This is a genomic window from Massilia sp. CFBP9026, assembly GCF_034045165.1.
Taxonomy (GTDB): Bacteria; Pseudomonadota; Gammaproteobacteria; order Burkholderiales; family Burkholderiaceae_D; genus Telluria; species Telluria arenae.
In genome coordinates, this window is the sequence record NZ_JAXCWH010000006.1 from 56,003 (window position 1) to 113,673 (window position 57,671).

At 64.5% G+C, this 57,671-nt stretch carries 51 protein-coding genes (1 of these 51 cut by a window edge); 40 read left to right on the forward strand and 11 right to left on the reverse strand.

Annotated features, from left to right (window positions below; translation table 11 throughout):
• The first annotated feature begins 78 nt into the window (after window positions 1-78).
• The 13 genes from uvrA (at window position 79) to SOM28_RS15760 (ending at window position 20,571) form a co-directional block, all read left to right on the forward strand.
• Window positions 79-2,634 carry an excinuclease ABC subunit UvrA gene (gene uvrA, locus SOM28_RS15700; RefSeq protein WP_320468676.1) on the forward strand — a complete coding sequence of 852 codons (2,556 nt, stop codon included), beginning with the start codon at window positions 79-81 and terminating at the stop codon, window positions 2,632-2,634.
• 171 nt (window positions 2,635-2,805) lie between these two features.
• On the forward strand, window positions 2,806-6,285 hold the full coding sequence (locus tag SOM28_RS15705; RefSeq protein WP_123069786.1) for a response regulator: 3,480 nt from the start codon (window positions 2,806-2,808) through the stop codon (window positions 6,283-6,285).
• Between the two features lie 35 nt (window positions 6,286-6,320).
• The gene (locus SOM28_RS15710) at window positions 6,321-7,112 is read left to right on the forward strand and encodes a CheR family methyltransferase (protein ID WP_123069788.1); all 792 of its coding nucleotides are present in this window, start codon (window positions 6,321-6,323) and stop codon (window positions 7,110-7,112) included.
• Window positions 7,109-7,714 carry a chemotaxis protein CheB gene (locus SOM28_RS15715; RefSeq protein ID WP_123069785.1) on the forward strand — a complete coding sequence of 202 codons (606 nt, stop codon included), beginning with the start codon at window positions 7,109-7,111 and terminating at the stop codon, window positions 7,712-7,714. The genes SOM28_RS15710 and SOM28_RS15715 overlap by 4 nt, the downstream gene beginning before the upstream one ends.
• Complete coding sequence (locus tag SOM28_RS15720; protein WP_123069784.1) at window positions 7,711-8,922, forward strand: hybrid sensor histidine kinase/response regulator; 1,212 nt, start codon at window positions 7,711-7,713, stop codon at window positions 8,920-8,922. The genes SOM28_RS15715 and SOM28_RS15720 overlap by 4 nt, the downstream gene beginning before the upstream one ends.
• Window positions 8,923-9,503: 581 nt before the next feature.
• On the forward strand, window positions 9,504-10,067 hold the full coding sequence (ahpC, locus tag SOM28_RS15725) for an alkyl hydroperoxide reductase subunit C (protein WP_123071406.1): 564 nt from the start codon (window positions 9,504-9,506) through the stop codon (window positions 10,065-10,067).
• A 103-nt stretch (window positions 10,068-10,170) separates the two neighbouring features.
• Window positions 10,171-11,739: an alkyl hydroperoxide reductase subunit F gene (gene ahpF / locus SOM28_RS15730; protein WP_123071405.1), complete on the forward strand. Its 1,569-nt coding sequence runs from the start codon at window positions 10,171-10,173 to the stop codon at window positions 11,737-11,739.
• Window positions 11,740-12,197: 458 nt separating this feature from the next.
• Window positions 12,198-13,910, forward strand: a complete 1,713-nt coding sequence (locus SOM28_RS15735; RefSeq protein ID WP_320468677.1) for a RecQ family ATP-dependent DNA helicase — start codon at window positions 12,198-12,200, stop codon at window positions 13,908-13,910.
• Between the two features lie 9 nt (window positions 13,911-13,919).
• Window positions 13,920-14,954 carry a ligase-associated DNA damage response exonuclease gene (locus SOM28_RS15740; protein ID WP_320468678.1) on the forward strand — a complete coding sequence of 345 codons (1,035 nt, stop codon included), beginning with the start codon at window positions 13,920-13,922 and terminating at the stop codon, window positions 14,952-14,954.
• On the forward strand, window positions 14,947-16,581 hold the full coding sequence (locus SOM28_RS15745) for an ATP-dependent DNA ligase (protein WP_320468679.1): 1,635 nt from the start codon (window positions 14,947-14,949) through the stop codon (window positions 16,579-16,581). Before SOM28_RS15740 ends, SOM28_RS15745 begins: the two co-directional genes overlap by 8 nt.
• On the forward strand, window positions 16,578-19,049 hold the full coding sequence (locus tag SOM28_RS15750; RefSeq protein ID WP_320468680.1) for a ligase-associated DNA damage response DEXH box helicase: 2,472 nt from the start codon (window positions 16,578-16,580) through the stop codon (window positions 19,047-19,049). Before SOM28_RS15745 ends, SOM28_RS15750 begins: the two co-directional genes overlap by 4 nt.
• Window positions 19,046-19,696 (forward strand): ligase-associated DNA damage response endonuclease PdeM, encoded by a 651-nt coding sequence (gene pdeM, locus SOM28_RS15755; RefSeq protein ID WP_123071401.1) that lies wholly within the window; start codon window positions 19,046-19,048, stop codon window positions 19,694-19,696. The genes SOM28_RS15750 and pdeM overlap by 4 nt, the downstream gene beginning before the upstream one ends.
• Before the next feature lie 119 nt (window positions 19,697-19,815).
• The gene (locus tag SOM28_RS15760; RefSeq protein WP_320468681.1) at window positions 19,816-20,571 is read left to right on the forward strand and encodes a hypothetical protein; all 756 of its coding nucleotides are present in this window, start codon (window positions 19,816-19,818) and stop codon (window positions 20,569-20,571) included.
• A gap of 153 nt (window positions 20,572-20,724) precedes the next feature.
• On the opposite strand, the gene SOM28_RS15765 is transcribed toward SOM28_RS15760, so the two are convergent.
• The 3 genes from SOM28_RS15765 to SOM28_RS15775 form a co-directional block, all read right to left on the reverse strand.
• Window positions 20,725-21,519 (reverse strand): Crp/Fnr family transcriptional regulator, encoded by a 795-nt coding sequence (locus tag SOM28_RS15765; protein ID WP_123071399.1) that lies wholly within the window; start codon window positions 21,517-21,519, stop codon window positions 20,725-20,727.
• Window positions 21,520-21,940: 421 nt separating this feature from the next.
• Window positions 21,941-22,585, reverse strand: coding sequence for a response regulator (locus tag SOM28_RS15770; protein ID WP_123071398.1), 645 nt, complete (start codon window positions 22,583-22,585; stop codon window positions 21,941-21,943).
• 90 nt (window positions 22,586-22,675) lie between these two features.
• Window positions 22,676-23,143: a universal stress protein gene (locus tag SOM28_RS15775; protein WP_123071397.1), complete on the reverse strand. Its 468-nt coding sequence runs from the start codon at window positions 23,141-23,143 to the stop codon at window positions 22,676-22,678.
• A 388-nt stretch (window positions 23,144-23,531) separates the two neighbouring features.
• Between SOM28_RS15775 and SOM28_RS15780 the strand changes: the two genes are divergently transcribed.
• From SOM28_RS15780 to SOM28_RS15875, 20 genes are all read left to right on the forward strand, one after another.
• Window positions 23,532-24,401 (forward strand): protein phosphatase CheZ, encoded by an 870-nt coding sequence (locus tag SOM28_RS15780; protein ID WP_123071396.1) that lies wholly within the window; start codon window positions 23,532-23,534, stop codon window positions 24,399-24,401.
• Window positions 24,401-26,287: a chemotaxis protein CheA gene (locus SOM28_RS15785; protein WP_320468682.1), complete on the forward strand. Its 1,887-nt coding sequence runs from the start codon at window positions 24,401-24,403 to the stop codon at window positions 26,285-26,287. Before SOM28_RS15780 ends, SOM28_RS15785 begins: the two co-directional genes overlap by 1 nt.
• 287 nt (window positions 26,288-26,574) lie before the next feature.
• Window positions 26,575-27,975, forward strand: a complete 1,401-nt coding sequence (gene leuC, locus SOM28_RS15790; protein WP_123071394.1) for a 3-isopropylmalate dehydratase large subunit — start codon at window positions 26,575-26,577, stop codon at window positions 27,973-27,975.
• A 43-nt stretch (window positions 27,976-28,018) separates the two neighbouring features.
• The gene (locus SOM28_RS15795; RefSeq protein ID WP_005662697.1) at window positions 28,019-28,141 is read left to right on the forward strand and encodes an entericidin A/B family lipoprotein; all 123 of its coding nucleotides are present in this window, start codon (window positions 28,019-28,021) and stop codon (window positions 28,139-28,141) included.
• 69 nt (window positions 28,142-28,210) lie between these two features.
• Window positions 28,211-28,858 carry a 3-isopropylmalate dehydratase small subunit gene (gene leuD, locus SOM28_RS15800; protein ID WP_123070750.1) on the forward strand — a complete coding sequence of 216 codons (648 nt, stop codon included), beginning with the start codon at window positions 28,211-28,213 and terminating at the stop codon, window positions 28,856-28,858.
• 17 nt (window positions 28,859-28,875) lie between these two features.
• Window positions 28,876-29,946: a 3-isopropylmalate dehydrogenase gene (gene leuB, locus SOM28_RS15805; protein WP_123070749.1), complete on the forward strand. Its 1,071-nt coding sequence runs from the start codon at window positions 28,876-28,878 to the stop codon at window positions 29,944-29,946.
• A gap of 26 nt (window positions 29,947-29,972) precedes the next feature.
• The gene (gene asd / locus SOM28_RS15810; protein WP_123070753.1) at window positions 29,973-31,100 is read left to right on the forward strand and encodes an aspartate-semialdehyde dehydrogenase; all 1,128 of its coding nucleotides are present in this window, start codon (window positions 29,973-29,975) and stop codon (window positions 31,098-31,100) included.
• Between the two features lie 222 nt (window positions 31,101-31,322).
• A complete protein-coding gene (locus tag SOM28_RS15815) occupies window positions 31,323-34,367 on the forward strand; it encodes a motility hub landmark protein FimV (protein WP_320468683.1) in 3,045 nt (1,014 codons plus the stop codon).
• Window positions 34,364-35,164 carry a tRNA pseudouridine(38-40) synthase TruA gene (gene truA, locus SOM28_RS15820; protein WP_320468684.1) on the forward strand — a complete coding sequence of 267 codons (801 nt, stop codon included), beginning with the start codon at window positions 34,364-34,366 and terminating at the stop codon, window positions 35,162-35,164. The genes SOM28_RS15815 and truA overlap by 4 nt, the downstream gene beginning before the upstream one ends.
• A gap of 19 nt (window positions 35,165-35,183) precedes the next feature.
• Complete coding sequence (locus SOM28_RS15825; protein ID WP_320468685.1) at window positions 35,184-35,885, forward strand: phosphoribosylanthranilate isomerase; 702 nt, start codon at window positions 35,184-35,186, stop codon at window positions 35,883-35,885.
• Window positions 35,860-37,119, forward strand: a complete 1,260-nt coding sequence (gene trpB / locus SOM28_RS15830; RefSeq protein ID WP_320468686.1) for a tryptophan synthase subunit beta — start codon at window positions 35,860-35,862, stop codon at window positions 37,117-37,119. Before SOM28_RS15825 ends, trpB begins: the two co-directional genes overlap by 26 nt.
• Before the next feature lie 78 nt (window positions 37,120-37,197).
• Complete coding sequence (gene trpA / locus SOM28_RS15835) at window positions 37,198-37,998, forward strand: tryptophan synthase subunit alpha (protein ID WP_320468687.1); 801 nt, start codon at window positions 37,198-37,200, stop codon at window positions 37,996-37,998.
• Between the two features lie 278 nt (window positions 37,999-38,276).
• On the forward strand, window positions 38,277-38,549 hold the full coding sequence (locus tag SOM28_RS15840; RefSeq protein WP_320468688.1) for a hypothetical protein: 273 nt from the start codon (window positions 38,277-38,279) through the stop codon (window positions 38,547-38,549).
• Between the two features lie 345 nt (window positions 38,550-38,894).
• Window positions 38,895-39,767, forward strand: a complete 873-nt coding sequence (gene accD, locus SOM28_RS15845; RefSeq protein WP_320468689.1) for an acetyl-CoA carboxylase, carboxyltransferase subunit beta — start codon at window positions 38,895-38,897, stop codon at window positions 39,765-39,767.
• 79 nt (window positions 39,768-39,846) lie between these two features.
• Window positions 39,847-41,145, forward strand: coding sequence for a bifunctional tetrahydrofolate synthase/dihydrofolate synthase (folC, locus tag SOM28_RS15850; RefSeq protein WP_320468690.1), 1,299 nt, complete (start codon window positions 39,847-39,849; stop codon window positions 41,143-41,145).
• 27 nt (window positions 41,146-41,172) lie between these two features.
• Window positions 41,173-42,120: an SPOR domain-containing protein gene (locus tag SOM28_RS15855; RefSeq protein ID WP_320468691.1), complete on the forward strand. Its 948-nt coding sequence runs from the start codon at window positions 41,173-41,175 to the stop codon at window positions 42,118-42,120.
• 14 nt (window positions 42,121-42,134) lie between these two features.
• On the forward strand, window positions 42,135-42,623 hold the full coding sequence (locus SOM28_RS15860; protein ID WP_147937134.1) for a CvpA family protein: 489 nt from the start codon (window positions 42,135-42,137) through the stop codon (window positions 42,621-42,623).
• A gap of 63 nt (window positions 42,624-42,686) precedes the next feature.
• Window positions 42,687-44,213, forward strand: a complete 1,527-nt coding sequence (gene purF, locus SOM28_RS15865) for an amidophosphoribosyltransferase (protein ID WP_123070739.1) — start codon at window positions 42,687-42,689, stop codon at window positions 44,211-44,213.
• Window positions 44,214-44,227: 14 nt separating this feature from the next.
• Window positions 44,228-45,469 carry a cystathionine gamma-synthase family protein gene (locus SOM28_RS15870; RefSeq protein ID WP_123070738.1) on the forward strand — a complete coding sequence of 414 codons (1,242 nt, stop codon included), beginning with the start codon at window positions 44,228-44,230 and terminating at the stop codon, window positions 45,467-45,469.
• A 120-nt stretch (window positions 45,470-45,589) separates the two neighbouring features.
• Window positions 45,590-46,306, forward strand: a complete 717-nt coding sequence (locus tag SOM28_RS15875) for a tetratricopeptide repeat protein (RefSeq protein ID WP_123070737.1) — start codon at window positions 45,590-45,592, stop codon at window positions 46,304-46,306.
• Window positions 46,307-46,439: 133 nt separating this feature from the next.
• Here the strand turns inward: SOM28_RS15875 and lexA are convergent, their stop codons facing one another.
• The gene (lexA, locus tag SOM28_RS15880) at window positions 46,440-47,069 is read right to left on the reverse strand and encodes a transcriptional repressor LexA (RefSeq protein ID WP_005666067.1); all 630 of its coding nucleotides are present in this window, start codon (window positions 47,067-47,069) and stop codon (window positions 46,440-46,442) included.
• Window positions 47,070-47,254: 185 nt separating this feature from the next.
• On the reverse strand, window positions 47,255-47,473 hold the full coding sequence (locus tag SOM28_RS15885; RefSeq protein ID WP_123070736.1) for a hypothetical protein: 219 nt from the start codon (window positions 47,471-47,473) through the stop codon (window positions 47,255-47,257).
• 223 nt (window positions 47,474-47,696) lie between these two features.
• Here SOM28_RS15885 and rpsF point away from each other — a divergent pair, with 223 nt between their 5' ends.
• The 7 genes from rpsF to SOM28_RS15920 all read left to right on the forward strand — a co-directional run bounded on the left by rpsF (window position 47,697) and on the right by SOM28_RS15920 (window position 52,479).
• Entirely contained in the window at window positions 47,697-48,101 is a 405-nt protein-coding gene (gene rpsF / locus SOM28_RS15890) for a 30S ribosomal protein S6 (RefSeq protein ID WP_320468692.1), read from the forward strand.
• Between the two features lie 45 nt (window positions 48,102-48,146).
• On the forward strand, window positions 48,147-48,437 hold the full coding sequence (gene priB / locus SOM28_RS15895; protein ID WP_123070734.1) for a primosomal replication protein N: 291 nt from the start codon (window positions 48,147-48,149) through the stop codon (window positions 48,435-48,437).
• A 29-nt stretch (window positions 48,438-48,466) separates the two neighbouring features.
• A complete protein-coding gene (gene rpsR, locus SOM28_RS15900) occupies window positions 48,467-48,757 on the forward strand; it encodes a 30S ribosomal protein S18 (protein WP_005666071.1) in 291 nt (96 codons plus the stop codon).
• 31 nt (window positions 48,758-48,788) lie between these two features.
• The gene (rplI, locus tag SOM28_RS15905; protein ID WP_109346893.1) at window positions 48,789-49,241 is read left to right on the forward strand and encodes a 50S ribosomal protein L9; all 453 of its coding nucleotides are present in this window, start codon (window positions 48,789-48,791) and stop codon (window positions 49,239-49,241) included.
• A 109-nt stretch (window positions 49,242-49,350) separates the two neighbouring features.
• A complete protein-coding gene (locus SOM28_RS15910) occupies window positions 49,351-50,748 on the forward strand; it encodes a replicative DNA helicase (RefSeq protein WP_370663549.1) in 1,398 nt (465 codons plus the stop codon).
• Between the two features lie 70 nt (window positions 50,749-50,818).
• Window positions 50,819-51,445, forward strand: a complete 627-nt coding sequence (locus SOM28_RS15915) for a DUF47 domain-containing protein (RefSeq protein WP_005666076.1) — start codon at window positions 50,819-50,821, stop codon at window positions 51,443-51,445.
• Between the two features lie 23 nt (window positions 51,446-51,468).
• A complete protein-coding gene (locus SOM28_RS15920; RefSeq protein ID WP_123070733.1) occupies window positions 51,469-52,479 on the forward strand; it encodes an inorganic phosphate transporter in 1,011 nt (336 codons plus the stop codon).
• 74 nt (window positions 52,480-52,553) lie between these two features.
• On the opposite strand, the gene SOM28_RS15925 is transcribed toward SOM28_RS15920, so the two are convergent.
• The 6 genes from SOM28_RS15925 to SOM28_RS15950 form a co-directional block, all read right to left on the reverse strand.
• Window positions 52,554-52,793, reverse strand: a complete 240-nt coding sequence (locus SOM28_RS15925; protein ID WP_123070732.1) for a hypothetical protein — start codon at window positions 52,791-52,793, stop codon at window positions 52,554-52,556.
• Window positions 52,794-52,920: 127 nt separating this feature from the next.
• Entirely contained in the window at window positions 52,921-53,811 is an 891-nt protein-coding gene (locus SOM28_RS15930) for an MBL fold metallo-hydrolase (RefSeq protein WP_320468693.1), read from the reverse strand.
• Window positions 53,812-53,920: 109 nt separating this feature from the next.
• Window positions 53,921-55,195 (reverse strand): RNA polymerase sigma factor, encoded by a 1,275-nt coding sequence (locus SOM28_RS15935; RefSeq protein ID WP_320468694.1) that lies wholly within the window; start codon window positions 55,193-55,195, stop codon window positions 53,921-53,923.
• Window positions 55,192-55,590, reverse strand: a complete 399-nt coding sequence (locus SOM28_RS15940; RefSeq protein WP_320468695.1) for a YciI family protein — start codon at window positions 55,588-55,590, stop codon at window positions 55,192-55,194. Before SOM28_RS15940 ends, SOM28_RS15935 begins: the two co-directional genes overlap by 4 nt.
• Before the next feature lie 111 nt (window positions 55,591-55,701).
• Window positions 55,702-56,058 carry a YciI family protein gene (locus SOM28_RS15945; protein ID WP_320468696.1) on the reverse strand — a complete coding sequence of 119 codons (357 nt, stop codon included), beginning with the start codon at window positions 56,056-56,058 and terminating at the stop codon, window positions 55,702-55,704.
• Between the two features lie 152 nt (window positions 56,059-56,210).
• A protein-coding gene (locus tag SOM28_RS15950; protein WP_320468697.1) for a PhoH family protein crosses the window boundary here: on the reverse strand, window positions 56,211-57,671 show its 3' portion. It continues 339 nt past the right edge of the window; only the last 1,461 of its 1,800 coding nucleotides appear in the window; its start codon lies off the right edge, out of view; its stop codon occupies window positions 56,211-56,213.

Genomic DNA, 57,671 nt, shown 5'->3' on the forward strand with positions numbered 1-57,671 from the left:
CCGCACTGTTGGCAAGCGCACCGACGTCGGGCGCCTGCAGGCGTCCAATGGGGCATTCTCGATAATGCCGGAGGGCAGATGCCCAGCAAAACTTCCAACAAGAAAAGTACGGCCAAAAACATGGCCGAAGATGGCTACGTCCACGTGCGCGGCGCGCGCGAACACAATCTGAAAAACGTCGACCTCGATATCCCGCGCGGGAAGCTGGTGGTGTTCACCGGCGTCTCCGGCTCCGGCAAATCCTCGCTGGCCTTCGGCACCCTGTACGCCGAAGCCCAGCGGCGCTACCTGGAATCGGTCTCGCCCTATGCGCGCCGCCTGTTCCACCAGATGCCGGTGCCCGAGGTCGATGAGATCGAAGGCTTGCCGCCGGCCGTCGCCCTGCAGCAGCAGCGCGGAACGCCGACCGCGCGCTCCTCGGTCGGCAGCGTCAGCACCTTGTCGAATTCCTTGCGCATGCTCTACTCGCGTGCCGGCGACTATCCGAAAGGGCAGGAGCTGCTGTATGCCGAATCGTTCTCGCCCAACACCCCGCAAGGCGCCTGTCCGCGCTGCTCGGGCCTGGGCCGCATCTACGACGTGACCGAACACTCGATGGTGCCGGACGACAGCCTGACGATCCGCGAGCGGGCGATCGCCGCCTGGCCGCCAGCCTGGCATGGCCAGAACCTGCGCGACATCCTGGTCACCCTCGGCTACGACGTCGACACCCCATGGCGCGAGCTGCCGAAGAAGGACCGCGACTGGATCCTGTACACGGACGAAAGCCCGACCGTGCCGGTGTATGCCGGCTTCACGCCGAAGGAGACCAAGGCAGCCCTCAAACGCAAGGAAACGCCCAGCTATCAGGGCACCTTCACCGGCGTGCGGCGCTACGTGATGCAGACCTTCGCCAACACTGAAAGCGCCTCGATGAAGAAGCGCGTGGCGCGCTATATGGTCAGCAGCGCCTGTCCGGAATGCGAAGGCAAGCGCCTGCGGCGCGAATCGCTGTCGGTCACCTTTGCCGGTCACGACATCGCCGAGATCTCGCGCCTGCCGCTGGCGCGGCTGGCCGAACTGCTCGAGCCCTACGCCGCGGGCAAGGACAAGGATGAGGACAAGCGTCAGCTGCACAACGAGCAGCTGATCGTACGGCGCCGCATCGCCGCCGACCTGGCCGCGCGCCTGGAGGTGCTGCTGGCGCTGGGCCTGGGCTACCTGGCGCTGGAACGCAGCACGCCGACCCTGTCGCCGGGCGAGTTGCAGCGCCTGCGCCTGGCCACGCAAGTGCGATCGAGCCTGTTCGGCGTCGTGTACGTGCTGGATGAACCGTCGAGCGGCCTGCATCCGGCCGACACCGAAGCCCTGCTCGACGCGCTGGCCCAGCTGAAGGCGGCCGGCAACTCGCTGTTCGTGGTCGAGCACGCGCTGGACGTGATCCGCCAGGCCGACTGGCTGGTCGACGTCGGCCCGCTGGCCGGCGAGCGCGGCGGCCAGGTGCTATATAGCGGCGTGCCGGAAGGGCTGCGCAAGATCGAGGCGTCGCAGACCCGGCGCTACCTGTTCGACGAAGCGCCGCCGCCACAGCGCACGCCGCGTGAGCCGAGCGGCTGGCTCAAGCTTGCGGGCGTCCACCGCAATAACCTGAACGACCTGGAAGTCGCTTTCCCGCTCGGCGTGCTGACGAGCGTGACCGGCGTGTCGGGCTCCGGCAAGTCGAGCCTGGTGAGTCAGGTGCTGGTCGAACTGGTGAGCCAGGCCCTGGGGCAGGGCGGCGCGGCGCAGGAAGAGCAGCCGGACGAGCCGGACCTGGAACGCGACGAGGAACTGCCGTTGGCCGGCCACATCGTGTCCGGCATGGAGGGCGTGCGGCGCCTGGTGCGGGTCGACCAGAAACCGATCGGCCGCACGCCGCGCTCGAACCTGGCGACCTACACCGGCCTGTTCGACCAGGTCAGAAAGCTGTTTGCCGCGACCAAGGATGCGAAGAAGCGCCGCTACGATGCCGGCCGCTTCTCGTTCAACGTCGCCAAGGGCCGCTGCGAGCATTGCGCCGGCGAGGGCTTCGTGATGGTCGAGCTGCTGTTCCTGCCCAGCGTCTACGCGCCATGCCCGACCTGCGAAGGGGCGCGCTACAACGCCGAGACGCTGGAGGTGACTTATCGGGGCAAGAACATCGCCGAAGTGCTGGGCATGACGGTGGGCGAGGCGATCGATTTCTTCAAGGACGAAGGCGCCGTCGAGCGCTCGCTGGAAGTGCTCAATGAGGTCGGCCTGGACTACCTGCGCCTGGGCCAGCCGGCCACCGAGCTGTCTGGGGGCGAGGCGCAGCGCATCAAGCTGGCCTCCGAACTGCAGCGCGCCACGCGCGGCGATGCGCTGTACGTACTGGACGAGCCGACCACCGGCCTGCACCCGGTCGACGCCGACCGCCTGATGGTGCAGCTGAACCGCCTGGTCGATGCCGGCAACACCGTGATCGTGGTCGAGCACACGATGCGGGTGGTGGCCGGCAGCGATTGGGTGATCGACGTCGGCCCCGGCGCCGGCGACGAAGGCGGTTCGGTGGTTGCGTCCGGCCCGCCCCAGGATGTCGCGCGCAACAAGAAAAGTCGCACTGCGCGCTACCTGGCGGCGCAGATGGTTGAGTAAAAGTCAGGAAAGCGGGCGTGCCGAGCGGTGCGCCCAATTTATGTCTACTTTGATAAGATCGTTCCTTCGCCAGCCGGAACGTGCTTGCGCACGACCGTGCCGCTTTGGTGTGCGCGAAATTTCACACTTGCGTTACACTTAGGATATTTTTTTTCTATCAAAACAACAGGCATGGCCGGTCCAACCATCGAAAACAGCGAGTTTCGCCGCATCCTCTCCCGCAATGTCGCGCTGCCTTTAGGCATGAGCATTGTTAGTGCGATTGTGTTTGTGGGCATCATTGCCTACCTGATCAACAGCCTGACCTGGGTCGAGCATTCCCAGAAGGTCATCGGGGGCGCCCATGAAATCCGCAAGCTGTCGGCCGAGATGGAATCGGGCATGCGCGGCTACCTGCTGGCGGGTGACGAGGAATTCCTGTCGCCTTACGTCCTGTCCAGGCAACGCATGTCGTCCAGCCTCGAATCGCTCAGCGAACTGGTCGCCGACAATATCGCCCAAGCCGAGCGCCTGACCCGCATCACCCAGATCCAGAAGCAGTGGGAAGCCTTCGCCCAGGAGATGATCGACCGCCGCCGGGCCAATGACCTAAGCTATCTCGATGCCGTGAGAAGCGGCCGCGGCAAGTCGCTGACCGACGAGATGCGGCGCAACTTCGACCTGGTGCTGGCATCCGAGATGCGCCTGCTGCAGGAGCGCAGCGACAGCGCGCGCAGCACCACCTTCTGGTCGGTGGCCGCCTTCCTGATCCTCTCCGCGATCGTCGGCGGCAGCCTGGCCGCCTTCGGCCGGCGCCAGCTGGTGCGCCTGTCCGACACCTATAACGAGGTGCTGGGGCATGAGGCCGAGCACAATGAAAAGCTGCGCCACCAGGACTGGCTGCGCAGCGGCCAGAACGAACTGAATGTGCGCAGCGCCGGCCAGATCAACCTGGAACCGCTGGCCGAGGCCGTGCTGCCTTATGTGGTCAAGTACCTAGATGGCGTGATCGGCGCCATGTACGTGCGCAGCGAAGATGGCGCCATGCGCCGCATCGGTGCCTACGGCTTCAAGCACACGGACACCGAACGCGCCGAGATCATCGCGCCCGGCAGCACGCTGGCCAGCAAGGCCGCCGAAGAAAACCGCCTGATGGTGCTCGACCAGCTGCCGCCCGACTATATCAAGGTCAGTTCGAGCCTGGGCGACACGCCGCCGCGCGCCCTGGTCATCGCGCCGTTCCATAACCACGGCAAGGTCAAGGGCGTGTTCGAGATCGCCTTCCTGCGTCCGGTGGAGCAGCGCGACCGCGAGTTCCTGGGCTTTATCGCGCAGTCGGTGGGCGCCGCCATGGCCGCGGTGCTGTACCGCCAGCGCCTGCAGGACGCGCTGGAAGAAAGCCAGACCCTGAACGAGGAATTGCAGGTCCAGCAGGAAGAGCTGCGCACCGCCAACGAAGAGCTGGAAGAACAGTCGCGCGCGCTGGAAGAGTCGCAGTCGGCGCTGGAAAACCAGCAGGCCGAGCTGCGCACCACCAACGACCAGCTGGCCGAGCAGGCGCTGAGCCTGGACATGAAGAATTCGGCCCTGCAATCGGCCCAGGAGCAGCTGCACCAGCGCGCGGTCGAACTCGAAAGCGCGAGCCGCTACAAGTCCGAGTTCCTGGCCAATATGTCGCACGAGCTGCGCACGCCGCTGAACAGCTCCCTGATCCTGGCCAAGCTGCTGTCCGATAACAGCGGCGGCAATCTCTCCGACGAGCAGGTGCGCTTCGCCCAGACGATCTACTCGGCCGGCAACGACCTTCTGCAGCTGATCAACGACATCCTCGACATCTCGAAAGTGGAGGCGGGCAAGCTGGAGCTGGTGCCGGAAGACGTGCCGGTGCGGCGCGTGGTCGAGGGCCTGGCGCGCACCTTCGAGCCGCTGGCGCGCCAGAAGCAGCTCGAGTTCAAGATCGCCGTCGATCCGGGCGTGCCGGCCAGCCTGCACACCGACCGCCAGCGCATGGAGCAGATCCTCAAGAACCTGCTGTCGAATGCCGTGAAGTTCACCGAAGTCGGCTCGGTCAGCTTTACCGTGTCGACCACGCCCGAGGGCGACATCGCCTTCCGCGTGCAGGACACCGGCATCGGCATCGCGGCCGACCAGCAGGACAAGATCTTCGACGCCTTCCACCAGGCCGACGGCACCACCAGCCGCCGTTTCGGCGGCACCGGCCTGGGCCTGTCGATCACGCGCGACCTGACCCGCCTGCTGGGCGGCAGCGTGGCCGTGTCGAGCGCGCCGAACGAGGGCAGCGTGTTCACCCTGGTGCTGCCGCGCGGGATCCCGGCAGTGCCATCGCCGGCCGAACCGCCGGCGATGATGGCGCAGCTCCCGCATTACACGCCGGCGCCCGTTGCGGCGCCGACCGCTCCGACGCCCGCGGCCAGCGCGGAACCGATCAACAGCTTCCCGGACGACCGCGACAAACCGGCCGGCGGCCGCCGCACCGTGCTGGTGGTGGAGGACGAGGCGCCGTTCGCGCGCATCCTGTACGACCTGGCGCACGAACTCGATTACCGCTGCCTGGTGGCGATGAGCGCCGACGAGGGCCTGGCGCTGGCCGTCAGCCAGCGTCCGGACGCCGTGCTGCTGGACGTGCGCCTGCCGGACCGCTCGGGCCTGACCGTGCTGCAGCAACTGAAGGACAATCCGTCGACCCGCCACATCCCGGTGCACGTCATCTCGAGCATCGAGAACGGCGGCGAAGCCCTGCACCTGGGCGCCATCGGCTATGCATTGAAGCCGACCAGCCGCGAAGAACTGGAAGACGTGTTCCGCAAGCTGCAGGAAAAATCGAGCCAGAAGATCAAGCGCGTGCTGCTGGTCGAGGACGACGAGCGCCAGCGCGAGAGTGTGGTGGCCCTGATCGCCGACGACGACGTCGAGATCGCGGCCGTGGGCACCGCCAGCGAGGCGCTGACCCACCTGAAGAACGAAGTCTTCGACTGCATGATCATCGACCTCAAGCTGCCCGATATGCAGGGCGGCGAGCTGCTCGAGCGCATGTCGCATGAAGAGCTGTGCTCCTTCCCGCCGGTGATCGTGTACACCGGCCGCAACCTGACGCGCGACGAAGAGGCGGAGCTGCTGCGCTATTCGCGCTCGATCATCATCAAGGGCGCGCGCTCGCCCGAGCGCCTGCTGGACGAAGTGACGCTGTTCCTGCACAAGGTGGAATCCGAGCTGTCGACCGAGCGCCAGAGCATGCTCAAGGCGGTGCGCGGACGTGACCGTGTGTTCGAAGGCCGCACCATCCTGCTGGTCGACGACGACGTGCGCAATGTGTTCGCATTGACGTCGGCGCTGGAGCAGCGCGGCGCCAAGATCGAAGTCGGCCGGAACGGTTTTGAAGCAATAGCGAAACTGGATGAAGTGCCGGGGATCGACCTGGTGCTGATGGATATCATGATGCCGGGCATGGATGGCCTGGAAGCGACGCGCCGCATTCGCGCCGACGGCCGCTTCGACCGCCTGCCGATCATCGCCATCACCGCCAAGGCCATGAAGGACGACCAGGAACAGTGCCTGGCCGCCGGCGCCAACGATTACCTGGCCAAACCGATTGACCTCTCCCGCCTGTACTCGCTGCTGCGAGTCTGGATGCCTACCCTGGAGCGAATTTGAGCCAACCCCCGAGCGACTTCGACATCGAGCTGCGGATGCTCGTCGAAGCCGTCTACCTGAAGTACAACTACGATTTCCGCGACTACACCGGCGCTTCGCAAAAGCGCCGGGTGCTGGTCGCCATGCGCGAGATGGAATGCGAGACGGTATCGGAACTGCAGTCGAAGGTGCTGCACGAGCCGAACGGTTTCGCCCAGCTGTTGCAGTACCTGACGATTCCCGTCACCGAGATGTTCCGCGACCCGGAGTACTTCCTGGCGGTGCGCGAGCAGGTGGCGCCTTTCCTCAAGACCTACCCGTCGCTCAAGATCTGGGTGGCCGGCTGCAGCACCGGCGAAGAGGTATATTCGCTGGCCATCCTGCTCAAGGAAGAGGGGCTGCTCGAGCGCAGCATCATCTATGCGACCGACATCAATCCCGAGTCGCTGGAGGCGGCGCGGCGCGGCGTGTTCCCGCTGGACCGCATGCGCCTGTATACCGAGAACTACCAGAAGTCGGGCGGCAAGGGCGCGTTCTCGGACTATTACACGGCCGCCTATGGCGGCGCGCTGTTCGAGCGCAGCCTGATGGAGAACGTGACCTTCGCCGACCACAGCCTGTCGACCGACAGCGTGTTCTCGGAAACCCACTTCGTCAGCTGCCGCAACGTGCTGATCTACTTTAACCGGCGCCTGCAGGATCGCGTGCTCGGCCTGTTCCACGACTCGCTGTGCCACCGCGGTTTCCTGGGCCTGGGCAGCAAGGAAAGCATCGACTTTTCCAGCTATGCCGAGCGCTTCGAATCGCTGGCCAGGCGCGAGCGCCTGTTCCGCAAGGTGTCGCCATGAATCTCGACCAGCAACTGGCCGCGGCCATGGGTTCGCGCCGCATCGAGATGGTGGTCATCGGCGGCTCGGCCGGCGGCGTCGACGCCCTGGTCGGCCTGGTGCCGGCGCTGCCGGCGGGATTCGGGCCGGCCGTGACCTGTATCCTGCACGTGCCGCCGGACCGCGACAGCCGCCTGGCCGAGCTGTTCGCCCTGCGCGCGGCGCTGCCGGTGCGCGAAGCGCAGGACAAGGAACCGATCCAGCCCGGCACCGTGTATTTCGCCGGTTCCGGCTACCACCTGTCGATAGAACAGGACCGCAGCTTTTCGCTCAGCTGCGAGCCGCCGGTGCAGTTTGCCCGGCCGGCGATCGATATACTGATGGAGTCCGCCGCCGACGTCTATGGTCCGGCGCTGGCGGGTATACTGCTGACTGGCGCCAATTTTGATGGCGCCGAAGGCATGTGCCGCATCCGCGAACGCGGCGGCCTTACCATCGTCCAAGACCCCGAAGAAGCGCAGGCCAGTACGATGCCCGAAGAGGCAATCCGGCGCTGCGCTCCGCACATGGTGCTGCCGCTGGCCGGCATCCGTGCCGTGCTGCCCCTGTTGGAGACCCCATGAACCAGGACCCAAGCAAAATTCTGATCGTCGACGACCTGCCGGAAAACCTGCAGGCGCTCGAGGCGCTGCTGCGCCATGACCAGCGCGCCATCTACCAGGCCGCCTCGGGCGAACAGGCGCTGGCGCTGCTGCTCGAGCACGAGTTCGCGCTGGCCATCCTCGACGTGCAGATGCCGGGCATGGACGGCTTCGAGCTGGCCGAGGTGATGCGCTCGACCACCCGCACGCGCCACATCCCGATCGTGTTCGTCTCGGCCGCCGGGCGCGAACTCGATTACGCCTTCAAGGGCTACGAGAGCGGGGCGGTCGACTTCATGTACAAGCCGCTGGACGCCGATGCGGTGCGCAGCAAGGTCAACGTGTTCGTGGCGCTCGACCAGCAGCGGCGCGAGACGCGGCGCCAGATGCTGGCGCTGGAACGGAGCCGGCACGAGCAGGAGGTGCTGCTGCGCGAGCTGAACCAGACCCAGCAGGAGCTGCAGCGCTCGCTGAAGATGCGCGACGAGTTCATGTCGCTGGTGGCGCACGAGCTGCGCACGCCGCTCAACACGCTGTTCCTGGAAACGCAGATGCGCAGCCTGCAGCTCAAGCGCGGCAACACGGCCGCCTTCGCGCCGCAGCCGATGGAAGCGATGATCCAGCGCGACGAGCGCCAGATCAAGTCGATGATCCGCCTGATCGACGACATGCTCGACGTCTCGCGCATGCGCAGCGGCAAGCTGTCGATCCGCCCGGCCCAGGTCGAACTGATGAACCTGCTGGAACGGGTGGTGAGCGACCTGTCGCTGCAGGCGGCCACCACCGGCAGCTCCCTGACCCTGCGCCCGCACGACGGCGTGACCGGCTGCTGGGACGAGTTCCGCGTCGAGCAGGTGATCGTCAACTTGCTGACCAACGCGCTGCGCTATGGCTGCGGCCAGCCGGTCGAGGTCAGCGTCGAGCGCACTGGCGACCTGGTGCGGATCGACGTACGCGACCAGGGCAAGGGCATCGCGCCATCCGACCTGGAACGCATCTTCGAGCCCTACGAGCGCGGCGCCCGCAACGGCGAGCCGAAGGGCCTGGGGCTGGGCCTGTACATCTCGCGCCAGCTGGCCATCTCGCACGGCGGCGAACTGCGCGTAACGAGCAAGCCCGGCGAAGGCTCGGTCTTCAGCCTGGTCCTGCCGTGCACCGACGTCCCCGTCTGCGCCGAAGCAGACGTCTAACCCACCCCTCCATCCTAATTAGGGTCAGAGTCGAATTGTTTGACAACTTTTGCGGATGAGCCGCTAATTCGACTCCGACCCTAGTTATCCGCCAAGCAATTGGCCAATAATTCGACTCTGACCCTAATTATTTCGGCCGCCAAAACGGCCAATTCTGCATACGCACGGAAATTGATCGGGCGAGGCGGTGGATGAGCACGCTATTTCAGGCAGCCTCAAGCACAAAAGCACCCCAAAATTAATTAGGGTCAGAGTCGAATTGTTTGACAACTTTTATGGCTGAGCCGTTAATTCCACTCTGACCCTCGCTGGCGGTAGAGCAATTGGCCAATAAATCTACTCTGACCCTAATTGTTGGGCTATTGCCTGGAGGGGCTAGCGAGACGGCGGTTGCACCCGCTTGCCATTTGCGACACACTGTCCGGGTTTGTTCGAGACCCTCCTTTGCCCAGGACGGCAGAGTTGCACTTGACTGATAGCTAAAATCAATCAAGAATATCGAATCAATCAATTTCACAAACGGCGGGCAGGGCGGTAAACTGCTTGTCATACGTTTCATCAACCCCCAAACAGGAGATTACATGTCCCTCATCAACACCCAGATCAAGCCGTTCAAAGCAACCGCTTACCACAACGGCAAGTTCATCGACCTGACCGAAGAGAACTTCAAGGGTACCTGGTCGGTGGTGATGTTCTACCCGGCCGACTTCACCTTCGTCTGCCCGACCGAACTGGAAGATCTGGCCGCATTCCAGCCGGAATTCGAAAAGCTGGGCGTCAATGTGTACGGCGTGTCGACCGACAGCCACTTCGCCCACAAGGCATGGCACGACACCTCGGAAGCGATCAAGAAAGTGAACTATCCACTGATCGGCGACCCAACCGGCGTCCTGTCGCGTAACTTCGAAGTCATGATCGAAGAAGAAGGCATGGCACTGCGCGGTACCTTCGTGATCAATCCAGAAGGCCAGATCAAGATCATGGAAGTGCACGACAACGGTATCGGCCGCGACGCTTCGGAACTGATGCGCAAAGTCAAGGCAGCCCAGTACGTCGCCTCGCACCCAGGCGAAGTCTGCCCAGCCAAGTGGACCGAAGGCGCAGAAACCCTGACCCCGTCGCTGGACCTGGTCGGCAAGATCTAAGCAAGACCCTGTAGTTAAGTAGCACCCGTGAACGGGCCGCTGCGGCGGCCCGTTTTACGCCCGGCCTGTATAAGTCAAGTTAATAGAATCAAAGGAAAACATCATGCTGGACGCAACCCTCAAGAAACAGTTGCAAGCCTATCTGGAAAAAGTGGTGCAGCCGATCGAGCTGGTTGCAGCGCTGGATGATTCGCCGAAATCGCGCGAAATGGATGAGCTGCTCAATGAGATCGCAGCCCTGTCCGACAAGATCACCGTTCGCCAGGAAGCCAACGAGCGCACCCCGTCGTTCGCGATCAACCGCGTCGGCACCGATATCGGTGTGCGTTTCGCCGGCATCCCGCTGGGCCACGAATTCACCTCGCTGGTGCTGGCCCTGCTGCACGTCGGCGGCCACACCATCAAGCTGGAACAATCCGTCATCGACCAGATCGCAGCCCTGGACGGCGACTACGTTTTCGAGACCTACATCTCGCTGTCGTGCCATAACTGCCCGGAAGTCGTGCAGGCACTGAACACGATGTCGGTCATCAACCCGCGCATCAAGGTCGTGACGATCGATGGCGGCGTCTTCAAGAAAGAAGTGGAAGACAAGCAGATCCTGGCCGTGCCGATGATGTTCCTGAACGGCCAGCATTTCGGCCAGGGCCGCACCAACGTCGAAGAGATCCTGTCGAAGATCGACGTCAAGGGCGGTGAGCGCAAGGCTGCCGAACTGAGCCAGAAAGACCCATTCGACGTGCTGATCGTCGGTGGCGGCCCCGCCGGCGCGGCAGCCGCGATCTACGCCGCCCGCAAGGGCATCCGTACCGGCGTGCTGGCCGACCGCTTCGGCGGCCAGGTGCTGGACACCCTCGCGATCGAGAACTTCGTGTCGCTCAAAGCCACCGACGGTCCGAAGTTCGCCGTCGCCCTGGAAGAACACGTCAAGGAATATGACGTCGACATCATGAACACCCAGCGCGCCAGCAAGCTGGTGGGCGGCAAGATGATCGAAGTGCATACCGAGAGCGGCGCCGTGCTCAAGTCGAAGTCGGTGATTATCGCCACCGGCGCACGCTGGCGCGAGATCAACGTGCCGGGCGAGAAAGAGTACAAGAACCACGGCGTGGCGTACTGCCCGCACTGCGACGGCCCGCTGTTCAAAGGCAAGCGCGTGTCGGTGATCGGCGGCGGCAACTCCGGCGTCGAAGCGGCGATCGACCTGGCGGGCATCGTCAAGGAAGTGACCCTGATCGAATACGGCAATGAGCTGCGCGCCGATGCGGTCCTGCAACGCAAGCTGTACTCGCTGCCGAACGTCAAGGTGATCAAGTCTGCCCAGACCACCGAGATCCACGGCGACGGCAAGATCGTCAACGGCCTGAGCTACAAGGACAGGATCAGCGGTGAAACGCACCGGCTTGACCTGGAAGGCGTGTTCGTGCAGATCGGCCTGGTGCCGAACGCCGAATGGCTCAAGGGCACAATCGACCTGTCGGCGCACGGCGAGATCGAAGTCGACGCCCGCGGCCACACTTCGCTGCCAGGCGTGTTCGCCGCTGGCGACGTGACCACGGTTCCGTTCAAGCAGATCGTGATCGCCGTGGGCGAGGGCGCGAAGGCATCGCTGGCCGCTTTCGATCACCTGATCCGCCTGCCGGTCGAAGAGGAAGAGCAGAAAGCTGCTTGATGACTGAGCGGGCCACGCGGCCCGCTAGGTCAAGAAAATGAACGCCGTCTTCCAGTGGAAGGCGGCGTTTTTTTATGGAGTGGAATCAGTGGAACGAGAACAGCAACGCCGACGACAGCGCGCCGGACTCCAGGAGAAACCAGGTGGCCGCGCTGGCAAGGGCCAGGTGGACTGCGGTCCAGGTCATAGGGCGGCGGGACATGATGGTTCTCCTGAAGATGGCGGGGCTGTGATTGATGGTCACAATAGTAAATGTCTAGCTGGACACCCGGCATCGGTCAAATATCCGTCTAGTTGTAGGACTAAACCTTGTCGAGAATTTGTGTCGCACAATTGACACAACCAGCTTAGCACCCTGCCTATAACGTGACGACCCCGCCAAAAGTTGACCTCCTACGCCTGAAGTAGGTGGCGTCCTATAGTCGAGTTGTCGCCGTACTAATAAAGTCGGCTTCATCATGACCCGACACGACCCCACCCTCATGCATCGCGGCCTGCTCGCCGTGCGCCGCAACACCATCCGACGCCTCCTGAACGCCGTGTTCGGCATTGCGCAGCTGCGCGAAGGCCAGCAGCGCGTGATCGACAGCGTACTCGACGGCAAGGATACCCTGGCCATCATGCCCACCGGCGGCGGCAAGTCGCTGTGCTACCAGATTCCGGCCAAGATGCTGGAGGGTATAACCGTGGTTGTTTCTCCACTAATCTCCCTCATGAAGGACCAGCTCGAGAAGCTGGAAGAGATCGGCATCCGCTCGGTCCAGGTCAACAGCAGCCTGTGCGCCGAAGAAGAACACGCCGCCCTCGAAGCGATCGCCAGCGAATCGTGCGAGATTGTGTTCTGCACCCCCGAACGCCTGGTCTCGCCCGAATTCATCGCCGTGCTGCGCAAGGTAACGCTCGACATCGTCGTGATCGACGAGGCGCACTGCATCTCGCAATGGGGCCACGACTTCCGCCCCGCCTATATCGGCCTGGCCACGGCAATCGAGGCGATCGGCCGCCCCCCGGTGCTGGCGCTCACCGCCACCGCCACCGACGAGGTGATCGCCGACATCGGCAAGCAGCTGGGCCGCAAGCTGAACGTGATCAATACCGGCATCTACCGCCCGAACCTGCATTACCGCGTGCGGCAAGTCACCAGCGCCGGGGAGAAATACCAGGAGGCGCTGCGCCTGGTGCAGGAGACACCGGGCGTGGGCATCGTGTATGCCGCCACCGTCAAGGTCGCCGAGGAGATGCTGGCCGTGCTCGAAGAAGCCGGCGAATCGGTCACCCTGTACCACGGCAAGCTGCCGTCCGCCGAACGAAAAATGAACCAGGACCTGTTCATGGCTGGCGAGCGGCGCGTGATGGTGGCCACCAATGCCTTCGGCATGGGCATCGACAAGAGCGATACCCGCTTCGTGATCCACCTGCAGATCCCGGCCAACCTCGAATCCTATTACCAGGAATCGGGCCGCGCCGGCCGCGACGGGCTGGACGCCGAATGCACGCTGCTGTTCCTGCAGGACGACAAGCGCATCCAGCAGTTCTTTCTGGTCAAGCACTATCCCGATGCGCAGGAGCTGCAACTGGTGCACGAGACCGTGCGCACCCTGGCCGAGGAGGGCGCCGTCACCGGCCGTCGCCTCGAGGACGCGCTGGAAGACATCGCCGACGCCAATATCAAGGTCTGCCTCAAGCTGCTCAAGGACGCCAAGCTGGTGCGCCAGAACCGCAAGCTGGACTACCTGCCCAGCGCGGCCGAACCGCGTCCGGGCGTGTACGCGCGCCTGGCCCAGGTGTATGTGCAGAAGCAGGAGCGCGACAAGGAGGCGCTGGAGCAGATGGTCGGCTATGCCGTCAGCGGCTTTTGCCGCTGGAAGCTGCTGCTCGATTACTTCGGCGACCGGGCGCCCGGTTTTGAAAGCTGCTGCAAGTGCGACAACTGCCTGAACCCGCCGGCGATGAGTCTCTCCGAAGACATCGTGATCCGCGACGACGAATTCGATCGCGAGCCGGCTGAAGAAGCGCCAAAGCCGAAGTTCGAGGTCGGCGGGCGCGCCAGGTCAGCCAAGTATGGCGAAGGGGTAGTAGTCGCCATCGCCGGCGAGCAGGTGACGGTCGACTTCCCCGACGGAGAAAGCCGCAGCTTCATGGCCGATTTCCTCGATCAGGTAGCCAGGTAAGGGATGCCGATGGGAGACATGGTCGTCGTCCGCAAGGAGGGGCTGTACTGCGTGCCGGGGGATTTCTATATCGACCCATGGCGGCCGGTGGCGCGCGCTGTCATCACGCATGCCCATGGCGACCACGCGCGCGTCGGCCACGGCCACTACCTGGCGGCGGCGCCCGGCATCGGCGTGCTCAAGTCGCGCCTGGGCGATATCTCGGTCGATGCGCTTGGGTATGGCGAGAAGATCGTCCACAATGGCGTGACGATCTCGCTGCACCCGGCCGGCCATGTGCTGGGATCAAGCCAGGTGCGCATGGAATGCGGCGGCGAAGTGTGGGTGGCGTCGGGCGACTACAAGGTCGAACCGGATAAAACCTGCGCGCCGTTCGAGCCGGTGCGCTGCGACACCTTCATCACCGAATCGACCTTCGGCCTGCCGATCTACCGCTGGCAGCCGGAAGCCCAGCTGATGGAAGAGATCAACGCCTGGTGGCGCAAGAATGCCGAGGAAGGGCGCTGCAGCGTGGTGTTCGCCTATTCCTTCGGCAAGGCGCAGCGCATTCTCGCGGGACTCGATCCCTCAATTGGCCCGATTGTCTGCCATGGCTCGGTCGAGCCGCTCAACCGCGCCTACCGCGCGGAAGGCGTCGACATTCCGCCGACGGTGCTGGTCACCGATATCGAGAAGGCGGCCCTGCGGCGCGCTTTGGTCGTGGCGCCGCCGTCCGCCAGCGGTTCGACATGGATGAAGCGCTTCGGCGACTACAGCGATTCCTTCGCCAGCGGCTGGATGCTGCTGCGCGGCGCGCGGCGCCGGCGCGGCGTCGACCGCGGCTTCGTGCTGTCCGACCATGCCGACTGGCCGGGCCTGATGAGCGCCATCAAGGCGACCGAGGCCCAGCGCGTGATCGTCACCCACGGCTCCATTCCGACCCTGGTGCGATGGCTGTGCCAGAACGGGCTGGATGCGTCGGGCTTCGAGACCGAGTACGGCGATGAAGAAGACGATGCAGTGGAGAAGCCATCGCCACCGGCAGCAGGAGACACCAATGCGTGAATTCGCGCGCCTGTACGCCGACCTCGACGAAACCACATCGACCACCCGCAAGCTCGACGCGCTGCAGGGTTATTTTGCCAATGCCGCGCCCGAGAACGCCGCCTGGGCAGTCTACTTCCTGGCCGGCGGCAAGCCGCGCCAGGCGGTGCCGACCAAGCTGCTGCGCCAGTTCGCCATCGAATACGCGGCACTGGACGAATGGCTGTTCGACGAGTCCTATCACGCGGTGGGCGACTTCGCCGAGACCATCGCCCACATCCTGCCGCCGCCGACCGAACGGTCCGACGTGGGCCTGGCCGAGTGGATGGAACAGCGCATCGGGCCCTTGCGCGGCGCAGATCCTGGCCGCATTCGCGAAGCCTTGTTCACATACTGGAACGAGCTCGATTGGCGCGAGCGCTTCCTGCTCGTAAAACTGATCGGCGGGGGCTTTCGGGTCGGCGTCTCGAAGCTGCTGGTCACGCGCGCGCTGGCCGCGATCGCCGCGGTCGACAGCAAACTCATTGCCCAGCGCCTGATGGGTTGGACCGACGGTCGCGTGAAGCCGACGGCCAGCGGCTTCCTGCAACTGATCGCCGAGCAGTCGGACGAAGAACACAAACTGCGCGGTGGCCAGCCTTACCCCTTCTTCCTGTCGCACCAGCTCAATGGCGATCCGGCCAGCCTGGGCGAGCTCGATGACTGGCTGGTCGAATGGAAGTACGACGGCATCCGCGCCCAACTGGTGCGGCGAGACGGCCAGAGCTTCCTGTGGTCGCGCGGCGAGGACCTGATCACCGAGCGCTTTCCCGAGCTGGCGGCGGCGCGCCTGCCCGACGGGATGGTGCTCGATGGCGAGGTGCTGATCTGGCAGCCGGCTTCCGACCTGCCTTCTCCTTTCGCCGACCTGCAGAAGCGCATCGGCCGCAAGACCCTGTCCGCCAAGCTGCTGGGCGAGCTGCCGGCCGTGCTGTGCTGCTACGACCTGCTGGAGCTGGACGGCGTCGACCTGCGCGGCCTGCCGCAGCACGAGCGGCGTGCGCTGCTCGAAGTGGAAGTGGCCAAGCTGGAGCAGCCGCAGCTGCGCCTGTCGCCGCTGGTCCATGCCGACAGCTGGGAGGCGCTGGCCGTGCTGCGCGCCGGCTCCCGTGCGCTCAGCGTCGAGGGCATGATGCTCAAGTCGCGCACGGCGCATTACGGCGTCGGCCGCACCAAGGACGTCGGCACCTGGTGGAAGTGGAAGATCGACCCGTATGCCATCGACGCCGTGCTGCTGTACGCCCAACCGGGTAGCGGCCGGCGCGCCTCGCTCTACACCGACTACACCTTTGCCGTCTGGGACGGCGAGGGTGCCGAGCGCAAGCTGGTGCCGTTCGCGAAAGCCTATTCGGGCCTGACCGACGCCGAGATCGCCCAGGTCGACAACACCATCCGGCGCACGACCATCGAGAAATTCGGGCCGGTGCGTTCGGTCAAGCCGACCATGGTGTTCGAGATCGGCTTCGAGGGCATTGCGCTGTCGCCGCGCCACAAGGCGGGGATCGCGGTGCGCTTTCCCCGCATCCTGCGCCGGCGCACCGACAAGCCGGTGGAGGAAGCCGATACGCTCGACACGCTCAAGGGCTTGCTGGAGGCGGCCACCGCATGAGTCGTAATCCAGTGAGCACCCGCATCGACGCATGGTTGTCCAGCCGCGGCTGGACCGCGTTCCCATTCCAGCGCGCGGTGTGGAAGGCCGCATTGAAGGGCGAATCGGGCCTGCTGCATGCGAATACCGGCGCCGGCAAGACCTTTGCCGTCTGGTTCGCGGCCCTGCAGCGCGCCGGCCTGGAGACGGGAAGAGCCAAGGCGGGCCTGCGCGTGCTGTGGATCACGCCGATGCGCGCGCTGGCGGCCGACACCCAGCGTGCGCTGGAAGATTCCACCGCCGAGCTGCTGCCCGAATGGCGCATCGGCGCCCGTACCGGCGACACCAAGCCGGCCGAGCGGGCGCGCCAGGCGCGCAGCATGCCGGCGGCCCTGGTGACGACGCCCGAGAGCCTGACGCTCATGATCAGCAATGCGGCCGCCCATGAACAGTTCCGCCACCTCGACATGATCATCGTCGACGAGTGGCATGAACTGATGGGCAGCAAGCGCGGCGTGCAGGTGCAGCTGGCGCTGGCCAGGTTGCGGCGCTGGCGTCCCGAACTGCTGGTATGGGGCGTGTCCGCGACGATGGGCAATCTCGACCTGGCGCGCCAGGTGCTGCTGGGAGGCGAGGAGGGTGCGGATAAGGGCGTGCTGGTCGAAGGCGACACGCGCAAGAAAATCGTGGTCGACAGCCTGATCCCCGAAAACGTCTCGCGCTTTCCCTGGGGCGGCCACCTGGGCCTGCAGATGCTGCAGCCGGTGATCAAGGAGATCGAAGGACACGAGGCGACCCTGGTGTTTACCAATACGCGCTCGCAGGCCGAGATCTGGTACCAGAACATCCTGGAGGCGCGGCCCGACTGGGCCGGCGTGATCGCGCTGCACCACGGTTCGCTCGACCGCGAGGTGCGCGAGTGGGTCGAGCTGGGCCTCAAGAGCGGCATATTGAAGGCGGTGATCTGTACCGCCAGCCTCGATCTGGGCGTGGACTTCTTGCCGGTCGAGCGCGTGCTGCAGATCGGCAGCGCCAAGGGCGTGGCGCGCCTGCTGCAGCGCGCCGGCCGCAGCGGCCACGCGCCGGGCCGGGTATCGCGCGTGACCCTGGTGCCCACCAATAGCCTGGAACTGCTGGAAGCGGCCGGCGCGAAAAAGGCGGTGGCGGCGCGCCGCATCGAGGGCCGCTATGTGCCGAACAAACCGTTCGACGTGCTGGTGCAGCACCTGGTGACGGTGGCGCTAGGCGGGGGCTTTCGTTCCGAAGAGCTGTATGAGGAAGTGCGCCAGGCCTGGTCCTACCGCCACCTGACGCAGGAAGAATGGCAGTGGGCGCTCGACTTCGTCGCGCGCGGCGGCCAGAGCCTGACCGTGTATCCCGAATACCGCCGCGTGCTGCCGGACGAGGAGGGCGTCTACCGCGTGCCCGACAGCGCCATCGGCCGCCGCCACCGGATGGGCATCGGCACCATCATGTCGGATGCCACGATCCAGGTGAAGTTCATGACTGGTGGGCGCATCGGCAGCGTGGAGGAATCCTTCATCTCGCGCCTGAAGCCCGGCGACCGCTTCCTGTTCGGCGGGCGCATCCTGGAATTCGTGCGCGTGCACGAGCTGACCGCGTTCGTGAAGCGCGCCACCGGCACCCGCGGCGCGATCGCGCGCTGGCAGGGCGCCAAGATGCCGATGTCGAACGAGCTGGCCCACGCCGCATTGGAGGAGCTGCGCCTGGCCGACCAGGGTGTGTTCGACGGCCCGGAGATGCGCGCCATCGAGCCGCTGATCGACATCCAGCGGCGCTGGTCGGCGCTGCCGACGAGCGAGGTACTGGTGCTCGAGTCGATGAAGAGCCGCGAGGGCCACCACCTGTTCGTGTATCCATTCGCGGGCCGCTCGGTGCATATGGGCCTGGCGTCCCTGATCGCCTTTCGCGTCGGCCGCGTGCAGCCGATCACGTTTTCGATTGCCATCAACGACTACGGCTTCGAGCTGATGGCGCCCGAGCCGGTCGACTGGGCGCGCATATTCGACGCGCCGACCGGCGCCGGCGTGGACCTGTTCGATACCGACCGCCTGCTGGAAGACGTGATCGACAGCCTGAATGCGACCCAGCTGTCGCAGCAGCGCTTCCGCGAAGTGGCGCGCATCGCCGGCCTGGTGTTCTCGGGCTATCCGGGCCAGCCGAAGTCGAATCGCCAGCTACAGGCCTCGTCTTCGCTGTTCTTCGAGGTGTTTCGCAAGCACGACGCCGGCAACCTGCTCCTGACCCAGGCCGAGCGCGAGGTGATGGAGCAGGAGCTCGAGCTGACGCGCCTGCGCGACACGCTGACCGAGCTGCACGCGCGGAGGATCGCCTATCGTGAGGTAAAACGGGCGACGCCATTCGGGTTTGCCCTGATGGTCGAACGCTTCCGCGAAAAGGTCAGCACCGAGAAACTCAATGACCGCGTGGCGCGCATGCTGCGCGAGCTCGAGAAGGCGGCGGCATGAGCGGCGTCATGGTGGAGGTCGCCGGCGAATCGCTCCTGCTGTTGCCGGAAAAGGCCATCTATTGGCCGCGCGAACGGATGCTGATCATCGCCGACATCCATTTCGGCAAGGCGGCCGCCTTCCGCGCGCTGGGGGTGCCGGTGCCGCGCGGCACGACTTCGGAAAACCTGGCCGGCCTCGACGCCCTGGTGGCGGCGCACGGCGTGCGCCAGGTCGCGTTCCTTGGAGACTTCTTGCATGCGCGCGCCGCCCACGCCAGCTCGACCCAGCTGGCGATGCTGGCCTGGCGCGGGCGTCATCCCGATCTGGCCTTGATGCTGGTGCGCGGCAACCACGACCTGCACGCGGGCGACCCGGCGGCGGCGCTGGGGATGGCGCTGGTGGACGAGCCGCATGCGATCGGGCCGTTCGCCTTTTGCCACCATCCCGGCGTCGACGCCGCCGGCTATGGCCTGGCCGGCCACGTGCACCCGGTCTATGTGTTGGCGACGCGCTTCGACGCGCTGCGCCTGCCGTGCTTCGTCGTCGGCGAGCAGGGATTGATCCTGCCATCGTTCGGCGCGTTTACCGGCGGCCACGCGGTCAAGCCGGGGCCGGGCGACCACATCTATGTGACGTCGGGCGACGCCGTGCACGCCGTCTGCTAGTCATGCCTGCCATTGGTTCGTAAGCGTACGGACCTTGCTTTTTCGCCGGGGTACTGTCTTCCTGGATCGAAGGCGGTGTCATGCCGTCCCGCTAAATTCTAGGATATTGGGAGATTGCCATGAAAAAACGCATCCTGATGTGTTCCCTGGTGGCTGCCCTGGCGCCGGCCAGCATGCTGCTGGCGACGAGCAGCACGGCCCTGGCGCAGACCGCGCCGCAGAGCCGCACCGTAACGCCCGCCATCGAGGGCTTCCACGTCGAAAAAGTGCCGCGCCTGGAGCAGGGCGCCGCCTTGCACTTCCATGTGTATGGGACCCGGAACGCCACGGTGAACGTGACCATCGACGGCGCCACCCGTGGCGTCCAGATGCAGGAAACCGACCCCGGCCGTTACAGCGGCAGCTATGTGATCGGCAACCACGACCGCTTCCAGCCAGGCAGTCCGGTGACCGCCGAAATGCGGCTGGGCAGCCAGGTCGCCACCACCGTGCTGCGCGACGGCCTGGTGAGCGGCGCAGCAGCGCAGGCGCAGTCGCAAGAGTCGGTGCGGCAACTGGCGTCGAAGGATGCCGGTGTCGTCAGCGCGGCCCCGGGCGCCGCGCCGCCGCCACCGCCGCGCACGACCGAGCGTCCACGTGTGGCCCGTTATTGCACCAGCTGTGCGGTCGTAGAGAAGATCGAGATCGTGCGTGAGGCAACCGGGGCCGCCCGGCCGCTGGCCAGCGACGTGCAGGCCGCGCAGCGGTATCGGGTGACGGTGCGCTTCGATACGACCGAAGCGACCCAGGCGATCGAGTATGACAACAATCCGGGATATCGCAAGGGCGACCGGGTGCGTGTGAACGATGGGGTGTTGTCGCTGGACAAAGAATAGTGACGGAGTCAAAAACGGCCACTAGCAATAGCACGTCGTTCCCGCGCAGGCGGGCACCTAAGTTTGTAAGCGTTTCGATAACGCCAGCTTACTTAGGTTCCCGCCTGCGCGGGAACGACGTTTTTGGGCTAGCTAATATGGTGACGCTGACGATCAAACCGTTGCCAGCACCTGGTCATCACCAGGCTGGTCGAGTTCGGCCTTCTGCTTGGCGGCGCCCTTGGTGCGCGAACGCGAGGGCGGCAGGCGGCGCAGGGTCTTGAGCGCTTCGGCATCCTTGATGCCGATGGTGCGCTGGTCGACGGTGATCAGGCCGATCTCGTTGAAGGCCGACAAGGTACGGCTGACGGTCTCGAGCGTGAGGCCGAGGTAGCTGCCGATCTCGTGGCGCGTCATGCGCAGGTTGAACAGCTTGCTGGAATAACCCATCGCGGCAAAGCGGTCGGCCAGCGAGACCAGGAAGCGGGCCACGCGCGCCTCGGCCGACAGGGCGCCGAGCATGCCGATCATGGTCTGCTCGCGCACCAGTTCGCGGCTCATCACGCCATACATCATGTTCTCGAGTTCGCTGTGGACGCGACCCAGTGCGGTCAGTTTCTTGAACGGCAGCAGGATCAGGTCGCAGTCGGACAGGGCCACGGCCTCCGAGGCGTAGTGGCGGGTGTGGATGCCGTCGACGCCGAGCATATCGCCCTTCATGGGGAAGCTCAGCACCTGTTCGTTGCCGAATTCGTCGATCAGCACCGTCTTGAGGAACCCCGAGTTGACGATGTACAGGGTGTCGAAGGCCTGGCCGATCGTGTGCACGCGCTGGCCCGTCTTGAACTGCACGTGCTGGAACAGCAATTCTTCGGAGCTCACCGACACGCTGGCTGGAATACGGAGCAGGTCGCACACTTCTTTCAGGTTGGACCAGAGGCGGCCCTGGCGCTGCCGTCCCGCTTCCATCGGGGAATGCAGGGTAGGCTGGGTAACGTTGCGTTGATCTGACGGTGGCTGGGACTGCATGCTCATCTCCGGTAAGGGAACTCAGGTTTCACGCGATCCCGGCGGCACGGCAGCGTGCGGTAGCGCGTCTGCCATGCCATGGTTTTATATGGCTGACGCCGTGACTTGGATCGCAAGCAAGTCGAAACGCTGAATTCAGTATGCCAACACGAGTCCGGCACGAATATCAGCGTTGCCTGAATATGTAGGTAGGACAGATGGTGCGGTCGTAGGAAAACTCCTACCACCAAGAACGCCGCCCGAATGGCGGAAGGTGGCAGAACGGAAACAGGCGGGATGTGACGGGCTGGCGGCGCCAGCCAGGGAAATGGGGCGTGCGCCGCACGAAAACCACGCGCGGCGGTCAAAGAAAATCAGTACATCACGCCTTCAGCGGCGATAACAGACGGTGTGCAACGGCATACTGCACCATCTCGGATAGCGAGCTCATGCCCATTTTCTGCATGATGCGGGTCTTGTGGGTGCTGACGGTTTTCACCGACAGATGCAGGCCGTTGGCGATCTCGGTGATCGATTTGCCGCTGACCAAATGCGAAAACACCTCGAACTCGCGGTCCGACAGCTGCTTGTGCAACAATTGTTCGCTTGGCGCCATGATGTTCAGCGCCAGTTGTTCGGCCACTTCGGTGCTGATGTAGGGACGCCCCGAAGCCACCTTGCGGATCGCCCCCACCAGCTGCGTGCCCGCGCTTTCCTTGGTCAGATAGCCCTGGGCGCCGGCCCGGATCGCGCGCACCGCGTACTGCTCTTCCTCGTGCATGGTGAGGATCAGGATGGCCAGCTTGGGCGCCTCGCTGCGCACCTGCCGGATCAGGTCGACGCCGCTGCGGCCGGGCATGGACAGGTCGAGCAGCAGCAGGTCGAAGCCGCCCTGGCGTACCAGCGACAAGACTTCGAAGCCATTGGTGGCTTCGCCCACGATGTCGACTTCCTCGGCGCCGTCCAGGATGCGCTTGAGGCCCTCGCGCATGATTGTGTGGTCATCGGCGATGACGATTCTTACCATTATCGATTCCTTGAACCTGAAGCGGTTTCCTACCCTGGATCAGCAAAAATCAATTGTAACTGTAAATACATGAGCGCGTGAGTGGCGGGGTCAGGAAGCCGCCGGTTCGGCGATCAGGCGGTGCACCAGCACCGGCTTGGCCGTGTGCGACAACACCTTGTTGGTGACGCTGCCCAGCAGCAGCTGGTTCCAGCCGCTGCGGCCGTGCGAGCCCATGAAGATCAGGTCGCAGCCTTCCTGCTCGGCGACGTCGACGATCTTGAGCGCCGCAGAATCGGAAAACGCCGTCATGCACTGGTACTGGAGATTGGCGCCGGCGCAGGAGCGGGTGATCTTGCCCATGTATTCCTCGCCCATGCGCCGCATCTGGGCGATGTATTCCTCTTCGCTGGGGTAGGCGGGCGGGATGATTTCGACGTACACGGGATACTGGTACTCGGGGGCGACGAACAGGGCCAGCACCTCGGCGCCCATCTGCTGCGCGAATTTGACGCCGGCGCAGGCGGTATGCTGCGACACGGCCGAACCGTCGGTGGTGATCAGGATCTTGCGGTACATGCTTGGTTCCTCCTCCGTGGCCACGCACATTCAGACGACTCAGTGCAGGATGGCGATTTCTGAGACGCAAACAGTTGAGTTCTATCAAATGAACGCAACCTGCCGCGATGCGACACTACCCCTTCAAAACTGACCTGCGATTACAAAATACAACACCGAGCTTATGAAAAGCATCAGGAACACCCGGTTTTAATTGTCGCGGAATTAAGTTTCCTTGTCCATTTTGTTGCATTGCCCTCTCTGAGATTTACCTACGGCAACCACGCTGCTACACTCGCTTCAATTACTCCACCGAAACTTAACCGGCCGAGATGGCCTGGTGGACGCAGCAGAACCCCCGGATTGCAGAGCTGATTGCTCATTTATACATTATGGAGAAGCAGGGATTATGACCGACGCCGCTGACGATTTCGACGCACTATTCGAGGAAGTGGCGGCGCAGCGCACCAGCGCACCGCCCGGCCCCTCCGCAGCGACCGAGCCGGCCCCGGCCGCCGCCAGCAACGACGAGGACGACCTGGAGTCCTTGTTCGACCAGGTATCCGCCACCGCCGCTCCGGCGGCCGCCGCGGTGGCTGCCACCGCTGTCGTGGCGAATGTCGCGCCGGCGGCGCCCGCAGCCGCCCACGCCGAGGAAGGCCACGAGGGCGGCATGTTCGAACGCCTGGGCGGCATCGTCCGCCTGCTGCACGACTCGCTGCGCGAGCTCGGCTACGACAAGGCGCTGACCGAGGCCTCGTCGCAGATCGTCGACGCCCAGGACCGCCTCGAATACGTCGCCACGCTGACCGAGCAGGCCGCCAACAAGGTGCTCAACACCCTGGACGAGGGCATGCCGGCGCAAGACCAGCTGCAAAAGCAGGCCAAGGACATGGAAACCCGCTGGGCCGACCTGTTCGAAGGCAGGATGAGCCTGGACGAATTCAAGGCCCTGGCTGGCGATTCGCGCCAGTTCGCGGCGCGCGTCAATGAAGCGACCGAAGCCGAGCGCGCACGCCTGCTCGAGATCATGATGGCCCAGGACTTCCAGGACATCACCGGCCAGCTGATCAAGAAAGTCGTCAAGATCACGCAGACCGTCGAGAGCGAGCTGGCCCAGCTGCTGCGCGACAACGCGCCGCCTGACGTCAAGGAAAAGCTGGCCAAGAAAGAACAGGAGCAGCCTGCGCCCGTGCAATTGATGCAGGGCCCATCGGTGCCGGATGCGGCGCTGAACCAGGACAATGTTGACGATCTTCTTGCCGATCTGGGATTCTAATGGACGATATGCTGAAGGATTTCGTCGTCGAGGCGATGGATCTGGCGGTAAACGTAGAAGAGCACCTGCTGCGCCTCGAACGCGACCCCGATAACAAGGAAACGCTCAATGCGGTGTTCCGGTCGTTCCACACGATCAAGGGCGGCGCCGGTTTCATGGGCCTGCCCGCGCTGGTGGCGGCCTGCCACCTGACGGAAAACCTGTTCGATGCGCTGCGCACCGGCGCCGCGCCGGTCACGCCGCTCGCGATCGAGGCGGCGCTGCAGGCGTCCGGCTTCGTGGCCGACCAGCTCGGTGACCTGAACAACGGCACGCCGCCGGAAGGCCTGGCGCAGATGCCGGGCGACCTCGAGCGCATCCTGATGGACGCGATCGAAGGCAAGGACAATGCGCCGGCGCCTGCCGCCGCCGCGCCGGCCGCTCCCGCCCCGGTCGTGACGACCGCACCGGCCGTGGTTGCGGCCCCGGCTGCGGCCGATGCCGATGGCCTCGATTGGACCGGCATGTACAACGCCGTGGTGCCGGCGGCGAACGCCATCGGCGCCAACGCCGATGTTGCCGCTGCGCCGGTCGCGGCCGTGGCTGCGGCGCCCGCACCGGCTGCCGCGCCTGCGCCGGCTGCCGCTGCACCTGCCGCTGGCGGAAAGAACTGGGACGGCGTCGAGCGCCGCAACGACAACAAGCCCGCCGCTGCCGCACCGGCCAAGGACGAAAGCATCCGTATCGACGCCGTCAAGCTCGACGCGCTGCTCGAAGTGGCCGGCGAATCGGTGCAGGCCGCCAACCAGGCCGCGGTGCTGCTGGAACGCCTGCAGCAGTTCAAGTTCGAAGGCCAGGCCGCGGTGCTGATCGCCACGCTCACCGAGACCCTGGAGCGCGCTTCGCGCTACTCGGCCGAACTGCAGCGCGCCACGCTCGCGACCCGCATGCAGCCGGTGGGCCGCCTGTTCCAGAAATTCCCGCGCCTGGTGCGCGAGCTGGCGAAAGACCTCGGCAAGGACGTCGAGCTGACCATCGAAGGCGCCGAGACCGAAGTCGACCGCGTGGTGGTGGACAGCCTGTACGATCCGCTGGTGCACATGCTGAGGAACGCCCTGGACCACGGTATCGAGGCGCCCGAAGCGCGCGTCGCCGCCGGCAAGCCGGCCAAGGCGTACATCCTGCTGAAAGCCTGGCAGGAAGCGAACAGCGTCATGATCGTGCTGCAGGACGACGGCAAGGGCATGGACCCGGTAGTCCTGCGCAAGAAGGCGGTCGACAAGGGCCTGATCGGCGAGAACGGCGCCCAGAGCGATGAAGACGCCTATCAGCTGGTGTTCCTGCCCGGCTTCTCGACCAAGGAAGTCGCTTCCTCGGTGTCGGGCCGCGGCGTCGGCATGGACGTGGTGAAAACGGCGGTCGAGAAGAACCGCGGCGCAATTCGGATCGAAAGCCAACTGGGCAAGGGCACGCGCTTCGCGATCCGCCTGCCGATCGAGCTGTCGATCGTGCCGACCATGCTGGTATCGACCTCGGGCGCGCAACTGGCGCTGCCGATGGCCGTCGTCGAGCGCGTGGTCGAGCTGCCGGACGATTTCGCCTGCGTCGGCGGCGCCCCGGTGCTGAAAGACCAGGGCCGTCCGCTGCCGGTGCGCTCGCTGGCGCTGGCGCTGGGCTACGAGGCTGCTTCGGAGAAGGTCGGCATCGTCATCAACGCGCCGCAGCCTTACATCCTGGCGATGGAAGCGGTGGACGGCACGGCCGACCTGGTGATCAAGCCGATGACCGCGCTGACGGTCGAAGGCATCACCGGCACCGCGCGCTCGGCCGAGGGCGAGCTGGTGCTGGTGGTTGGCCTGTCGTTCCTGATGGATGGATGCAGGAGCAGCGTCAGGCTTGCAGCCTGACGCGGGTAGACTGGACGGCTCCGCCGTCCACGTGTCGATCGTTTGCCGCAACATCAACCGGAACGATCCGGCATCCACTCGAAAGCCACACAAAAGCCTGTGTCCTCGACACAGGCTTTTTTTATTTGCATCCAGCAAACCCCTTGCAAATATTATTTGCTGCGTGGTAAGGTCGTTGGCATAAACATGCGCCGCCCCGGCTTGGTGCGGCACTGCACAATTATGGCATAATCGAAAACCCGGTCTCGACAGACCGTGCACCATCTCACCGCAACACTGGATCGACCATGCAAAAAACGCTCTACGACAAACTCTGGGATTCCCATGTCGTGCGTGCCGACGCCGATGGCACCACAGTCCTCTATATCGACCGCCACCTGGTGCACGAAGTCACCAGCCCGCAAGCCTTCGATGGCCTGCGCGAGGCGGGCCGTGGACTATGGCGCGTGTCCGCGAACCTGGCCGTGGCCGACCACAACGTGCCGACCACCGACCGCGCGCAAGGCATCGCCGACCCGACCTCGCGCCTGCAGGTCGAGACGCTCGACGCCAACACCAAGGCCTTCGGCCTGACCTATTTCGACATGAACGACAAGCGCCAGGGCATCGTGCACGTGATCGGGCCCGAGCAGGGCGCGACCCTGCCGGGCATGACCGTCGTCTGCGGCGATTCGCATACCTCGACCCACGGCGCCTTCGGCTGCCTGGCGCACGGCATCGGCACCTCGGAAGTCGAGCACGTGCTGGCCACGCAAACCCTGCTGGCCAAGAAATCGAAATCGATGCTGGTCAAGGTCGAGGGCGCGCTGAACCCCGGCGTGACCGCCAAGGACATCGTGCTGGCCGTGATCGGCCGGATCGGCACCGCCGGCGGCACCGGTTACGCCATCGAATTCGGCGGTTCGACCATCCGCGCGCTGTCGATGGAAGGCCGCATGACGGTCTGTAATATGGCGATCGAAGCGGGCGCGCGCGCCGGCATGGTGGCCGTCGACGACACCACGATCGCCTACGTCAAGGATCGTCCGCTGTCGCCCAAGGGCGCGCAGTGGGAACAGGCCGTCGCCTACTGGCGCACCCTGCACACGGATGACGGCGCAGCCTTCGATACCGTGGTCGAACTGGACGCGAAAGACATACAGCCGCAGGTCACCTGGGGTACCTCGCCCGAGATGGTCACCGCGATCGACGGCCGCGTGCCCGATCCGCAAAACGAGCTCGATCCGGTGCGCCGCGGCGCGATCGAAAAGGCGCTGGCCTATATGGACCTGGCGCCGAATACCCCGATCGATGAAATCGCCATCGACAAGGTGTTCATCGGTTCGTGCACCAATTCGCGCATCGAAGACCTGCGCGCCGCCGCCGAGGTGGTGCGCGGACGGCATCGCGCCGCCAACGTCAAGCTGGCCATGGTGGTGCCGGGTTCGGGCCTGGTCAAGGAACAGGCCGAGCGCGAAGGGCTGGACCGCATCTTCGTCGATGCCGGCTTCGAATGGCGCGAGCCGGGCTGCTCGATGTGCCTGGCGATGAATGCCGACCGGCTGGAGCCGGGCGAGCGCTGCGCCTCGACCTCGAACCGCAACTTCGAAGGCCGCCAGGGCCAGGGCGGACGCACCCACCTGGTGTCGCCGGCGATGGCGGCGGCGGCGGGGATCGCGGGCCGCTTTGTCGACGTACGCGCGCTCTGATGCGTTAACAGGACACGACCGTATATTAGGTAACAGGAAGATCATGAAAAAAGCACTCGCACTGTCCCTCATCACCGTTCTGCTGGCCGGCTGCAACACCATCTCGGGCATTGGCCGCGATGTGTCGAAAGTGGGGCAGGTCGTCACCAGCGCCGGCGGTAAATAAAGGAACTTGGGTCCCCGCCTGCGCGGGGATGACGTTGATTGGTCCCCGCGGAGCGGGGATGAGGGAAACATGGATAAATTTACCGTACACCAGGGCCTGGTGGCGCCGCTCGACCGCAACAACGTCGACACCGACGCCATCATCCCGAAGCAGTTCCTGAAATCGATCCGCCGCACCGGCTTCGGCCCGAACCTGTTCGACGAGTGGCGCTACCTGGACCACGGCGAGCCGGGCCAGGATTGCAGCACGCGTCCGCTCAATCCGGACTTCGTGCTGAACCAGCCGCGCTATGCCGGCGCCTCGATCCTGCTCACTCGCAAGAACTTCGGCTGCGGCTCCTCGCGCGAGCACGCACCGTGGGCGCTGCAGCAGTATGGCTTCCGCGCCGTGGTCGCGCCGAGCTTCGCCGACATCTTCTTCAACAACTGCTTCAAGATCGGCCTGTTGCCGATCGCGCTGTCCGAAGAAGAAGTCGAGACCCTGTTCCAGGCGGTCGAAGCCAACCCGGGCTTCCAGCTCGTGATCGACCTCGAGAACAAGCGCATCGGGACCCAGGACGGCAGCCTGTCGTACGGCTTCGAGATCGACGATTTCCGCAAATACTGCCTGCTGAACGGCCTGGACGACATCGGCCTGACCCTGCGCCACGCGGACGAAATCCGCGCCTTCGAGCAACGCCACGTCGCGGCCCAGCCGTGGCTCGCCAACACCATCTGAACATAGAAAGCAGCTGAATGAAGATCGCGATCCTGCCGGGTGACGGCATCGGCCCGGAGATCACCGCGCAAGCAGTGAAGGTATTGAACGCCCTCGGCGAATCGTTCGAGATGGAAAGCGCGGAAGTCGGCGGCGCCGGCTATGCGGCCCACGGCCATCCGCTGCCGGAAGGGACCCTGAAACTGGCGAAGGAAGCCGATGCGGTGCTGTTCGGCGCCGTCGGCGACTACAAGTACGACACGCTCGAGCGCGCGCTGCGTCCGGAACAGGCCATCCTCGGCCTGCGCCGCGAGCTGAACCTGTTCGCCAACCTGCGCCCGGCGATCCTGTACCCGGAACTGGCCGGCGCCTCGACGCTCAAGCCCGAAGTGGTCTCGGGCCTGGACATCCTGATCATCCGTGAACTGACGGGCGACATTTATTTCGGCAAGCCGCGCGGCGTGCGCGAATGCCCGGATGGCCCGTTCAAGGGCCAGCGCGAAGGCTTCGACACCATGCGCTATGCCGAAGGCGAGATCCGCCGCATCGCCCACGTCGCCTTCCAGGCGGCACGCAAGCGCGACAAGCGCGTGACCAGCGTCGACAAGGCGAACGTGCTGGAAACCTTCCAGTTCTGGCGCGACATCGTCACCGACGTGCACAAGGAATACCAGGACGTCGCACTCGAACACATGTATGTCGATAACGCGGCCATGCAGCTGGTGCGGGCGCCGAAGAAGTTCGACGTGATCGTTACTGGTAATATGTTCGGCGATATCCTGTCGGATGCCGCCGCGATGCTCACCGGTTCGATCGGCATGCTGCCGTCTGCCTCGCTCGACGCCAACAATAAAGGCCTGTACGAACCGTCGCACGGTTCGGCGCCCGACATCGCGGGGCAGGGCGTGGCCAATCCATTGGCGACCATCCTGTCGGCGGCGATGATGCTGCGCTTCTCGCTCGGCCTGACCGAACAGGCGGACCGCATCGAGAACGCCGTTAAGCGCGTGCTGGCGCAAGGGCTGCGCACGCCGGATATCCACGAAGCAGGGTCCACCAAGGTGGGCACCGAAGAGATGGGCAACGCGGTGGTCGCGGCGCTCGCATAACGTTTAGTTAACCCTGAGAGAAGATGATGAAATTAGTTGGTCTGGTAGGTTGGCGCGGCATGGTCGGCTCGGTCCTCATGCAGCGCATGCAAGAGGAAGGCGATTTCGACCACATCGAGCCGGTGTTCTTCACCACCTCGAATCCGGGCGGCGCCGCGCCTTCGATGGCGAAGAACGAAACCATCCTGAAAAGCGCGCTAGATGTTACCGAACTGTCGAAATGCGAGATCATCATCTCCTGCCAGGGCGGCGACTACACGAGCGAGGTGTTCCCGCAACTGCGCGCGGCCGGCTGGAACGGCTACTGGATCGACGCCGCGTCGACCCTGCGCATGAACGATGACGCCGTCATCGTGCTCGACCCGGTCAACCGTTCGGTGATCGACGCCGCGCTGTCGAAAGGCGTGAAAAACTACATCGGCGGCAACTGCACCGTGTCCTGCATGCTGATCGGCCTGGGCGGCCTGTTCGAAGCCGGCCTGGTCGAGTGGATGACCTCCATGACCTACCAGGCGGCATCGGGCGGCGGCGCCCAGCACATGCGCGAACTGCTGACCCAGTTCGGCACCATCAACAACTCGGTGAAATCGCTGCTCGACGATCCGGCATCGGCCATCCTCGAGATCGACCGCACCGTGCTGGCGACCCAGCATGGCTTATCAAGCGACGAAACGAAGCAGTTCGGCGTGCCGCTGGCCGGTAACCTGATCCCGTGGATCGACAAGGACCTGGGCAACGGCCAGTCGAAAGAAGAGTGGAAGGCCGGCGCCGAGACCAACAAGATCCTGGGCCGCGGCGCGGGCTTCGACAGCAAAGCCATTCCAGTGGACGGCCTGTGCGTGCGCATCGGCGCCATGCGTTGCCACTCGCAGGCGCTGACCATCAAGCTCACCCGCGATGTGCCGCTGGACGAGATCAACGACATCATCGCCAAACACAACCAGTGGGTGAAGGTGGTGCCGAACACCCGCGAAGCGTCGATGCGGGACCTGTCGCCGGCAGCCGTCACTGGCGGCCTGGGCATCCCGGTCGGCCGCCTGCGCAAGATGTCGATGGGCGACGATTACCTGTCGGCCTTCACGGTCGGCGACCAGCTGCTGTGGGGCGCGGCCGAACCGCTGCGCCGCATGCTGCGCATCGTGCTCGAGCGCTAATCCGATCTGTTGCCTCACTGGCAACTGACATGCAGTCCGCATAATGAATGCCCCGTCTACGGGGCATTCGCTTTGAAGAAGGTGCATACTCCCGTCGTCCGGGTGCGTCGAGACCTTGCGTGCTCCAGAGCATGATGTTATGTTGAGACTCCGGGAAACCGCCTTTCCCTCGGCCAACTCATTTCGCTGCTAACTATGCATTCTTCGCACCAATCTCCGCTCGTGGCAACCGCGCTGAAATCGATCACCGCCGCCGTGGCCAGTGCAGTGTTCCTGACTTCCGCCGCCAACGCAGCCGGGTTGGGGAAATTGACGGTGCTGTCGGCGCTTGGCCAGCCACTGCGCGCCGAGATCGAGCTGACGGCAGGCGCCGGCGAAGACCCGGCAAGCATGGCGGTCAAGCTGGCTTCGCCCGAAGCCTTCCGCGCCGCGAACATCGAATTCAACCCGGCCCTGCTGTCGCTGCGCTTCGCGGTCGACGAGCGGGCCGGGCGCCAGGTGATCCGGGTCAGCTCGACCCAGCCGCTCAACGAGCCCTTCGTCGACATGCTGCTGGAGCTGACCTGGAATAACGGCCGCCTGGTGCGCGAATACACCTTCCTGCTCGACCCGGCCGAGCTGCGTACGACCCAGCCGGCCCAGGTGGCGGCGGCGCCGCAAGCCCGCCAGGCCGCGCCGAGCGCTGCATCGCGCCCGGCTCCTGCGGCTGCCGCGCCGAGTGAAGCACCGAGTGAAGCAAGGATTGCCGCCGCCCGTCGCGGCGCCGAACGCCAGGCGCGCGAGGCCCAGGCGCGCGAAGCGCAGGACAGCTACCGCGTGCGCCGCGGCGATACGCTCAGCGCGATCGCGCTCGACGTCAAGCCGTCCGACATCTCGCTCGACATGATGCTGGTTGCGCTGTACCGCGCGAATCCCGACGCCTTCATCGGCAACAATATGAACCGCCTGAAGTCGGGCCAGATCCTGAGCATCCCGGATGCCGATTCGGTGCGCGGCGGCACCGGCCAGGGCGAGGCGCGCGGCGTGGTCGTGGCCCATGCGGCCGACTTCGACGCCTACCGCAACAAGCTGGCCGGCCAGGTCGCCAGCAGCGCGCCGAGCGCCGCGCCGCAGGGTGGCCAGAGCGCCAGCGGCCGCGTCACCGCCCGCGTCGAGCAGCAGCCGACCGCCGTCAGCGAAGCGCAGGACAAGCTGCAGCTGTCCAAGGCCACGCCCGGCGCGGCCGGTGCGCCGGCCGACGGCACCGCCAGCGTCGAGGACACGGTGGCCAAGGAGCGCGAACTGGCGCAGGCCGAGGCGCGCGTGAAGGAGCTCGAACGCAACGTCAATGAACTCGAAAACCTGATGACGGTGCCGAGCCGCGCAGGCGCCGAAGCCGAGCAGGCCGCTGCCGCAGCTGCTGCTACCGCTGCTGCCACGGCCGCCGCCGAGAATCCGGTGGCCAAGCCCGCGCCGCGCCCGCGTCCGGCAAGGCCGGCCCCGCCGCCGGAGAAAAGCCTGGTCGATACCATCCTGGACAATATGCTCTACATCGGCGCCGGCGCGCTGGTGCTGCTGCTGGCCGCGCTGGGCATCTCCCAGCGCCGCAAGCGCAATGCGCAAGCGGTCAATCCCGTGCCGGCCGAGCCGTCGGTGCTGGGCGTGCCCGGCGCCAGCGCCCACTCGCTGTTCGCCGAAACCGGCGGCCAGAGCGTGGACACGAATAACAGCGTGTTCAACTCCAGCTTCGCGCCATCGGCCAGCCAGCTCGACACCAACGAGGTCGATCCGGTCGCCGAAGCCGACGTCTATATCGCCTATGGCCGCGACGCCCAGGCCGAGGAAATCCTGAAGGAAGCGTTGCGCGTCCATCCGGAACGCCATCCTGTGCGCCTCAAGCTGCTCGAGATCTACGCCACCCGCAAGGACGTGCGCGCCTTCGAAGCCCAGGCGCGCGAGCTGCATGCCTTCACCGGCGGCCAGGGCGACGAGTGGGCCCAGGCCGCGGCGCTGGGCTTGAGCCTGGACCCGACCAATTCGCTGTATGCGAACTCCGCCCCGGCATCGACCCCGGCGCCGTCGCCGCAGGAACGCAACCAGCAGGCGATCCTGTCGCAGCAGTTCGAGGACGCCTTCCGTGGCGGTCCGTCGATGGGCGCGGGTACGGCGGCCGGCGCGGCAGCCGGCGTTGCGGCCGGCACTGCCGCGGTGGCCCTGGCCAAGGACGACGAGGACCGCACGGCCGCGCCGCAGGCCGAGCCTGCGCCAGCTGCGCGCAACGACGACAACACGCTCGACTTTGACCTCGGCGGCCTGACGTTCGAGCCGGTGACGAATACCGACACGGCGCCGCCTGCGGCTGGCCGGCCTGACCCGGATGCGACCGCCGTACCGGACCTGGAATTCGACATGGCGCCGTTCGCGCCGCCAGGCAGCGCGCCGGCGGCAGAGCAGGGCAAAGCCACGGCGGACGCCAACGACCTCGATTTCGATATGGACTTCGATACCCCGGCGACCGCCCAGCCGGCGGCGAGCACGGCCACGGTCGATGATGACGACGACTTCACGCTCGATCTGTCGCCGCAGGCACAAGTGCAGGCGACTCCGGTCGACATGGCCGGCCTGGCCAAGGACTTCGAGGGCTTGCCGCCGCTGCCGGGCAGCACCCCGCAGCCGACCGTGGCGCAGGCCGATCCGCTGCACGATCTCGATGCGATGGATTTCTCCGCGCCCACCACGCCTGTGACGCCGGCGTTCGACGAGACGCCTGCGCGTCCTGCCGCCGCGGCAAGTGCATCGGAAGATCCGCTGTTCGACCTGGACAGCATGGACTTCGGCACGCCGGACGAGCCGCGTGCGGCTGGCGGCGCCGAGCCGAAGGACTTCGGTGCGCGCGTGGACGATCCGTTCGACGCCTTCGACTTGCCCGAGACCCCGGCCCCGGTGCCGGCGCCGCAGGAAGTGTCGGCACGGGAGGCCTTCGAACCCAATGCGGCGCCAGCCGACGACAAGGCCGCGCCATCGTTCGACCTGGCCGACTTCGACCTCGACCTGCCGCCATCCGAGCCAGCTACCGCGCAGCCACTTGATGCGGTCGGCGCGACCGCCGAGGCGCCGGGCCAGATGTCGCCCGAGCACATGGAGATGGAGACCAAGCTCGATCTCGCCATCGCCTACCAGGAGATCGGCGACAAGGAAGGCGCGCGCGAGCTGCTGGACGAAGTCATCAAGGGCGGTAATAGCGAGCAGGTCGGCAAGGCCAGCGCGATGAGGGAACTGCTGGCGTGACCCGTATCGCTTTGGGTGTCCAGTACATCGGCACCGGTTGGAACGGCTACCAGAAACAGCCGGAACGAAACACCGTCCAGGACCGTCTCGAAATCGCGCTGGAGAAGTTCGCCTGCGTCCCTCTGAGCACGACGTGCGCCGGCCGTACCGACGCCGGCGTGCACGCCATCGAGCAGGTCATCCATTTCGATACCGACCTGAATCGCCCGGTCCAGTCCTGGGTGCGTGGCGTGAATGCCTTCCTGCCCGAGTCGATCGTGGTGCGCTGGGCCGCCGCAGTCGACGCAGAAGAGGGTGAGCAGGAATTCCACGCCCGCTTCTCGGCCCGTTCGCGCACCTATCACTATGTGCTCTACAACCATCCGAATCCCTCGGCGCTGCTGGCCAAGCGGGCCGGGTGGGTGTTCCGTCCGCTCGACGTCGAGCGCATGCAAGAGGGCGCGCGGCACCTGATCGGCACCCACGATTTTTCGAGCTTCCGCGCCAGCAGCTGCCAGGCCAATACGCCGGTGAAGGAGATGCACGAGCTGAGCATCGCGCGCCATGGCGACATCATCGTGTTCACGCTGCGCGCCAGCGCCTTCCTGCACCATATGGTGCGCAATATCGTTGGCTCGCTGGTGTACATCGGCACCGGACGCAATGAGCCGGACTGGATGCGCGAGGTGCTCGAAGCCCGTTCGCGCGACGTCGCCGCGCCGACCTTCATGCCGGACGGCCTGTATTTCGCCAGGATCGAGTACGATCCGAAGTGGAAGCTGCCGCAGGAGGCCAGTGCGCCCCTGCCGTGGCTGTGATCGATTTCCAGGACTAGCCATGCGACGCACCCGTATCAAGATCTGCGGCATCACCCGCGAACAAGACCTGCGCGCGGCGGTCGAGCAGGGCGCCGACGCGCTCGGCTTCGTGTTCTATCCGAAGAGCCCGCGCTACGTCACGCCGGAGCGTGCGGCCGAGCTGTGCGCGCTCCTGCCACCGTTCGTGAGCGGCGTGGCGCTGTTCGTGAACCCGACGCTGGACGAGGTGCGTGCGGTGGCAAGCAGCATGCCGCTGGGGCTGATCCAGTTTCATGGCGACGAAACGGCAGAGGAGTGCGCGGCCATCGCGGCTGCCGTCCAGCGGCCTTTCGTGCGCGCCTATCGCATCAAGCCTGACACGCCGCCTGTGGCTTTGCTAGAATGTGAATCTGCATACCGCGCCGCCAGTCCGTGGTTCTCGGGCCTGTTGCTCGACACATGGGTAGATGCTTACGGCGGCGCAGGAAAGGTCTTCGATTGGTCTCTAATTCCAAAAGAGCTCGCGCCTCGGGTCGTTTTGAGTGGTGGGTTGAGCGTACACAACGTCCTTGAGGCGACCGCACGTGTTCGTCCCTTCGCCGTCGACATCAGCAGTGGTGTCGAGGAAGCGAAGGGGATCAAGGACGCCCGCAAGATCGCCGCCTTTGTCGCGGCGGTGCGGGCAGCCGATGCCACCATCGATAGCGAGTCGCACCATGACCACGAAAGTTCTCACCCCTAACGGCCAGCCTGGCGCTGCGCCGTTGTTCAAGACCCCGGATTACGCCCTGCCTGACGCGGTCGGGCACTTCGGCCCCTACGGCGGCAGCTTCGTCGCCGAAACCCTGTCGCACGCGCTGGCCGAGCTGAACGAAGCCTATGCGAAGTATGTGCAGGACCCTGAATTTCTCGAGGAATTCCGCTACGAGCTGGCCCACTTCGTCGGCCGTCCATCGCCGGTGTACCACGCGCGGCGCTGGTCGGAACTGGCCGGCGGCGCCCAAGTCTATTTCAAGCGCGAAGACCTGAACCACACCGGCGCGCACAAGATCAATAACGTGATCGGCCAGGCCCTGCTGGCGCGGCGCATGGGCAAGCAGCGCATCATCGCCGAAACCGGCGCCGGCCAGCACGGCGTGGCCACCGCCACCATCTGCGCGCGCTTCGGCCTGGAGTGCGTGGTGTACATGGGCGCCGAGGACGTCAAGCGCCAGGCGCAGAACGTGTACCGCATGAAGCTGCTGGGCGCGACCGTGGTGCCGGTGGAATCGGGCTCCAAGACCCTGAAGGACGCGCTCAACGAGGCGATGCGCGACTGGGTCACGAATATCGAAAACACCTTCTACATCATCGGCACGGTGGCGGGCCCGCACCCGTATCCGATGATGGTGCGCGACTTCCAGTCGGTGATCGGCGAGGAATGCCGCGTGCAGATGCCGGCCATGGCGGGACGCCAGCCGGACTACGTGGTCGCCTGCATCGGCGGCGGCTCGAACGCGATGGGCATTTTTTACCCGTATATCGGCGAGCCGGGCGTGCAGCTGATCGGCGTCGAGGCGGCGGGCGAGGGGCTCGATTCGGGCAAGCACGCGGCCTCGCTGACGGCCGGCATCCCGGGCGTCCTGCACGGCAACCGCACGTATCTGCTGCAGGACGAGAATGGGCAGATCATCGAGACGCATTCGGTGTCGGCCGGCCTGGATTATCCGGGCGTCGGTCCGGAACACGCCTGGTTGAAGGATTCGGCGCGCGCGCAGTATGTTTCGATCACCGATGAAGAAGCGCTGCAGACCTTCCACGACTGCTGCCGCATCGAAGGGATCATCCCGGCGCTGGAATCGTCGCATGCGATCGCCTATGGCGTGAAGCTGGCGGCGACCCTGCCGAAGGACAAGATCATCCTGGTCAACCTGTCGGGCCGCGGCGACAAGGACATGCACACGGTGGCGCAGCGGATGGGGCTGGATTTCGGCTGAAATCCGGGTTCATCTCGCTCCAGCCGCACATCGGCTGGAGCGCCGCACCATCCGTGACTTTTAAAAAGGAAGAACCGCATGTCCCGCATCGAACCTACTTTTACCGCGCTCAAGGCGCAGAACAAGACCGCCCTGGTGACCTTCATCACTGCCGGCGACCCCGGCCCCGAACTGACCGTCCCGCTGATGCACGCCCTGGTGGCGGGCGGCGCCGACGTCCTGGAACTGGGCGTGCCGTTCTCGGACCCGATGGCCGAGGGCCCGGTGATCCAGCGCGCCTGCGAGCGCGCGCTCAAGTTCAATATCGGGCTGAAGGACGTCTTCGCCTTCGTACGCGAATTCCGTCAGACCAATGCCACTACCCCCGTCGTCCTGATGGGTTACGCCAACCCGATCGAGCGCATCGGCCAGTCCGAATTCATCCGCTGCGCAAAAGAAGCGGGCGCCGATGGCGCGATCGTCGTCGACTATCCGCCGGAAGAATGCCAGGATTTTGCCAGCGCCATGCGCGACAACGGCCTCGACCTGATCTTCCTGCTGGCCCCGACCTCGACCACCGAACGGGTAAAGCAGGTAGCCCAGCATGGCGGCGGCTTCAGCTACTACGTCTCGCTGAAGGGCGTAACGGGCTCCGGCGCAATCGACACCGACGACGTGGCGCGCCGCGTGAGCGCGATCCGCGAACACGTGAAGCTGCCGATCGGCGTCGGCTTCGGCATCCGCGACGGCGCGACCGCCAGGGCCGTGGCGCAAGTAGCGGACGCAGTCGTGATCGGCAGCCGCATCATCCAGGAAATCGAAGCGCACCCGGCCAGCGAGGCCGTCCAAGCCGTCCGCACCTTCACCTCAAGCATCCGCACCGCCCTCGACACACACTAACTCACTAATTAGGGTCAGAGTCGAATTATTGAGCAATTTCTTGGCTCAATATTGTCATTCAATTCGACACTGACCCTCTCTGAGCTTTCACAGCAGACATTACCCAACAATTAGGGTCAGAGTCGAATTGTTTGATAACTCTTCGCTGGGCTGAGTCTCGAAAAGCACCCACTCGACAAATTGTTGCTTTATCGCAATCTTTCTATTGCCCTGAAGCTATTCGTTATCGAGTTTCTTAAAGTAAATTGGACCTCCAGTCTCGTCCCAGGAGGTTCTCGATGAAAATCCGTATCAAGCAAGTCGACGTGTCGCAGTGCGCCAAGATGATCGCCGCGCTGTATTTCGTATTCTCGCTTCCGCTCATTCTGCTGTTCATGCTCCTGGCGCCACTGCTGGGGCAGACCCCGGCCAGCCTTGGCGCAGTCATCCTGTTCCCCTTCCTGTATGCCTTCGTCAGTTATGTTGGCGGCGTGCTATGTTTTTGGATCTATAACCTTGTCGCGCAACGTATCGGCGGATTCGAATACACGGCAGCCGAGGTCGCGTCCTAGGCGACGGAAAATCCAACTCATTTAGCCGTTCAAATATATACCTGGCGTAATAGCCCAATAATTCGACTCTGACCCTAATTGTTGGGCTATTGATTGACGTTTTGAAGGACGTGACTCTGTCCCTAATATGAGTGAAAGGAATTTATATTAGAAAAAGAAAGACGAGGGTCAGAGTTGATTTATTGGGCAACTCCGAAAGTTGTCAAACAATTCGACTCTGACCCTACTTTGCGGGTGGGAGGGTGGGGATGTCAAACAGGCAATTGGCAGCTTGCTACGATTCGACAAGCCGGGCCTGAGCGGCTACACTACGCCACCTGAAAGATTTGCCGCAAAGGAGAGAATATGAGTTGGTTGGAAAAGTTGCTGCCCCCTCGGATCCAGCGCTCCGATGCCGCTAACCGCAAGACCATGCCGGAAGGCCTCTGGGTCAAGTGCCCGTCGTGCGAGTCGGTGCTGTACCGTGCGGACATCGAGTCCAATCTGCACGTGTGCCCGAAGTGCAGCCACCATATGCGCATCCGCGCCCGTGATCGCCTCGACGCGCTGCTCGATGAAGGTGGCCGCTACGATATCGGCCAGGAGACCCTGCCGGTCGATACGCTGAAGTTCAAGGACAGCAAGAAGTATCCGGATCGCCTGAAGTCGGCCATGGACGCCACCGGCGAAACCGATGCGCTGATCGTGCAGGGCGGTTCGATCATGAGCCTGCCGGTGGTCGTCGCCGCTTTCGAATTCGAATTCATGGGCGGCTCAATGGGGTCCGTCGTTGGTGAGCGCTTCGTGCGCGGCGCGCAAGTGGCGCTCGAGCAGAAGGTGCCGTTCATTTGCATCACCGCCACCGGCGGCGCCCGCATGCAGGAAGGTCTGCTGTCGCTGATGCAGATGGCCAAGACTACCGCCATGCTGACCAAGCTGTCCGAGAAGAAGCTGCCGTTCATTAGCGTGCTGACCGACCCGACCATGGGCGGCGTCTCGGCCTCGTTCGCCTTCATGGGCGACGTCGTCATCGCCGAACCGAAGGCCCTGATCGGCTTCGCCGGCCCGCGCGTGATCGAGAACACTGTGCGTGAGAAATTGCCAGAAGGTTTCCAGCGCGCCGAGTTCCTGGTCACCAAGGGCGCCGTCGACATGATCGTCGACCGCCGCAAGATGCGCGAAGAAATCGCGCGCCTGCTGGCCCTGCTGCAAAACCAGGCGACCGAAGTCCTGGCCTGATAGACACAAGGGCGACTTCGGTCGCCCTTTCAGCTTGTGCGCCCGTCCAGGGTAGCCGAGCACATCGATCGTATCCACCATGTCCCCACTTCCCACTACCTTGCCCGATTGGCTGGCCCTGCTCGAGTCGCGCCATGCCGAAACCCATATCGACATGGGCCTGGACCGCGTGCGCGCCGTCAAGGAACGCTTGGGGCTCGCCTTCGAGTGCCCGGTGATCATGGTCGCCGGCACCAATGGCAAGGGTTCCACCTGCGCGATGCTCGAATCGGTGCTGCTGCAGTCCGGCTACCGCGTCGGCCTCTACATCAAGCCGCACTTCCTCGACTTCAACGAGCGCGCCCGCATCAATGGCGACATGGCGTCCGATGAAGCGCTCGTGGGCGCCTTCAACGCGGTCGAAGCCGCCCGCGAAGGCACCGACCTGACGTATTTCGAATTCACCACCCTGGCCATCGCCCACCTGATCTCGAAGAGCGGCGTCGACGTCGCCATCCTCGAAGTCGGCCTGGGCGGCCGCCTGGACGCGGTCAACGTCATCGACGCCGACGTCTCCATCGTCACCAGCATCGACATCGACCATACGTCCTACCTGGGCGATACGCGGGAAAAAATCGGCTTCGAGAAGGCGGGCATCTTCCGTCCGGGCAAACCGGCGATCTGCAGCGACCCGGTGCCGCCGCAATCGCTGATCGATTACGCCGAACAGATCGGCGCCGACCTGTGGCTGCTCGGCCGCGACTTCAACTACCAGGGCGACCAGCAGCAGTGGAGCTATGGCGGCCGCAGCCAGCGCCGCAACTCGCTGGCCTATCCGGCCCTGCGCGGCGCCAACCAGCTGCTCAACGCCTCGGCCGCGCTGGCCGCGCTCGAGGTGCTGCGCATGCAGCTGCCGTGCGGCGCCCAGGAAACCCGCGCCGGCCTGGCCATGGTCGAACTGCCGGGCCGTTTCCAGGTGCTGCCGGGCCGTCCGACCCAGGTGCTCGACGTGGCCCACAATCCCCATGCCTCCGCCACCCTGGCTCAGAACCTAGGCAATATGGGCTTCCACCGCTTTACGTATGCCGTGTTCGGTATCATGGAAGACAAGGACATCGACGCCGTCATCGCGCCGATGGCCGGTGTGATCGACCACTGGTGCGTCACCAGGCTCGATTCGCCGCGCTCGGCAGAGCCGGAAGCGCTGGCCGACAAGCTGCGCGAACTGCGGCCAGCCGGCGCCAAGGACGACGATTTTTCTGTGAATAATTTCGCATCGCCAGCCGAGGCCTATGCGAATGCGCTGAGCCGGGCAGGGGAGAATGATAGAATTGTGGTCTTTGGCTCTTTCTACACGGTTGCAGGCGTCATGGCGGCCCGTAAATCGAGTCTTCACTGACCTTCTTCACGCTATTACCTGAACCACATGGGCTTGTTCTCGTTCGGCAGTAAAAACAAGCAAGAAACTGTCCAGGACAGTGGGCACTTCGTCAAGGACGACGATTCCGCTTATACCGAGCGCGCCCGTTCCAAGCGCGCAAGCTCCGCCGGCGAGGCGGGCCGCCGCAGCAGCCGCGGCGACCCGATCCTGCCGGAGAAGAAGCGCGCCCGCCGCCGCCTGGTCGGCGCCATCGCGCTGGTGCTGGCGGCTGTCGTCGCGCTGCCGATGCTGCTCGATTCCGAACCCAAGCCGCTCGCCACCGACATCGCCATCCACATCCCGGACAAGGACAAGGCAGCCCCGCTGCCCGTGCCGTCCGAGCAGGTGGCGCCCTCGGCCAGCGTCGACAGCGACGAAGAGATCGTCGAGCCGGCCCCGGCGCTACCGGCCGGCGCGACTGCGGCAGCCGGCGCCCCCGTGACAGCCCCCGCAGCCGGCGATCCGCCACCGATGCGCATGCTGGAACCGGCTGCGCCGCCAAAACCGGAACCGAAGCCCGAACCGGTCAAGCCGAAGCCCGAGCCAATCAAGCCCGAACCGAAGCCGGAACCCAAACGGGAACCGACGCCCGAGAAGAAACCCGAGCCCGCGAAAAAGCCGGTCGAGACGCATCCGAAGGCCGAGCAGGTCGCCAAGCCCGCGCCGAAGGACGATGCCGCGCGCGCCATGGCCATCCTGGAAGGCAAGCCGGCCGAGCCACAGAAGGCGCAAGGCCCGGCGCCGCGCTTCGTGGTGCAGGTCGCCGCCCTGGGCAGCCAGGAAAAGGTCACAGAATTGCAGGAACGCCTGCGCGGCGCCGGCATCGCCTCGTTCACCCAGAAGTCGGGCGAACTGATCCGTGTGCGGATCGGTCCGTTCAGCAAGGAAGAAGCCGAGAAAACGCGTGCCAAGCTGGGCGGCATCGGCCTGTCCGGCACCATGGTGCCGCTCTGACCTTGTCCTGAAGCGTGACGATTTTCGATTACCTGGTGCTGTTCGTGCTGATCGCCTCGGTCGTCATCAGCACCTTGCGCGGCCTGGTCAAGGAAATCCTGTCGCTGGTGGGCTGGATCGTCGCCTTCGTGGTGGCCAATGCCTACGGCGCCGGGCTCGCGCCCCTGCTGCCGGAAGTGATTCCCGGCGACACGGCGCGCCTGATCGTGGCCTTCATCGCGCTGTTCCTGGGCGTGCGTATCCTGATGGGCCTGCTGTCGCTGGCGATCGGAGCCCTGGTGGAAGCCACCGGTCTCTCGCTGGCGGACCGCGGCCTTGGCGGTTTGTTTGGATTGGCGCGCGGCATTGTAATCGTGCTGGCCGGCGTCATATTGTGTGGGATGACGGACATCCCGAAGCAGGCGTTCTGGCAACAGGCGCTGTTGTCGCCGATCGCCGAGACCGGCGCCCGTACCGTCAAGCCCTTCCTGCCCGCTGCCATGGCGCAGCACGTGAATTTTTGACCAGCATTCCTCAGTCGTAGAACTTTTTCTGTAATCAAGCACTCAAGCTTTTAGGAGCACACCATGTGTGGCATCGTCGGCGTCGTCTCTCACTCTCCCGTCAACCAGTTGCTGTATGACGCATTGCTGCTGCTGCAGCACCGCGGCCAGGACGCGGCGGGTATCGCGACCAATCACAGCAGCATGTTCTCGATGTTCAAGGCCAACGGCCTGGTCCGGGACGTGTTCCGCACCCGTAATATGCGTTCGCTGCAGGGCAATACCGGTATCGGCCACTGCCGCTACCCGACCGCCGGTTCGTCGAGCGAAGAAGAGGCGCAGCCGTTCTACGTCAACGCACCGTTCGGCATCACGCTGGCCCACAACGGTAACCTGACCAACCAGGCCGTGCTGAAGGACGAGCTGTTCCGCAACGACCGCCGCCACATCAATACCGATTCCGACTCCGAAGTGCTGCTCAACGTGCTGGCGCACGAAATCCAGGAAGCGGCCGACGGCTACTCGCTCGACGCCGATGCCGTGTTCAAGGCGGTCGCCGCCGTGCACCGCCGCGTGCGCGGCGCCTACGCCGTGGTGGCGCAGATCGCCGGCCACGGCCTGCTGGCCTTTCGCGACCCGTTCGGCATCCGCCCGCTGTGCCTGGGCATCAACGAGACCGAGCAGGGCAATGAATACCTGGTGGCCAGCGAATCGGTCGCCCTGGAAGGCCTGGGCTTCCGTTTCGTGCGCGACATCGCGCCGGGCGAGGCGGTCTTCATCGACGAAAACAACCAGCTGCACGAGCGCCAGTGCGCCGAGAATCCATCGCTCAATCCGTGCGCCTTCGAATTCGTCTACCTGGCCCGTCCCGACTCCGTGATCGACGGCGCCTCGGTGTACGCCACGCGCCTGCGCATGGGTGAATACCTGGCCGACAAGGTCAGCCGCGAAATCCCGGTCGACGAGATCGATGTGGTGATGCCGATCCCCGATTCCTCGCGTCCGGCCGCGATCCAGCTGGCCTTGAAACTGGGCGTCGAGTACCGCGAAGGCTTCATCAAGAACCGCTATATCGGCCGCACTTTCATCATGCCGGGCCAGGGCATGCGCAAGAAATCGGTGCGCCAGAAACTGAACGCGATCAGCTCCGAGTTCAAGGACAAGAACGTGCTGCTGGTCGACGATTCGATCGTGCGCGGCACCACCAGCCGCGAAATCGTGCAGATGGCGCGCGAAGCCGGCGCCCGCAAGGTGTTCTTCGCTTCGGCGGCGCCACCGGTGCTGTACCCGAACGTGTACGGCATCGACATGCCGACCCGCGACGAACTGATCGCCCACGGCCGCACGACCGAAGAAGTGTGCCGCGAGATCACGGCCGACCGCGTGGTGTACCAGGACGTCGACGCACTCAAGCGCGCGATCTCGGACGTCAATCCTGAGATCAAGAACTTCGAGGCTTCGTGCTTCGACGGCATCTACGTCACCGGCGACGTGACCCCGGAATACCTGGATCGCCAGGAATCGGCACGCCACGCCCCGTCGAGCAAGGACGGCAACGAGGACAAGGTGCGTACCCAGCTCAACCTGAACCCGCCGGTGGCCGCCGAGTAAGGCCGGGAAAAACCATGTCGGATAACAAGCGCTACGGCTTCACCACCACCATCCTGCACAACGATCGCCGCAAGACGATCGAGCAGGGTTCGCTGCACAAGCCGGTGCACACCTCGGTCGCCTTTGGCTATGCCGATGCGCGCCAGCTGGCGTCGGTGTTCCAGGGCAAGGAGCCGGGCTTCCGCTACGGCCGCCAGGGCAACCCGACGGTGTCGGCCCTGGAAGACAAGATCAGCAAGATGGAAGACGGCGTCGCCACCCTGTGCTTTGGCACCGGCATGGCGGCGATCGGCGCGCTGTTCCAGGCGCTGCTCAAGACCGGCGACCACATCGTGTCGTCGAGCTTCCTGTTCGGGAACACCAACAGCCTGTGGCAGACGGTGGCGGGGCAGGGCGTCGACGTCGCTTTCGTCGACGCCACCGACGTGGCCCAGGTCGAAGCGGCCTTGCAGCCGAACACCCGCCTGGTATTCGTCGAGACCATCGCCAATCCGCGCACGCAAGTGGCGGACCTGGCCCGCATCGGCGAACTGTGCCGTGCGCGCGGCATCCTGTACGTGGTCGACAATACGATGACCACGCCCTGGCTGTTCCGTCCGAAAGACGTGCATGCCGGGCTGGTGGTCAATTCGCTGACCAAGTCGATCGGCGGCCACGGCATCGCACTGGGCGGTGCGCTGACCGATACCGGCCTGTTCGACTGGGCCGCGTATCCGAACATCGCCCAGAACTTCAGAAAGCAGCCGCCCGCCGCGCAAGGCATGGCCCAGCTGCGGGCCAAGGCGCTGCGCGACTTCGGCGCCGCGCTGGGGCCGGAAGCGGCGCACCACATCGCGGTCGGCGCCGAGACGCTGGCCCTGCGCATGGAGCGCACCTGCGCCAATGCGCTGGCGCTGGCGACGATGCTGGAAGCCGACGAACGCGTCGCTGCCGTCCATTATCCGGGCCTGGCCTCGCACCCGCAGCACGCGATCGTCGAGGGGCTGTTCCGCTCCGGCGGTTCGCTGCTGAGCTTCGAGCTGAAAGATGACATCGACCCGTTCGACTACCTGAATCGCCTGAAGCTCGCGATCCCGGCCTCGAACCTGGGCGACAACCGGACGCTCGTGATTCCGGTGGCGCACACGATCTTCTTCGAGATGGGCCCCGAGCGGCGCGCCAGCATGGGCATCGCGGAAGGCTTGATCCGGGTGTCGGTGGGCATCGAGGACACCGATGACCTGGTGGGCGACTTCCGCCAGGCGCTGGATGCGTAAAGCGGGGTAAAACTGTCATCACAGGGCCGGCAAATGCCGGCCCTGTCATTTTTGCGGTTGAGCCCAGCCGTAAAACACGGCTATCATGGACTTTTACCAGCTCAGCCTTACGGTATGCCCATGAAACGATTCCTGTCCTGCCTGTCCCTCGCGGTATCCGTCGCGTTCAGTGGCGCCGCCTTCGCCGGCGAACTCGAGGACGCCAATGCCCTGTTCGAGAAAAAAGACTATGCGGGCGCGCTCAAGCTGTACACCAAGCTGGCCAACGCTGGCAATCCGCAGGCCCAGCAGCAACTGGGCCAGATGTACTGGTATGGCGAGGCCGGCGCGGTCGACGAAGCCAAGGCGAAGGAATGGTTTGAAAAGTCGGCCGCCAAGGGCAACAAGGTCGCCGCCGACTCGCTCGTGATCATGCAGCAGCGTGGCGAACGCCGCGCCGAGATCGATTACTGGATCAAGGGCTACGATGGCGCCGACCTGCAGTCGGGCGAGTACCGCTGCCCGTCGCCGCGCATCCCGGCGGTGTCGAAGGTGAACGACGAGATCGAGCGCGTTAACAAGGCCGTGACCGGCTGGCAGGATTGCTATAACAAGATGGTGACCAATCTCAACGAACAATCGCCGCTGACCAAGCGCATCCCGGCCGACATCGCCAAGCTGATGAACAAGCAGGAAACCGAAGCCTCGACCGCCTACCTGGAGCAGGTGCGCCAGAACATCGCCGAGGGAGCGAAGGTCAATTCGAAGATGGTATTGGCCGATTTCGCCGCCTGGCGCAGCGCGACCGAGGCATTCGTGGACCAGCACAATTCGGTGGTCAACAAGGCCAAGCAGTAAAGACTGCCTGTAAACGTCGTTCCCGCGAAGGCGGGAACCCAAGCCCTCAGCGCTGCCACGATCGCTTATTGTGGCGGCGACTCATGCAAACTGGGGTTCCCGCCTTCGCGGGAACGACGGATCGACGGCTATATCAGTTCCAGCTGCGCATCAGCCCCACCGCCAACCCCTCGAGCGCGAACTCTTCGTCGGGCGTGACTTCGATGACCTTGAAGTCCGGGTTCTCGGGCAGCAGCTCGACCAGGTCGCCCGTCTTGCGGTAGCGCTTGACGGTGACTTCCTCGCCCAGGCGGGCGACCACGATCTGGCCGTTCTTGGCGCTGTCGATTTTCTTGACCGCCAAAAAGTCGCCATCCATGATGCCGGCGTCGCGCATCGACCAGCCTTTTACCTTGAGCAAAAAGTCGGGCCGCGCCGCGAACATCGCGGTGTCGACGTTATAGGTCGCTTCGACGTGTTCCTGCGCCAGGATGGGATTGCCGGCGGCGACGCGGCCGACCAGCGGCAGCGACATCAGGGAGGGCGGCGGCATCGGGATCTGCTCGACGCTGGCGCCGACCAGGCGGATGCCGCGCGAGGTGCCCGGCGAAATCTCGATCGCGCCCTTGCGCGCCAGGGCTTGCAGGTGTTCTTCGGCCGCATTCGCCGAGCGGAAGCCCAGTTCGGCCGCGATTTCGGCCCGGGTTGGAGGAAAACCCGTGTTCTCGATCGCTTCCTTGATCAGGTTAAGGATCTGTTCTTGCCTTGCAGTGAGCTTGAGCATAAATATCTTGCAGCAACGGGTTGTAGAGGTAAACTGTATTTTTGTACAGTATTCTACTCTGCGCAAGGGAAATCGATAAAAAAACAGGAAATATTCGTTAAAGCTCAGGCATTTGCGTCGATTCGGCAAGCCCGGCCGGAGCCCGGTCGCCGGGCGGCGACCGGAGGGTGACGATGGTCAGTGCATCAGCACTCGGTTTCGTTGGACTCGAGATAGAAGTCGGTCTTGACGCCGTTATACAGTTTCCATTTGCCGGCGCAGGTGAATTCGCCATCGCCGACCACGGTGGTGTAGCTGGCGTCGGAGTAGTACGTGATGATGTAGCCGTATTGCGGTTTCGCGATCGCGACGGTGGCGACGGCGAGGCCGGCGACGAGGGCAAGGGCAGTGAGTTGACGTTTCATCGATGACATCCTTGGGTTGCGCTGCATTTCAGGAGACAACTTGGCCGCCGCAGCCTGGCTGGGCGAGTTCATCCATCATAGGCCTGCCGGTCCCCGCGCCGGCAGTGCAGAGCTGGTAGTTGCGCAAGCTCCGGGCACCGGTTATACTGGCGGGCTTTCCCTTCCCACACTCGTCTTGACGCCGAGGTGGGCATTTATGTAAAACGTCCTCAAGGAGTAATGCATGCGTCATTATGAAATCGTTTTTATCGTCCATCCGGACCAGAGCGAGCAAGTCCCGGCGATGATCGAGCGTTACAAGACCACGGTGACCAGCCGCGGCGGTAACATCCATCGCGTGGAAGACTGGGGCCGCCGCCAGATGGCTTACCAGATCCAGAAGCTGCCAAAAGCTCACTACATCTGTCTGAACATCGAATGCGACAACGAGACCCTGGTCGAGCTGGAAACCGCATTCAAGTTCAATGATGCCGTTCTGCGTCATCTGACCGTCAAGATGAAGAAAGCAGAAACCGCACCGTCGCCGATGATGAAATCGGTGCAGCGCGAAGACGCAGCCAAGAGCCACCGTGCAGAAGCCGCTGCTCCAGCAGCAGCTGCTCCAGCCGCTGCCGCTGCCGCTGCCTAAGATTTTTTCCAGGAATTCGTAACAAGCAAGTAGTAGAAGAACCGGGTGAACCAGCTCCAGCTCGTGGCGACCATCGCCGAGCGTGACGTACTGCGCTACACCCCGGCCGGCGTGCCGATCGTTTCAGCCGTCCTGATGCACAGTTCGCATCAGCGAGAGGCAGGGGTCGATCGCCTGGTCGAGTTCGAAGTCCCCGCGTTCGCCGCGGGCGAGATTTCGGGCAGGTTCGGCAGCGCCGAGCTGGGCGCCAGCTACCGCTTCGATGGATTCCTTGCTCGAAAAAATCGCAACAGCAAAGCCCTGGTGTTTCACATCATTGATTTCAGTGCCGCTTAACCGGCAATTTAGATATACAGGAGCCTCAAATGGCATTCGGTAAAAAGTTCGACAAAAACAAAGCTAAAGAAAAACTCAAGCGCAAACAGCAGAACCCGCTGTTCAAGCGCAAGAAGTTCTGCCGCTTCACCGCCGCTGGCGTTGAACAGGTTGACTACAAAGACGTCGACACCCTGAAGGACTTCGTCCAGGAAAACGGCAAGATCATGCCAGCACGTCTGACCGGCACCAAGGCGCACTACCAGCGCCAGGTCGACACCGCCATCAAGCGCGCCCGCTACCTGGCGCTGCTGCCGTACACCGACCTGCACCACGGTTAATCGGTTACGTCAGCTATCCTGGAGATAAAACATGCAAATCATTCTGTTGGAAAAAGTCATCAACGTCGGCAACCTGGGCGACGTCGTCAAAGTCAAGGACGGTTACGCACGTAACTTCCTGATCCCACAAAAGATGGCCCGCCGCGCTACCGCCGGCGCCGTCGCCGAGTTCGAAGCCAAGCGCGCCGAACTGGAAAAAGCAGCCGCCGAGAAACTGGCAGCCGCCCAAGCCCAAGGCGACAAGCTGAGCGGCCTGACCGTCACCATCGGCCAGAAGGCCGGCGTCGACGGACGTCTGTTCGGTTCGGTCACCAATGCCGACATCGCTGAAGCGCTGACCAAGCAAGGCTTCCCGGTCGAAAAAGCTGCCGTTCGCCTGCCGACTGGCCCGCTGAAGACCACCGGCGAATTCCCGGTTGCAGTCGCCCTGCACACCGACGTCGTGTCGGAAATCACCATCGCTGTCGTGGGCGAAGCTGCCTAAGCGAATGCTGAACTGAAGTAAAAGCTGTACACAAAAAAGCCGGGTTCTCCCGGCTTTTTTGCTTTTGAAACTCACCAATTATGACAGCCGTGTGACAGGAGAAGGTATAATGCCGCCCATGAACGCAGCACCCTCAGACCCGCAGATCGAAGCGCTGCGCATCCCCCCGCATTCCATCGAAGCAGAGCAGTCCGTCATTGGCGGCCTGCTGCGCGATAATGCCGCCTGGGACCGCATCGCCGACTTCATGCATGCGGAAGACTTCTACCGTTACGATCACCGCATCATCTTCGAACAGATGGTCCGCCTGATCAATGCCGGCAAGCCGGCCGACGTGATCACGGTCTATGAAGCCTGCAACCAGCTCGGCAAGGCCGAGGAGGTGGGTGGCCTGCAATACCTGAACGCGATGGCGCAGAACACGCCGTCGGCCGCCAATATCCGCCGCTACGCCGAGATCGTGCGCGACCGCGGCATCCTGCGCCAGCTGATCACCGTCGCCGACGAGATTTCCGGCAATGCCTTCAATCCGCAGGGCAAGGAAGTCAAGCAGATGCTCGACGAGGCGGAATCGCAGATCTTCGCCATCGCCGAGCAGGGCGCCCGCGGCGCCCAGGGCTGGCTGGCGGTACAGCCGCTGCTGACCCAGGTGGTCGAGCGCATCGACGAACTCTACTCGCGCGAGAACCAGGGCGAAATCACCGGCGTGCCGACCGGCTTCATCGACCTCGACCGCATGACATCAGGCCTGCAGCCGGGCGACCTGGTCATCGTCGCCGGCCGTCCGTCGATGGGCAAGACCGCGTTCTCGGTGAATATCGGCGAGAACGTCGCGATCGAGGCCGGCCTGCCGGTCGCCGTGTTCTCGATGGAGATGGGCGGCACCCAGCTGGCCATGCGTATGCTCGGCTCGGTCGGCCAGCTCGACCAGCACCGCCTGCGTACCGGCCGCCTGAACGACGAGGACTGGCCGCGCCTGACGCACGCCATCCAGAAGATGAACGATGCCCAGCTGTACATCGACGAAACACCCGCACTGAACCCGATCGAGATGCGCGCACGGGCACGACGCCTGGCGCGCCAGTGCGGCAAGCTCGGGCTCATCATCGTCGACTACCTGCAGCTGATGCAGGGTTCGAAGCCGGGCGACAACCGCGCCTCCGAGATTTCCGAGATCTCGCGCTCGCTGAAAGGCCTGGCGAAAGAACTGCAGTGTCCCGTGATCGCGCTGTCGCAGCTGAACCGCTCGCTGGAACAACGCCCCAACAAACGTCCCGTGATGTCCGACTTGCGCGAATCCGGCGCTATCGAACAGGATGCGGACGTGATCATCTTCCTGTACCGCGACGAAGTCTATAACCCGGATTCGCCCGACAAGGGCACCGCCGAGATCATTATCGGCAAGCAGCGTAACGGTCCGATTGGGGCGATTCGCCTCACCTGGATTGGCCAATACACCAAGTTTGGCAACTACAGCGGTAACCTCGCCGTTTATCAGGGCGACTAAACCGATATTCAGTGCCGCCATCTGTCCACGATGGCGGCATGACCCAGAGAGAACTCCACGGAGAAAAATAATGTTTGGACGTTTCCTGCCCAAAGAGGGCAATTTCTTTGAACTGTTCAACCAACACGCGGCCTTGTGCGTGAAGGGTGCGCACGAGATGGTTGGCCTGATGACCAACTTCGATGACCTGGAAACCCGCACCCACGCGGTCGAAACCATCGAGAAGCAGGCCGACAAGATCACCTACGCCACGGTCGACCTGCTGCACAAGACCTTCATCACCCCGCTCGACCGCGACGACATCCACAAGCTGATCACCCGCATGGACGACATCCTGGACATGATGGAAGACGCGGCGCAGACCGTGTCGCTGTATGACCTGCATGCGGTCACGCCGGAAGCGAAGCGCCTGGCCGAGCTGTGCCTGTCGTGCTGCCTGAAGGTGCAGGAAGCCGTCTCGATGCTGCACGATATGGACAATGCGCCAAAGATCGTCGCCATCTGCGAAGAGATCGACCGCTTCGAATCGGACGCCGACCACGTGATGCGCGCCGCCATGTCCAAGCTGTTCCGCGACGAACCGGACGTGCGCAACCTGATCAAGATGAAAGCGATCTACGAGATCCTGGAAACCGTTACCGACCGCTGCGAAGACGTGGCCAACATCATCGAAGGCATCATCGTCGAGAACGCGTAAGCGCCTTCGAACCGGTAACGATTATGGAAACTCTACATATCAGCATTTACGTGCTGGGCATGCTGGTCGTCCTGGCGCTGATCTTCGACTTCATGAACGGCTTCCACGACTCGGCGAACTCGATCGCCACCGTCGTGTCGACCGGCGTCCTGAAGCCGCAGCACGCCGTGGCGATGGCCGCCTTCTTCAACTTCATCGCGATCTTCGTGGTCAACATGAAGGTGGCGCAAACCATCGGCAAGGGAACCATCGACCCCCACATCGTCGACCACTACGTCATCTTCGGCGCCCTGGTCGGAGCGATTTCCTGGAACCTGATCACCTGGTACTACGGCATCCCGTCCTCGTCCTCGCACGCCCTGATCGGCGGCCTGGTCGGCGCGGCGGTCGCGAAAGCCGGTACCGGTTCGCTGATCTCCGGCGGCCTGCTCAAGACCGTGGCCTTCATCGTGGTGGCGCCGCTGCTGGGCTTCGCGCTGGGGTCGATCATCATGCTGATCGTGGCCTGGGTGTTCGTCAAGGCGACGCCGCGCAAGGTCGACGGCCTGTTCCGTAAGTTGCAGCTGGTCTCGGCCGCGGCCTATTCGCTGGGCCACGGCGGCAACGATGCGCAGAAAACCATGGGCATCATCTGGATGCTGCTGATCGCGGCGGGCTACGTCAGCGCCAACGACGCGCATCCACCGGCCTGGGTCATCATCTCGTGCTACGCCGCGATCGCCTTCGGCACGCTGTTCGGCGGCTGGCGCATCGTCAAGACCATGGGCCAGAAGATCACCAAGCTCAAACCGGTGGGCGGCTTCTGCGCCGAGACCGGCGGCGCCATGACCCTCCTGATGTCGAGCGCGTTCGGCATCCCGGTGTCGACCACCCACACCATCACCGGCGCCATCGTCGGCGTGGGCGCCGCGCAAAAGGCTTCGGCCGTGCGCTGGGGCGTGGCCGGCAACATCGTGTGGGCGTGGATCTTCACCATTCCGGCGTCGGCGTTCATCGCCGCGGTGGCGTGGTGGGTCGGTACCCACATCATGTAACAACGCCTTTGGAGCACAGGAAAACGGAGCCGCGCGGCTCCGTTTTTTTTGGGCGCTGTGCAACGGGCGCCGGTTCAGCGCAGCAGGCCTTCGTTGACGCCGGTGCCATTACCGGCATTCTTCATGTTCTCGAGGTCGGTCTTGTCGACGGTGCTGGCGTTGTTGGCGGTCTGCGCCCGCTTGCGTGGCAGGTAGGTGCCGAGCGGGACGTAGCGCTCTTCCTGCGCGCTGGCGGTGGCATCGCCGTGCGAAGTGGTGGACGCGCAGCCGGCGAGCAGCAGGGCCGCCACCGGGACAATCAGGATGATCTTCATTCGATGCTCTTTCGTGGACAGGGAGGGACGGGCCGTCTGTGTGTATTGACGGCCAGGGTCCATTCTACCGCCGGCGGAAAGAGTGGTTCCTCTCGATTCTGGCAGGTGTCGCGCATCGCGCGCCGTGCTAGCCGAGGTCGACCTCGAGGCCTTCGTAGGCCAGGAAGACCCGCAGGCCGTTCAGACGTCCGGCATGGCGCGCCATCACCTCGGCAAATACCGCTTCCAGTTCGTCGTCCCCGCGTGTCGGTTCGTGGTGGGTGCAGTAGAGCGTGCGCGCGCCCACGCGCAGCGCCATGTCGAACGCGCCGTCGAAAGTGCCATGGCCCCAGCCCCGCTTGGACGGGTATTCCTCGCGCGTATACGAGCAGTCGACGACCAGGGCGTCCACGCCGCGCATGACGGCGTCCATGCGGCGTTCGCGCTCGCGCAGGTGTTCCTCGCAGGCGGCGTGCTCGCCGCTTCCGGCCGGGTGCGGGTTGGGCCAGGGTTCGTGGTCGCCGGTGAAGAACAGCGACTTGCCGTTGCAGTCGATGCGGTAGCCGAGATTGAGCACCGGATGGTTCATCGCAACGTTCGATACCACGGCGTCTTCCACCGCGATCGGCGTTTCGATGTCGAGCGTGCGGTAGTCGAGGGTGGCGCTCATCTCGGCCTCGCCGACCGGGAAATAACTGTTCTGCAGCTGCACGTTCATCACGTGCTCGATGCCGTTGCCCGTGATTTCGTCGTGGGCGCCGTGCAGGCGCACCCGGTTGCCCTTGATGAACAGCGGCGCGAAGAAGGGCAGGCCGTGGATGTGGTCCCAGTGGCTGTGGGTGATGAAGATATTGGCCGCCACCGGTCCCTGCTGGACCAGGTGCTGGGCCAGCGGGAACAGTCCGGTGCCGCCGTCCAGGATCAGGAGGGCGCCGGCGTCGGTGCGCACCTCGATGCAGGTGGTATTGCCGCCGTAGCGCGCGGTGCGCGGTCCCGGCGACGGGATCGATCCTCGTACTCCCCAGAACCGGAATTTCATTGCAGGCCTCCCGTCACGATCGTTTGCTTATTATTCTATACACCCTCGATCATAGCGGTATGTATCCCTCCGGCATAGTCATCAATTAACGCAAAGTATTTGCGCAGGCTCATGCATCCGCTGCGTCGCGCATTCGCGCCAGCAGCAGTTCGCGCTCGGCGGCGTTGGCGGTGAGCGCGGCCGCGCGCTCGAACTCGGCGCGCGCCTCCGGCCGGCGGCCGAGCTTGAACAGCAGGTCACCGCGCACGCTCGGCAGCCAGTGATAGCCGTCCAGCCGGCCGTCCGCGCGCAGTCGGTCGACCAGCGCCAGGCCGGCCGCGGGGCCGTCGGCCATGCCCACCGCCACCGCACGGTTGAGTTCGACGACGGGAGAGGGCTGGACCGCGGCCAGTTCGCCGTACAGGTCGGCGATGCGGCGCCAGTCGGTGAGCTCCGCGCGGTGGGCGCGCGCGTGGCAGGCGGCGATCTCGGCCTGCAGCACGTAGGATCCGCGTGGCATGGCGATGCGCGCCGCGCGCTCGAGGGCGGCCAGGCCGCGCCGGACCAGCACGCCGTCCCAGCGCGCGCGGTCCTGGTCGAGCAGCAGCACCGGCCGCTTTGCCGCGTCCAGGCGCGCCGCCATGCGCGAAGCCTGCAGCTCCATCAGCGCCACCAGGCCATGCACCTCGGGCTCGTTCGGCGCCAGCTCGGCCAGGATGCGGCCCAGGCGCAGCGCCTCGTCGACCAGGGCCGGGCGCATCCAGTCGGCGCCCGCCGTGCCGGTATAGCCCTCGTTGAAGATCAGGTAGACCGCCTCAAGCACTGCCCCCAGGCGCTCGCCCAGCTCGGCTGGCGGCGGCAGTTCGAACGGCACCTTGGCCTCGCCCAGGGTGCGCTTGGCGCGCACGATGCGCTGGGCCATCGTGCTCTCGGGCACCAGGAAGGCGCGCGCGATCTCGCCGGTCGCCAGGCCGCCGAGCAGCTTCAGTGTCAGCGCCAGGCGCGCGTCGAGAGATAGCACCGGGTGGCAGGCGGTGAACATCAGGCGCAGCAGGTCGTCCTTGAGCACGTCGTTGCGCCTGGCGTCGAGTTCGTCCACGAAATCCGGCACCGTCAGGGCCTCCTGGGCCTCGAGGTCGAGGCCGATCTGTTCCAGTTTCTGGCGCAGGCTGCGGTCGCGCCGCAGCAGGTCGAAAGCGGCGTTGCGCGCCGTCGTGAGCAGCCAGGCGCCGGCGCGGTCGGGGATGCCGTCCTGTGGCCAGCGTTCCAGCGCCGCAACCAGGGCGTCCTGGGCCAGCTCCTCGGCCAGCCCGACGTCGCGCACGATGCGCGCGACGCTGCCATTGATGCGGCCGGATTCGATCCGCCACAGCGCAGCGATGGTGTCCTCGACCTTGCCCGTCATTGCGCCCGCATGCGTTCGATGGTCTCGGTGGGGGCGAAGTCGTCCAGCTCGAACAGTTGGCGCACCTCGATCTCGGCTTCCAGGCCCGGACCCTGGGGATTGGGGAAGCGGCGCGTCCATTCGAGCGCTTCCTCGCGCGAGCGGACCTGGATCAGGGTGTAGCCGGCGATCAGCTCCTTGGTCTCGGTGAAGGGGCCATCGATCACGCGCCGCTCGCCGCCTTCGTAGCGGATGCGCCAGCCCTGGCTGGTGGGCTTGAGCCCATTGCCGTCGAGGAGGACGCCGGCGCGCGCCAGCTCCTGGTGGTAGTCGTTCATTTCAGCGAGCAGCGACTCCTGCGGCATCGCTCCCGCTTCGGTCGCGGCGCTGGCCTTGACGATGATCATGAAACGCATGATGTTCTCCTTGGGTGGTGAGCGGCCGGTGGTGGCAGGCCTTTCATGGTCCACGACGAACGGCGCTCACCGGTTTCGACAATCCCGACGAACAATCATGAAAAATATTTGCTAGCGCATGAAGCAGGGCGCCAGCGCGCGTACCTCGACCGTGGCCCATTCTGCGGCCGGACACTCGGCCGCCAGGGCGATCGCTTCGTCGCGCGAATCGACATTGACCATGAAGAATCCGCCCACCATTTCCTTGGCTTCGGCGAACGGGCCGTCGACGATGCGCACCTTGCCGGTCGGGACGGTCACCCGCACTGCGGTATCAAGGGAGGCCAGCGATTCGGCCGCCAGCAACAGACCGCGTTCCTTCAAGTCTTCGCCCCAGCGCAGCATGCGCTCGTAAGTGGCGCGTCCTTCGGCTTCGCTGCGGGTGGCGCGCTGGCCGACCGGCTCGTTGATGAGCAGCATATGGGGCATGGGGTCTCCTTTGGGCGGGATATGTTTGGACGCGTGGACGGCGTAGCCGCCCACCCTATGGTAGCGCTGTTTGCGGCTCAGGCAAAAAAAACGCCCGCCGGTGAGGGCGGGCGTTCGGTGGCACTGCCGCCTCTTACGGGCGGCCTGTGGCGTTACAGCACGTCGCTCGCGTGGTCGGCCAGGCGCGAGCGTTCGCCGCGCGCCAGGGTCACGTGGCCGCCGTGGCTCCAGCCCTTGAAGCGGTCGACCACATAGGTCAGGCCGCTCGAACCCTCGGTGAGGTAAGGCGTGTCGATCTGCGCGATATTACCCAGGCACAGGATCTTGGTGCCGGGACCGGCGCGCGTCACCAGGGTCTTCATCTGCTTCGGCGTCAGGTTCTGCGCCTCGTCGATGATCAGGAACTTGTTGACGAAGGTACGGCCACGCATGAAGTTGAGCGACTTGATCTTGATGCGCGAGCGGATCAGGTCTTGCGTGGCGGCGCGGCCCCAGTCGCCGGCGTCGCCGTCCGACTTCATGAGCACCTCGAGGTTGTCGTCGAAGGCGCCCATCCATGGCGACATCTTCTCTTCTTCGGTGCCCGGCAGGAAGCCGATGTCCTCGCCCACCGGCACCGTCACGCGGGTGACGATGATCTCGTTGTAGAGCTTGGTTTCCAGCACTTGCGCCAGGCCGGCCGCCAGCGCCAGCAGGGTTTTACCCGTGCCGGCCTGGCCCAGCAGGGTGACGAAGTCGACCTCGGGATTCATGAGCAGGTTGAGGGCGAAGTTCTGCTCGCGGTTGCGCGCGGTGATGCCCCAGACGTTGTTCTTGTTGTGGCTGTAGTCGCGCAGGGTCTGCAGCACCGCGGTCTTGCCGTTGATCGACTTGACTTGCGCGTACAGCGGCGACTGGCCATCCTTCGGCTCGAGGAACAGGAACTGGTTCACCAGCAGGCTCGGGATCAGCGGGCCGGTGACGCGGTAATAGGTCGCCGAACTGCCGTTCTTGTTCTCTTGCCAGGATTCGACGTCCTTGCCGTGCTTGTCCCAGAAATCGTCCGGCAGCTGGACGATGCCCGAGTACAGCAGGTCGGTGTCTTCCAGCACGTGGTCGTTGAAGTAATCCTCGGCCGGCAGGCCGATGGCGCGCGCCTTGATGCGCATATTGATGTCTTTCGACACCAGCACGATGGCGCGGCCCGCCATCTGCTGCTCCAGCGCGCGCACGACACCCAGGATCTGGTTGTCGGCCTTGCCGGAAGGCAGGCCTTCGGGCAGGGCGGCGCTGGTCAGCCGGGTCTGGAACAAGAGGCGGCCCTTGGCATCCTTGTTGCCCAGCTTGGACAGCGGAATGCCGGACTCGATGGCGTCGTCGTCGACGTTGGCGATCAGGGCGTCGAGCGTGCGCGAGACCTGGCGCGCATTGCGTGCGACTTCGGACATGCCCTTCTTGTGGTTGTCCAGCTCCTCGAGCGTCATCATCGGCAGGTAGACGTCGTGCTCTTCGAAGCGGAACAGCGAGGTCGGATCGTGCATCAGCACATTGGTGTCGAGCACGAACACCTTGGTGGTGCCGGAGCGGTCGGCCTTGCGGCTGGTGGACGACTTGATGGTGACTTCGACCGGCTT

Coding starts and splice junctions, on each gene's coding strand:
- SOM28_RS15780 (WP_123071396.1), top strand. CDS start 23,532: ATGACCGACGCCGCTGACGATTTCGACGCACTATTCGAGGAAGTGGCG.
- SOM28_RS15795 (WP_005662697.1), top strand. CDS start 28,019: ATGAAAAAAGCACTCGCACTGTCCCTCATCACCGTTCTGCTGGCCGGC.
- uvrA (WP_320468676.1), top strand. CDS start 79: ATGCCCAGCAAAACTTCCAACAAGAAAAGTACGGCCAAAAACATGGCC.
- SOM28_RS15760 (WP_320468681.1), top strand. CDS start 19,816: ATGAAAAAACGCATCCTGATGTGTTCCCTGGTGGCTGCCCTGGCGCCG.
- SOM28_RS15915 (WP_005666076.1), top strand. CDS start 50,819: ATGTTTGGACGTTTCCTGCCCAAAGAGGGCAATTTCTTTGAACTGTTC.
- SOM28_RS15720 (WP_123069784.1), top strand. CDS start 7,711: ATGAACCAGGACCCAAGCAAAATTCTGATCGTCGACGACCTGCCGGAA.
- SOM28_RS15785 (WP_320468682.1), top strand. CDS start 24,401: ATGGACGATATGCTGAAGGATTTCGTCGTCGAGGCGATGGATCTGGCG.
- accD (WP_320468689.1), top strand. CDS start 38,895: ATGAGTTGGTTGGAAAAGTTGCTGCCCCCTCGGATCCAGCGCTCCGAT.
- leuD (WP_123070750.1), top strand. CDS start 28,211: ATGGATAAATTTACCGTACACCAGGGCCTGGTGGCGCCGCTCGACCGC.
- asd (WP_123070753.1), top strand. CDS start 29,973: ATGAAATTAGTTGGTCTGGTAGGTTGGCGCGGCATGGTCGGCTCGGTC.
- pdeM (WP_123071401.1), top strand. CDS start 19,046: ATGAGCGGCGTCATGGTGGAGGTCGCCGGCGAATCGCTCCTGCTGTTG.
- SOM28_RS15750 (WP_320468680.1), top strand. CDS start 16,578: ATGAGTCGTAATCCAGTGAGCACCCGCATCGACGCATGGTTGTCCAGC.
- SOM28_RS15765 (WP_123071399.1), bottom strand. CDS start 21,519: ATGGAAGCGGGACGGCAGCGCCAGGGCCGCCTCTGGTCCAACCTGAAA.
- SOM28_RS15910 (WP_370663549.1), top strand. CDS start 49,351: ATGCCGCCCATGAACGCAGCACCCTCAGACCCGCAGATCGAAGCGCTG.
- folC (WP_320468690.1), top strand. CDS start 39,847: ATGTCCCCACTTCCCACTACCTTGCCCGATTGGCTGGCCCTGCTCGAG.
- ahpC (WP_123071406.1), top strand. CDS start 9,504: ATGTCCCTCATCAACACCCAGATCAAGCCGTTCAAAGCAACCGCTTAC.
- SOM28_RS15945 (WP_320468696.1), bottom strand. CDS start 56,058: ATGCCCCATATGCTGCTCATCAACGAGCCGGTCGGCCAGCGCGCCACC.
- ahpF (WP_123071405.1), top strand. CDS start 10,171: ATGCTGGACGCAACCCTCAAGAAACAGTTGCAAGCCTATCTGGAAAAA.
- SOM28_RS15940 (WP_320468695.1), bottom strand. CDS start 55,590: ATGCGTTTCATGATCATCGTCAAGGCCAGCGCCGCGACCGAAGCGGGA.
- SOM28_RS15775 (WP_123071397.1), bottom strand. CDS start 23,143: ATGTACCGCAAGATCCTGATCACCACCGACGGTTCGGCCGTGTCGCAG.
- SOM28_RS15825 (WP_320468685.1), top strand. CDS start 35,184: ATGCGACGCACCCGTATCAAGATCTGCGGCATCACCCGCGAACAAGAC.
- SOM28_RS15710 (WP_123069788.1), top strand. CDS start 6,321: ATGCTCGTCGAAGCCGTCTACCTGAAGTACAACTACGATTTCCGCGAC.
- rplI (WP_109346893.1), top strand. CDS start 48,789: ATGCAAATCATTCTGTTGGAAAAAGTCATCAACGTCGGCAACCTGGGC.
- SOM28_RS15735 (WP_320468677.1), top strand. CDS start 12,198: ATGACCCGACACGACCCCACCCTCATGCATCGCGGCCTGCTCGCCGTG.
- leuC (WP_123071394.1), top strand. CDS start 26,575: ATGCAAAAAACGCTCTACGACAAACTCTGGGATTCCCATGTCGTGCGT.
- SOM28_RS15770 (WP_123071398.1), bottom strand. CDS start 22,585: ATGGTAAGAATCGTCATCGCCGATGACCACACAATCATGCGCGAGGGC.
- rpsR (WP_005666071.1), top strand. CDS start 48,467: ATGGCATTCGGTAAAAAGTTCGACAAAAACAAAGCTAAAGAAAAACTC.
- rpsF (WP_320468692.1), top strand. CDS start 47,697: ATGCGTCATTATGAAATCGTTTTTATCGTCCATCCGGACCAGAGCGAG.
- SOM28_RS15745 (WP_320468679.1), top strand. CDS start 14,947: ATGCGTGAATTCGCGCGCCTGTACGCCGACCTCGACGAAACCACATCG.
- trpA (WP_320468687.1), top strand. CDS start 37,198: ATGTCCCGCATCGAACCTACTTTTACCGCGCTCAAGGCGCAGAACAAG.
- lexA (WP_005666067.1), bottom strand. CDS start 47,069: ATGCTCAAGCTCACTGCAAGGCAAGAACAGATCCTTAACCTGATCAAG.
- SOM28_RS15935 (WP_320468694.1), bottom strand. CDS start 55,195: ATGACGGGCAAGGTCGAGGACACCATCGCTGCGCTGTGGCGGATCGAA.
- SOM28_RS15870 (WP_123070738.1), top strand. CDS start 44,228: ATGTCGGATAACAAGCGCTACGGCTTCACCACCACCATCCTGCACAAC.
- leuB (WP_123070749.1), top strand. CDS start 28,876: ATGAAGATCGCGATCCTGCCGGGTGACGGCATCGGCCCGGAGATCACC.
- purF (WP_123070739.1), top strand. CDS start 42,687: ATGTGTGGCATCGTCGGCGTCGTCTCTCACTCTCCCGTCAACCAGTTG.
- SOM28_RS15920 (WP_123070733.1), top strand. CDS start 51,469: ATGGAAACTCTACATATCAGCATTTACGTGCTGGGCATGCTGGTCGTC.
- SOM28_RS15855 (WP_320468691.1), top strand. CDS start 41,173: ATGGGCTTGTTCTCGTTCGGCAGTAAAAACAAGCAAGAAACTGTCCAG.
- SOM28_RS15930 (WP_320468693.1), bottom strand. CDS start 53,811: ATGAAATTCCGGTTCTGGGGAGTACGAGGATCGATCCCGTCGCCGGGA.
- SOM28_RS15875 (WP_123070737.1), top strand. CDS start 45,590: ATGAAACGATTCCTGTCCTGCCTGTCCCTCGCGGTATCCGTCGCGTTC.
- SOM28_RS15885 (WP_123070736.1), bottom strand. CDS start 47,473: ATGAAACGTCAACTCACTGCCCTTGCCCTCGTCGCCGGCCTCGCCGTC.
- SOM28_RS15705 (WP_123069786.1), top strand. CDS start 2,806: ATGGCCGGTCCAACCATCGAAAACAGCGAGTTTCGCCGCATCCTCTCC.
- trpB (WP_320468686.1), top strand. CDS start 35,860: ATGACCACGAAAGTTCTCACCCCTAACGGCCAGCCTGGCGCTGCGCCG.
- SOM28_RS15840 (WP_320468688.1), top strand. CDS start 38,277: ATGAAAATCCGTATCAAGCAAGTCGACGTGTCGCAGTGCGCCAAGATG.
- SOM28_RS15925 (WP_123070732.1), bottom strand. CDS start 52,793: ATGAAGATCATCCTGATTGTCCCGGTGGCGGCCCTGCTGCTCGCCGGC.
- SOM28_RS15740 (WP_320468678.1), top strand. CDS start 13,920: ATGGGAGACATGGTCGTCGTCCGCAAGGAGGGGCTGTACTGCGTGCCG.
- SOM28_RS15715 (WP_123069785.1), top strand. CDS start 7,109: ATGAATCTCGACCAGCAACTGGCCGCGGCCATGGGTTCGCGCCGCATC.